The 56,578-nt window shown below is 68.1% G+C and carries 52 protein-coding genes and 1 tRNA gene; 30 read left to right on the plus strand and 23 right to left on the minus strand.

The annotated features are described in order from the left end of the window. On the plus strand, positions 1-1,379 hold a 1,379-nt coding region (locus BLV92_RS00005), incomplete at its 5' end, for a phospholipase D-like domain-containing protein (protein ID WP_143040622.1). 336 nt (positions 1,380-1,715) lie between these two features. After that, positions 1,716-2,654, plus strand: a complete 939-nt coding sequence (locus BLV92_RS00010) for a helix-turn-helix domain-containing protein (protein WP_090540976.1) — start codon at positions 1,716-1,718, stop codon at positions 2,652-2,654. 103 nt (positions 2,655-2,757) lie between these two features. On the opposite strand, the gene BLV92_RS00015 is transcribed toward BLV92_RS00010, so the two are convergent. Further along, on the minus strand, positions 2,758-3,918 hold the full coding sequence (locus BLV92_RS00015; protein WP_090540981.1) for an NAD-dependent formate dehydrogenase: 1,161 nt from the start codon (positions 3,916-3,918) through the stop codon (positions 2,758-2,760). A 210-nt stretch (positions 3,919-4,128) separates the two neighbouring features. Then, complete coding sequence (locus tag BLV92_RS00020) at positions 4,129-4,929, minus strand: NHL repeat-containing protein (RefSeq protein WP_143040623.1); 801 nt, start codon at positions 4,927-4,929, stop codon at positions 4,129-4,131. A gap of 361 nt (positions 4,930-5,290) precedes the next feature. Between BLV92_RS00020 and modA the strand changes: the two genes are divergently transcribed. The 3 genes from modA to BLV92_RS00035 are packed head-to-tail and all read left to right on the plus strand — an operon-like array spanning position 5,291 to position 7,491. Beyond that, entirely contained in the window at positions 5,291-6,076 is a 786-nt protein-coding gene (modA, locus tag BLV92_RS00025; protein WP_090540987.1) for a molybdate ABC transporter substrate-binding protein, read from the plus strand. Between the two features lie 28 nt (positions 6,077-6,104). Beyond that, the gene (gene modB, locus BLV92_RS00030; protein ID WP_090540991.1) at positions 6,105-6,782 is read left to right on the plus strand and encodes a molybdate ABC transporter permease subunit; all 678 of its coding nucleotides are present in this window, start codon (positions 6,105-6,107) and stop codon (positions 6,780-6,782) included. Between the two features lies 1 nt (position 6,783). Continuing rightward, a complete protein-coding gene (locus BLV92_RS00035) occupies positions 6,784-7,491 on the plus strand; it encodes an ATP-binding cassette domain-containing protein (protein ID WP_090540994.1) in 708 nt (235 codons plus the stop codon). A 171-nt stretch (positions 7,492-7,662) separates the two neighbouring features. On the opposite strand, the gene BLV92_RS00040 is transcribed toward BLV92_RS00035, so the two are convergent. The 5 genes from BLV92_RS00040 to BLV92_RS00060 all read right to left on the minus strand — a co-directional run bounded on the left by BLV92_RS00040 (position 7,663) and on the right by BLV92_RS00060 (position 10,148). After that, a tRNA-Ala gene (locus tag BLV92_RS00040) sits at positions 7,663-7,738 on the minus strand. Positions 7,739-7,794: 56 nt separating this feature from the next. Then, complete coding sequence (locus tag BLV92_RS00045) at positions 7,795-8,169, minus strand: c-type cytochrome (protein ID WP_090540997.1); 375 nt, start codon at positions 8,167-8,169, stop codon at positions 7,795-7,797. Then, positions 8,169-8,960, minus strand: a complete 792-nt coding sequence (locus BLV92_RS00050) for a BON domain-containing protein (RefSeq protein WP_090541000.1) — start codon at positions 8,958-8,960, stop codon at positions 8,169-8,171. Before BLV92_RS00050 ends, BLV92_RS00045 begins: the two co-directional genes overlap by 1 nt. Positions 8,961-8,987: 27 nt before the next feature. Further along, positions 8,988-9,572 (minus strand): SIS domain-containing protein, encoded by a 585-nt coding sequence (locus BLV92_RS00055; RefSeq protein WP_090541003.1) that lies wholly within the window; start codon positions 9,570-9,572, stop codon positions 8,988-8,990. Positions 9,573-9,683: 111 nt separating this feature from the next. Next, a complete protein-coding gene (locus BLV92_RS00060) occupies positions 9,684-10,148 on the minus strand; it encodes a YraN family protein (protein ID WP_090541006.1) in 465 nt (154 codons plus the stop codon). 111 nt (positions 10,149-10,259) lie between these two features. On the opposite strand from BLV92_RS00060, the gene rsmI reads away from it, so the two are divergent. Further along, entirely contained in the window at positions 10,260-11,150 is an 891-nt protein-coding gene (rsmI, locus tag BLV92_RS00065) for a 16S rRNA (cytidine(1402)-2'-O)-methyltransferase (RefSeq protein WP_090546704.1), read from the plus strand. A gap of 111 nt (positions 11,151-11,261) precedes the next feature. Here the strand turns inward: rsmI and BLV92_RS00070 are convergent, their stop codons facing one another. Both BLV92_RS00070 and BLV92_RS31285 read right to left on the minus strand, forming a co-directional pair. Then, entirely contained in the window at positions 11,262-11,876 is a 615-nt protein-coding gene (locus tag BLV92_RS00070; protein ID WP_090541009.1) for a septal ring lytic transglycosylase RlpA family protein, read from the minus strand. Between the two features lie 153 nt (positions 11,877-12,029). Beyond that, entirely contained in the window at positions 12,030-12,338 is a 309-nt protein-coding gene (locus BLV92_RS31285) for a hypothetical protein (protein ID WP_134092195.1), read from the minus strand. 250 nt (positions 12,339-12,588) lie between these two features. On the opposite strand from BLV92_RS31285, the gene BLV92_RS00080 reads away from it, so the two are divergent. The 3 genes from BLV92_RS00080 (at position 12,589) to BLV92_RS00090 (ending at position 14,417) form a co-directional block, all read left to right on the plus strand. Next, complete coding sequence (locus tag BLV92_RS00080) at positions 12,589-13,233, plus strand: MBL fold metallo-hydrolase (RefSeq protein ID WP_090541015.1); 645 nt, start codon at positions 12,589-12,591, stop codon at positions 13,231-13,233. Beyond that, the gene (locus BLV92_RS00085) at positions 13,230-13,868 is read left to right on the plus strand and encodes a 3'-5' exonuclease family protein (RefSeq protein WP_090541018.1); all 639 of its coding nucleotides are present in this window, start codon (positions 13,230-13,232) and stop codon (positions 13,866-13,868) included. Before BLV92_RS00080 ends, BLV92_RS00085 begins: the two co-directional genes overlap by 4 nt. 90 nt (positions 13,869-13,958) lie before the next feature. Further along, entirely contained in the window at positions 13,959-14,417 is a 459-nt protein-coding gene (locus BLV92_RS00090; protein WP_090541020.1) for an Lrp/AsnC family transcriptional regulator, read from the plus strand. A gap of 21 nt (positions 14,418-14,438) precedes the next feature. Here BLV92_RS00090 and BLV92_RS00095 read toward each other — a convergent pair whose 3' ends face one another. The 3 genes from BLV92_RS00095 to BLV92_RS00105 form a co-directional block, all read right to left on the minus strand. Then, on the minus strand, positions 14,439-15,644 hold the full coding sequence (locus BLV92_RS00095; protein WP_090541022.1) for a cation diffusion facilitator family transporter: 1,206 nt from the start codon (positions 15,642-15,644) through the stop codon (positions 14,439-14,441). Between the two features lie 244 nt (positions 15,645-15,888). After that, a complete protein-coding gene (locus BLV92_RS00100; RefSeq protein ID WP_090541025.1) occupies positions 15,889-16,191 on the minus strand; it encodes an H-NS histone family protein in 303 nt (100 codons plus the stop codon). Between the two features lie 409 nt (positions 16,192-16,600). Next, positions 16,601-17,269 (minus strand): HugZ family pyridoxamine 5'-phosphate oxidase, encoded by a 669-nt coding sequence (locus BLV92_RS00105; protein WP_090546706.1) that lies wholly within the window; start codon positions 17,267-17,269, stop codon positions 16,601-16,603. On the opposite strand from BLV92_RS00105, the gene BLV92_RS00110 reads away from it, so the two are divergent. Continuing rightward, positions 17,240-18,694 carry an MFS transporter gene (locus BLV92_RS00110; RefSeq protein ID WP_342029113.1) on the plus strand — a complete coding sequence of 485 codons (1,455 nt, stop codon included), beginning with the start codon at positions 17,240-17,242 and terminating at the stop codon, positions 18,692-18,694. The two genes, BLV92_RS00105 and BLV92_RS00110, sit on opposite strands and share 30 nt — an antisense overlap. 192 nt (positions 18,695-18,886) lie before the next feature. Here the strand turns inward: BLV92_RS00110 and BLV92_RS00115 are convergent, their stop codons facing one another. Beyond that, positions 18,887-20,032 (minus strand): branched-chain amino acid ABC transporter substrate-binding protein, encoded by a 1,146-nt coding sequence (locus BLV92_RS00115; RefSeq protein ID WP_090541031.1) that lies wholly within the window; start codon positions 20,030-20,032, stop codon positions 18,887-18,889. Positions 20,033-20,543: 511 nt separating this feature from the next. Next, positions 20,544-21,662 (minus strand): NAD(P)H-dependent flavin oxidoreductase, encoded by a 1,119-nt coding sequence (locus BLV92_RS00120; protein WP_090541033.1) that lies wholly within the window; start codon positions 21,660-21,662, stop codon positions 20,544-20,546. Between the two features lie 245 nt (positions 21,663-21,907). On the opposite strand from BLV92_RS00120, the gene BLV92_RS00125 reads away from it, so the two are divergent. Further along, entirely contained in the window at positions 21,908-22,606 is a 699-nt protein-coding gene (locus BLV92_RS00125) for a dienelactone hydrolase family protein (RefSeq protein ID WP_090541035.1), read from the plus strand. A 166-nt stretch (positions 22,607-22,772) separates the two neighbouring features. Then, positions 22,773-24,269, plus strand: a complete 1,497-nt coding sequence (locus BLV92_RS00130) for an amidase (RefSeq protein ID WP_090541040.1) — start codon at positions 22,773-22,775, stop codon at positions 24,267-24,269. A 32-nt stretch (positions 24,270-24,301) separates the two neighbouring features. On the opposite strand, the gene BLV92_RS00135 is transcribed toward BLV92_RS00130, so the two are convergent. After that, on the minus strand, positions 24,302-24,613 hold the full coding sequence (locus BLV92_RS00135; protein ID WP_090541043.1) for a high-potential iron-sulfur protein: 312 nt from the start codon (positions 24,611-24,613) through the stop codon (positions 24,302-24,304). 123 nt (positions 24,614-24,736) lie between these two features. After that, on the minus strand, positions 24,737-25,843 hold the full coding sequence (locus BLV92_RS00140; RefSeq protein ID WP_090541046.1) for an NAD(P)/FAD-dependent oxidoreductase: 1,107 nt from the start codon (positions 25,841-25,843) through the stop codon (positions 24,737-24,739). Positions 25,844-26,222: 379 nt separating this feature from the next. On the opposite strand from BLV92_RS00140, the gene BLV92_RS00145 reads away from it, so the two are divergent. The 13 genes from BLV92_RS00145 to BLV92_RS00205 all read left to right on the plus strand — a co-directional run bounded on the left by BLV92_RS00145 (position 26,223) and on the right by BLV92_RS00205 (position 40,528). Next, the gene (locus BLV92_RS00145) at positions 26,223-26,726 is read left to right on the plus strand and encodes a hypothetical protein (protein WP_090541049.1); all 504 of its coding nucleotides are present in this window, start codon (positions 26,223-26,225) and stop codon (positions 26,724-26,726) included. A 31-nt stretch (positions 26,727-26,757) separates the two neighbouring features. Then, positions 26,758-27,555: an endonuclease/exonuclease/phosphatase family protein gene (locus tag BLV92_RS00150; RefSeq protein ID WP_090541052.1), complete on the plus strand. Its 798-nt coding sequence runs from the start codon at positions 26,758-26,760 to the stop codon at positions 27,553-27,555. Positions 27,556-28,039: 484 nt separating this feature from the next. Next, entirely contained in the window at positions 28,040-28,810 is a 771-nt protein-coding gene (locus tag BLV92_RS00155; protein ID WP_090541054.1) for a ferredoxin--NADP reductase, read from the plus strand. Between the two features lie 382 nt (positions 28,811-29,192). Further along, the gene (locus BLV92_RS00160; RefSeq protein WP_090541057.1) at positions 29,193-30,098 is read left to right on the plus strand and encodes a sensor histidine kinase; all 906 of its coding nucleotides are present in this window, start codon (positions 29,193-29,195) and stop codon (positions 30,096-30,098) included. Further along, on the plus strand, positions 30,095-30,751 hold the full coding sequence (gene rqpR / locus BLV92_RS00165; protein WP_090541060.1) for a response regulator transcription factor RqpR: 657 nt from the start codon (positions 30,095-30,097) through the stop codon (positions 30,749-30,751). Before BLV92_RS00160 ends, rqpR begins: the two co-directional genes overlap by 4 nt. Before the next feature lie 282 nt (positions 30,752-31,033). Then, positions 31,034-32,434 (plus strand): branched-chain amino acid transporter BcaP, encoded by a 1,401-nt coding sequence (gene bcaP / locus BLV92_RS00170; protein ID WP_090541062.1) that lies wholly within the window; start codon positions 31,034-31,036, stop codon positions 32,432-32,434. A gap of 456 nt (positions 32,435-32,890) precedes the next feature. Then, a complete protein-coding gene (locus BLV92_RS00175; RefSeq protein ID WP_090541065.1) occupies positions 32,891-33,388 on the plus strand; it encodes a (2Fe-2S)-binding protein in 498 nt (165 codons plus the stop codon). Between the two features lie 11 nt (positions 33,389-33,399). Further along, positions 33,400-35,787 carry a xanthine dehydrogenase family protein molybdopterin-binding subunit gene (locus BLV92_RS00180; RefSeq protein ID WP_090546708.1) on the plus strand — a complete coding sequence of 796 codons (2,388 nt, stop codon included), beginning with the start codon at positions 33,400-33,402 and terminating at the stop codon, positions 35,785-35,787. Positions 35,788-35,814: 27 nt separating this feature from the next. Further along, positions 35,815-36,612 carry an FAD binding domain-containing protein gene (locus BLV92_RS00185; protein ID WP_090541068.1) on the plus strand — a complete coding sequence of 266 codons (798 nt, stop codon included), beginning with the start codon at positions 35,815-35,817 and terminating at the stop codon, positions 36,610-36,612. A 98-nt stretch (positions 36,613-36,710) separates the two neighbouring features. Then, on the plus strand, positions 36,711-37,610 hold the full coding sequence (locus BLV92_RS00190; RefSeq protein ID WP_090541072.1) for an AAA family ATPase: 900 nt from the start codon (positions 36,711-36,713) through the stop codon (positions 37,608-37,610). A 4-nt stretch (positions 37,611-37,614) separates the two neighbouring features. Continuing rightward, a complete protein-coding gene (locus tag BLV92_RS00195; RefSeq protein ID WP_090541076.1) occupies positions 37,615-38,898 on the plus strand; it encodes a vWA domain-containing protein in 1,284 nt (427 codons plus the stop codon). Next, entirely contained in the window at positions 38,889-39,533 is a 645-nt protein-coding gene (locus tag BLV92_RS00200; protein WP_090541079.1) for an SRPBCC family protein, read from the plus strand. The genes BLV92_RS00195 and BLV92_RS00200 overlap by 10 nt, the downstream gene beginning before the upstream one ends. Further along, entirely contained in the window at positions 39,506-40,528 is a 1,023-nt protein-coding gene (locus BLV92_RS00205) for an XdhC family protein (protein ID WP_090541082.1), read from the plus strand. Before BLV92_RS00200 ends, BLV92_RS00205 begins: the two co-directional genes overlap by 28 nt. 200 nt (positions 40,529-40,728) lie before the next feature. Here the strand turns inward: BLV92_RS00205 and BLV92_RS00210 are convergent, their stop codons facing one another. The 5 genes from BLV92_RS00210 to BLV92_RS00230 form a co-directional block, all read right to left on the minus strand. Beyond that, positions 40,729-40,854: an MFS transporter small subunit gene (locus BLV92_RS00210; RefSeq protein ID WP_090541084.1), complete on the minus strand. Its 126-nt coding sequence runs from the start codon at positions 40,852-40,854 to the stop codon at positions 40,729-40,731. Between the two features lie 12 nt (positions 40,855-40,866). Next, the gene (locus BLV92_RS00215) at positions 40,867-42,270 is read right to left on the minus strand and encodes an L-lactate MFS transporter (RefSeq protein ID WP_090541087.1); all 1,404 of its coding nucleotides are present in this window, start codon (positions 42,268-42,270) and stop codon (positions 40,867-40,869) included. A gap of 285 nt (positions 42,271-42,555) precedes the next feature. Beyond that, a complete protein-coding gene (locus BLV92_RS00220) occupies positions 42,556-43,293 on the minus strand; it encodes a PepSY-associated TM helix domain-containing protein (protein ID WP_373681805.1) in 738 nt (245 codons plus the stop codon). Positions 43,294-43,668: 375 nt separating this feature from the next. Continuing rightward, complete coding sequence (locus BLV92_RS00225) at positions 43,669-44,694, minus strand: serine/threonine protein kinase (RefSeq protein WP_090541093.1); 1,026 nt, start codon at positions 44,692-44,694, stop codon at positions 43,669-43,671. Positions 44,695-44,856: 162 nt separating this feature from the next. After that, positions 44,857-45,069 (minus strand): hypothetical protein, encoded by a 213-nt coding sequence (locus BLV92_RS00230; RefSeq protein ID WP_090546710.1) that lies wholly within the window; start codon positions 45,067-45,069, stop codon positions 44,857-44,859. A 484-nt stretch (positions 45,070-45,553) separates the two neighbouring features. On the opposite strand from BLV92_RS00230, the gene BLV92_RS00235 reads away from it, so the two are divergent. From BLV92_RS00235 to BLV92_RS00255, 5 genes are all read left to right on the plus strand, one after another. Continuing rightward, a complete protein-coding gene (locus tag BLV92_RS00235) occupies positions 45,554-48,733 on the plus strand; it encodes an efflux RND transporter permease subunit (RefSeq protein WP_090541096.1) in 3,180 nt (1,059 codons plus the stop codon). A gap of 39 nt (positions 48,734-48,772) precedes the next feature. Continuing rightward, positions 48,773-50,029: an efflux RND transporter periplasmic adaptor subunit gene (locus tag BLV92_RS00240; protein WP_090541100.1), complete on the plus strand. Its 1,257-nt coding sequence runs from the start codon at positions 48,773-48,775 to the stop codon at positions 50,027-50,029. A gap of 176 nt (positions 50,030-50,205) precedes the next feature. Then, positions 50,206-51,708 carry an efflux transporter outer membrane subunit gene (locus BLV92_RS00245; protein WP_243843878.1) on the plus strand — a complete coding sequence of 501 codons (1,503 nt, stop codon included), beginning with the start codon at positions 50,206-50,208 and terminating at the stop codon, positions 51,706-51,708. A 388-nt stretch (positions 51,709-52,096) separates the two neighbouring features. After that, positions 52,097-53,353, plus strand: coding sequence for an MFS transporter (locus BLV92_RS00250; protein WP_090541107.1), 1,257 nt, complete (start codon positions 52,097-52,099; stop codon positions 53,351-53,353). A 306-nt stretch (positions 53,354-53,659) separates the two neighbouring features. Next, positions 53,660-53,845 carry a hypothetical protein gene (locus tag BLV92_RS00255; RefSeq protein WP_090541110.1) on the plus strand — a complete coding sequence of 62 codons (186 nt, stop codon included), beginning with the start codon at positions 53,660-53,662 and terminating at the stop codon, positions 53,843-53,845. 257 nt (positions 53,846-54,102) lie between these two features. Here the strand turns inward: BLV92_RS00255 and BLV92_RS00260 are convergent, their stop codons facing one another. Together BLV92_RS00260 and mgrA are read right to left on the minus strand one after the other, a co-directional pair. Then, positions 54,103-55,095, minus strand: coding sequence for a fatty acid desaturase family protein (locus BLV92_RS00260; protein WP_090541113.1), 993 nt, complete (start codon positions 55,093-55,095; stop codon positions 54,103-54,105). Positions 55,096-55,319: 224 nt separating this feature from the next. After that, on the minus strand, positions 55,320-56,363 hold the full coding sequence (gene mgrA, locus BLV92_RS00265) for an L-glyceraldehyde 3-phosphate reductase (protein ID WP_090541116.1): 1,044 nt from the start codon (positions 56,361-56,363) through the stop codon (positions 55,320-55,322). Between the last annotated feature and the right edge of the window lie 215 nt (positions 56,364-56,578).

Raw genomic sequence — 56,578 nt, forward strand, 5'->3', positions numbered from 1 at the left:
TCGTCAGCTCGCAGGCCTTCGCGCGCCAGGTCGATGCGCTCGGCCTCGATCCGCACAAGACGCCGCCGCCCGACCTTGCGCTCCAGTTGCGCACGTGGCTCGCGAACGATCTCGAACAGACGTTCCCGACCGTGTTCGCCGATGCGACGCTCGCGACGTCGGCCGTCTATCACCTGACCGACGATCTGTGGGCGCTGCCCGCGTTCGAAGCGTTCGGCCGCGCGCACGGCGCGAACGCGCTCGCCGTCGTGTACGACTCGCATGCGGTGCGCGAGAAAGGCAAGACCGAACCATCGCCGAACCAGCCGGCCGTGGACCGGCTGACCGGCCTCGCGCAGCTTTTCGGGCGCGACAGGACGCACATCATGCACAACAAGTTCATCGTCGCCGACGCAAGCGACGGGCGCGACGCGCCCGCGCGGGTGCTCGCGGGCTCCGCGAACTTCACGACCGAAGGCATCACCGAACAGGCGAACGTGCTTCACCTGCTCGACTCGCCGGCGCTCGCGACGCTGTACGACGATCGCGCCAAAGCGCTCGCCGCGAACCCGACCATCGCGCAGACCGCCGCACTGCCGACCGACGACAGCGCGACGCCCAGCAACGGCTGGTCGACGCCGGTGCAGATCGGCCGCGCGGCGGTGCGCGTGTGCTTTTCGCCGGAGCCGCGCAACCGCCGGCTGCAGATCGACACGATCGTCGATACGATCCGCAAGGCGAAACATTCGGTCGTGTTCTGCCTGTTCATGCCGACCGACGAACCGTTGCGCGACGCGTGCTTCGACGCGGGCGACAAGGGGCTGATGATGTTCGGCCTCGTGAACCACATCAGCGCGAAGTCCGCGCAGACCACGGAGCAGGAACAGAAGGACGGCAAGCAGCCGGACACCGCCGCGCTCGCGAATCTCGCGCTGTATCACCGCAGCAGGACGAATCGCGACGTGATCGACGCCGAATATTTCTCGCCCGCGACGACACCCGAGGGCTTCGAGCCCGAGCTTCAACTGTTCCCCGGCGAGAAACCGCCGCCGTACGCGCCGGTAATCATCCACCACAAGTTCATCGTGATCGACGCGGAAGGCGACGACCCGGTCGTCTATACCGGGTCCGCGAACATGAGCAACAATTCCGAGCACTACAACGACGAAAACCTGCTGGAGATCCGCGACGGGCGGATCGCCGCGATCTATCTTGCCGAGTTCCTGCGCCTTTACGAACACTACCGGGCGCGCGCGATCGGCATCGAACAGCAGCGGCGGCATACGGTGACGCGACTGCAACTGCAGGCCGACCGCGGCTGGGCCGACAAATACTACAAAGCGGGCAGTCCCGAGGAAAAGGCCCGCGTCGCGCTGGCTTCGGACGCCGGCGACGCGTGATCGCGCGGGCGGCGTACTCGCCACTGCATCGCGTGAACGATCTCGCTGGTTGAACCCTCGTCGGGCAGCGGCGAGAGACGGTGCACCGTTTCCGCGCCCTGCCCGCCTCTCCTCTCCAGCCGCGATGGTCGTTCGCGCCAATGTATACGGCGAGATATGACGCAACGCACCAACGCCACAGCGCCTCAATTTGCCCGCGGAAAAAACTGTAACCCCGCATCGACGGTCGAACTGTAATCACCATTGCGCGCACTGCTACGTATTCTGCGCAGACATCTGCCATGCATCGCCGCCGCGAAAATCGGGTAGCGACAGCGTGGCGAACGGAGACTGCCCATGCGGACCGAAGCCTGTGACGTCAGCACCCGCGACCCGCGCCCGAACGCGCCGCGCCTGCTCGAAGACGAAGACGTGTGGAGAGAAATGCCGTGTCGCCACGGCCTCGCGTCGGCGTCCGGCGTCGTGGTCGGACACTGGACCGACGGCCGGACCGCGCGGCGCGAACTGACCGCCCCCGTATTCGAGCGCCACTACACGGTCAGCGTCCTGCTCGGCCGCGCGACGGTCGATTGCTACAAGGACGGCCGGCTGCTCGACCGCGGCACGGGCGGCCTGGGCGGCCTTCAGTTGACCGGCCCCGGCGAACAGGTGACGTGCAGTTTCCGCGGCGCGAACGAAGCGATTCACGTGTTTTTCCCGGACGAGCTGATCGAAGCGCAGTACGACGCGCTGCGCGGTCATGGCGCCGCGCTGCGCCTCGAAGACCCCGCGTTTCGCGTCGATGCCGCGCTTGCGCCGATCGCGCAGTCGCTCGCGGCGACGCAGCGCGACAGCGAACGCAACGTCGAGCGCGACGAGCGTCTGGTGCTCGCGATCCTGCGCCACGTGCTGTCGCGGTATGCACACGAGCCGGCGCGCACATCGTCGATTCGCGGACTGTCGCCGTCGCGGCTGCGGCGCGTCTTCGACTACATCGACGCGAATCTCGCCGAGCCGATCACGCTGCAGGACATCGCGCGCCATTCGGGCTTGAGCCGCATGCACTTCGCCGCGCAGTTCCGGCTCGCGACCGGCGCGACGCCGCACGCGTTCCTGCGGGCGCGGCGCATCGAGCACGCGAAGCTGTTGATGATGCGCGACATGCCGATCATCGACGCTGCGCTCGCGGCCGGTTTCCAGGGACAGGCGCATTTCACGACCGTGTTCCGCGAACTGAACGGCCTGCCGCCCGCGCGCTGGCTGGAACAGCAACGGCGCGCCGCCGCGACGCATTGAACGTCGCCGCGACGGCGCGTGGGTATCGCTGGTTATCTTTCGCTCAACCGAAGGACCCGGCGCAAGCGCCGCGCCCTTCGTGTGCCCTTCGTGTAAAGCGGAATCAGTCGAGCTTGTACGACCCCGCGCCGGTGCCGGCGAGATTGCCGCCATCGACGATCAGATACTCCGGCCGGATCGGCTTCCGGTCGAGGAAGCATTGCAGGATTTCGAGCGTGCCGGCCGCATAACGATGCTGCGCGGACAGCGACGTGCCCGAAATGTGCGGCGTCATCCCTTCGTACGGCATCCGGCGCCACGGGTGATCGACCGGCGCCGGCTGCGGATACCAGACGTCGCCCGCATAACCCGCGAGGCGGCCCGACTCGACGGCGCGCACCACCGCGTCGCGATCGCACAGCTTGCCGCGCGCGGTGTTGATCAGATACGCGCCGCGCTTCACCAGTTCGAACATCCGGTCGTCGAACATGTGCTCCGTCGACGGATAAAGCGGCGTCTGCAGGTTGATTACGTCGCATACCTTCACGAGCGACTGCGGCGTCTCGTGATACGTGAGGTTCAGTTCGGCCTCGATCTGCGGCGACAGCCGGTGCGGGTCGTAGTAGTGCAGATGGACGTCGAACGGCTTGAGCCGGCGCAGCACCGCGAGGCCGATGCGGCCCGCCGCGATCGTGCCGAAGTGCATCCCTTCGAGGTCGTAGCTGCGCGTCACGCAATCCGCGATGTTCCAGCCGCCGTTCACCGCGAACTGATGCGACGGCAGGTAGTTGCGCACCAGCGACAGCGTCATCATCACCACGTGCTCGGCCACGCTGATGCTGTTCGAGAACGTGACTTCGGCCACCGTGACGCCGCGCGCGGCCGCCGCCTTCAGATCGACGTGATCGGAGCCGATGCCGGCGGTCAGCGCGAGCTTCAGCTTCTTCGCCTTCGCGATCCGCTCCGGCGTCAGATACGCCGGCCAGAACGGCTGCGAGATCACGATGTCGGCGTCGGGCAGGTGACGCTCGAAGGTCGAATCGACGCCTTCCTTATCGCTCGTGACGACCAGTTCGTGGCCGTGGCTTTCGAGGTACTTCCGCAGACCCAGTTCGCCGGACACGCAGCCGACCAGGTCGCCGGGCTTGAACCCGAGTTCGCCTTCCGGCGACGGCACCGTCTGGCCGTTCGGATAACCTTTGATGACCGGGATGTCGTCGCGCGCGTATTTCGGCGGATAACCGGTTACCGGATCGGGATAAAGCACGCATAGAACCTTTGCCATGTTCGTCTCCTTGAGTGATAGAGGTCGGGCGAGTGCCGAGTGGACTACACCGACAGTCTGCGTTTCGCTTCGGGAGAGTTATTTCGAAATCGCACGGTTTGGAGTGGATGCCGAACCTTCGCGTGATGCGGATGGAGCCGACGAAGGGCTACAACGGCGGCGGTGAGACGCGACCGGTTAGCGTGCCTGCCGATGCGACGGCGCATCGGCTCAATGCGAGGCCGATGTTCCTTCGCTCAACGGAAAGACGCGTATCGCGCTCGTTGCACCCGCGCCCTTCACGCGATCGACTGCGTAGAGCGTGTGGTGTGCGTCGTCCACCGCCACGCCGCGCGCCTCGCTGAAGTCGTCGGCGAGTGTCGTGACGGCGCCATCCGGCGCGATGCGGCAAAGGCCATGGTCGCCGCACTTCGTGTACAGCGCGCCGGCGTGATCGACCGCGAGCAGATCGGGGCCGTCGACGTGCGCGAATGCAACCCCTGCGCTGGCGGGCGACCGCGCCGCGAGCAACGCCGGCAGACCGTAACGCAGGATGACGCCGCTCGCCTGATCCGAGACGAACAGCGTATCGCCGCCGACCGCGATCCCGACCGGCTTCGACAGTCCGACGATCAGGTCGCGCTCCGTCGCCGCGTGCGTGTCGTCGTCGTAGGTGACGACACTCACGCCGCCCGCGTTCGGCTGGCTGCCGCTCTTCACGAACCAGCTCGACAGCGCGCGGCGCGGCCCGAGCGATACGAGGCCGAGCCTGCGCCGCTGCGGCGCGAGTCCGGTCAACACCGACGCATCGCCCGATGCGGAAACCGAGACCAACGCGCCGGCGCTGCCGAAACCAAAGCGTGCGACGAGCAGCGTGTCCTGTCGAGCGAACGCCGGTTGACTCAACGCGTTCGGCTGCCCCGGCACGGCGGGAACCGTCGCATAACGCGCGAACGTCGCGTGATCGGACGACCACAGCACCGCATTGTCGCGATCGTCGGTGATGAACAACGCGCCGTCGCCCGGCCGCACCGCGATCCCGTTCGGCTGCGCAGCGACGCCGATGCTTGCGGACGTGGCGCGCGGCGGCGCAGAACCGCAACCGGCAACGAACACAGCAGCAGTCGCAACAACGACGCTTGCCCGAACCACGCGCGCGCGGACACTCCGCACGATCACGCACAGCGACATGTGCGACTCCCATCAGACGGTTTGCGATGCGATGTACCGGCGTGCCTGCCGCTACGGCAACCCGGCTGGCGATCCAGTCGACGTCCCGCGCACGCGACAACCGCTGCCGTACGCGGAGCATCCAGCGGATTCTACCCGTTATATCCGTTGTAATATTTCGCTGGTTCGATATCGCTTTTCTTTCGAAGAGGGCCTTCCCATCATGCGAGCTTTCGTTGTCCGTCCGCTGAAGCGGACGCTGTTTGTGATCGGCGCTACCCTGCTCGTCGCGAGCGCGAATGCGCGCGCCGACGAACTGATCGTGTCGGCCGCGGCGAGCCTCATCAACGCGTTCAAGGCGATCGGCGACGCGTACGAGCAGCAGCATCCCGGCACGAAGGTGTTGCTGAACTTCGGCGCATCGGACGTGCTGATGCAGCAGATCGTCAAGGGCGCGCCGGCGGACGTGTTCGCGTCCGCCGACCAGAAGGCCATGGACAAGGCGGTCGCGGAGAAGGTCGTCGATCCCGCGACGCGCCGCGACTTCGCGACGAACGCGCTCGTGCTGATCGTGCCGGCCGACAGCCGCTTCGCGCCGGCCACGCTGAACGATCTGACGTCGGCGGACGTGAAGCGCATCGCGTTCGGCGACCCGGCGTCGGTGCCGATCGGCCGCTATGCGCAGGGCGCGTTGCAGGCCGCCGGCGTATGGGACGCGGTCAACGCGAAGAGCGTGCTCGCGTCGAACGTGCGGCAGAGCCTCGATTACGTGTCGCGCGGCGAAGTGGACGCCGGTTTCGTGTTCGCGACCGACGCCGCGATCATGCCGGACCGCGTGAAAGTCGCGCTGACCGTGCCGACGCAAACCGCCGTGTCGTATCCGATCGCGCTCGTCGAGGGCAGCCGCCACGCGAACGACGCGAAGGCGTTCATCGCCTACGTGCTGTCGCCCGACGGCCAGGCCGTGCTCGCGAAATACGGCTTCAAGCCGGCGGCCGGCGCGCACTGATCCGCGCCCCCCGAGGAGACGCCCGCTCATGGAACACGCATGGATGATTCCGTTGTGGCTGTCGCTGAAGGTGGCCGGCTGGGCGACCGCGCTGAACGTCGTGTTCGGCGTCGCGATCGGCTACGCGCTGTCGCGCTGGCGCTCGCCCGCGCGCGACGTCGTCGATTCGCTGCTGACGCTGCCGCTCGTGATGCCGCCGACCGTGCTCGGGTATTACTTGCTCGTGCTGCTCGGCCGGCGCGGTGTGATCGGACGATGGCTCGACAGCATCGGCATCCAGCTCGTGTTCACGTGGCAGGGCGCGGTGATCGCGTCGATGATCGTCGCGTTTCCGCTCGTGCTGAAGTCCGCGCGCGCGGCGTTCGAATCGGTCGATCCGCAACTGGAGCGCGCCGCGCGCACGCTCGGCATCAGCGAGGCGGCGATCTTCTTTCGCGTGACGCTGCCGCTCGCGACGCGCGGACTGCTCGCCGGCACGCTGCTCGCGTTCGCGCGGGCGCTCGGCGAATTCGGCGCGACGCTGATGGTCGCGGGCAACCTGCCGGGCCGCACGCAGACGCTGTCGGTCGCGATCTATGCAGCGGTGCAGGCCGGCGACGACAGCACCGCGAATTTCCTCGTGCTCGTCACGTCGGTCGTCTGCGTCGTCGTGCTGCTGCTTGCCGGCCGGCTGGTTCCGCAGCCTTCGGTCGCGACCGCGCGTTGAGATGACGCTGACCGTCGCGATCCGCAAGACGCTCGATACGGCCGGCCGCCGTTTTGCGCTCGACATCGCGTTCGAGACGACGGCCCGGCGCGTCGTGCTGTTCGGTCCGTCGGGATCGGGCAAGACGCTGACATTGCAGGCGATCGCGGGTCTGCTGCGCCCCGACGAAGGCGTGATCCGGTTCGAGGAGCGCGCGCTGTTCGATAGCGGCGGCGGCGTCGACCTGAAGCCGCAGGCGCGCAGGGTCGCGTATCTGTTTCAGGACTATGCGCTGTTTCCGCATCTGAACGTGCGGCAGAACATTGCGTTCGGGCTGTGGCGCGGCTGGCTCAATCCGTCGCGGCGCGATGCGCATCCGGATGTCGAGTATTGGCTCGATGCGCTGGAGTTGCGCGGGGTGGCGCAAAGTCATCCTGTGCATCTTTCGGGTGGACAGAAGCAGCGGGTGGCGCTGGCGCGCGCGCTCGTGGCGCGGCCGCAGATGCTGTTGCTCGACGAGCCGTTTTCCGCACTGGATCAGGCGCTGCGGGTGAGGATGCGGGAAGAGCTTGCCGCTTTACAGGCGCGGCTCGATATTCCGATGGTGCTGATCAGCCACGATCCCGAGGATGTGGACGTGTTCGGGGAGGAGGTTGTCAGAGTGGTGGATGGGCGCGTGGAGAGCGGCGGGAGGGTTGTGGTGGGCGGTGGGGTTTGGGCGGGAAGGTAGGGGTGTTGGCGAGATTGAGTGCGGCGGCGCGCCTCGTCTGATAACCCCTGACGGGAACGGAAGCGCCCTCGGGTTGAGGTTGTTACCGGAACCCACGATCAAAAACAAAAACCCCGCTAGCCGTACGGCTAGCGGGGTTCAGAAATACTGCTGAACTGCCTTGATGTCTGTTGGTGGAGCGGATGAGGATCGAACTCACGACCTTCGCATTGCGAACGCGACGCTCTCCCAGCTGAGCTACCGCCCCAACGAAGCAGCGATTCTAGCACAGCTTCTTCAGAATTTGCCAACCCCCAAGAACACTTATTTCGAAGACGAAGAAGGCGCCCCCGCCAGCACCCAGCTAACGACGGTCCGGATATCCGCGTCGCTCATCGCCGGATGCGACGGCATCGGAATCGCGCCCCACACGCCCGCGCCACCGTTGCGCACCTTCCCCTGCAGTTTCGCCTGCGCGGCCGGATCGCCCTTATAACGCGCCGCGATCTGCTGAAACGACGGACCCACCAGCTTGCGGTCCACGGCATGGCATCCCATGCACGCGTTCGTCCGCGCGATCGCCAGACCGTCTTCAGCCGCGACGGCCGGCTGTGCCGCCGTCAACGCAATCGCAATCGCCATCGCACCGCCGATCGACAGGACGCCCGCCGTCACTCCACGCCTGAAGAACGTCCGCATCACATCGCCTTCCCGCTGCTGCCCGGATGAACCGGCGACGAATTGATCACCGGCGCCGGCGGCTGCTGATCGATCGGCCGCGACGACACCGACGAATCCGGCACCGCGCCGACCGTCGGTTCCTCGGCCGCGTTCGCCGCAGCCGGCGCGCTGGTCGACTGCGCCGCAGCCGTTGCGGCCGCCGCCTGCTCCGGCTTGATGTACTCGAACACCTTCACGACCTGCTCGACGCCCGACACGCGGCTCGTCGCATCCGTCGCGATGTTGCCTTCGTCGACGGTCACGAGCCCCATCAGATAAACGATCCCGCGCTCGCTGACGACCTTGAAGTTGTTCGCCGAAATATCCTTGTACGCAATCAGTTCGGTCTTTACGCGCCCTTCGAGGTACGTGTCGTTCGTGCGCGACGAGAACGAGCTTGCCGGCTGCACCGCCAGTTCGTTGACGATCGCGTTCACGTTCGTGATCCCGCGCACGATCGTCTCGGCCTTCTGCTTCGACGCCAGGTCCGGCACCTCGCCGGTGAGCAGCACGCGCTGGTTGAACACCGTGACGTTCACGTGCGCGGCATCCGGCAGGTTCTTGCTGAGATCCGACAGCGCCTTCACCTGGATCTCGCGGTCCTCGGTCTGTGCGCCGACGGTGCGCCGATCGGTCGCCACGAGCGCGGTGCCGCCCGCCGCGCCCGCGAGCGCGAGCACGCAACCCTGGAGGCCCGCCGCGACGCCAGTCGCGAGGCCGATTACCAGCGTGGTTCTGGTCAGCATGCCGCTGAGGCGGAATCTGCTCATCAACTCCCTCTCCTTCGTCCTTCGGTGTCAGTCGTCGCCCAGCAGCATCGCGTCGATGCCGTCGCACAGGCAGTGGATGGTCAACAGGTGAACTTCGTGAATGCGCGCGGCCCGTGCGGACGGCACGCAGATATGGATGTCGGTATCGGTCAGCACATCGTTCGCGCGGCCGCCGCCGTCGCCGGTCAGCGCGACGACGACCATCTCGCGCTCGTGCGCGTCGCCGATCGCCGTGAGCACGCTCGCGGCATTGCCCGACGCTGAAATCGCGAGCAGCACGTCGCCCGGCTGCCCGAGCGCGCGGACCTGCTTCGCGAACGCCTGGCCGAAGTCGGCGTCGTCGGCATCGGCCAACGCCGCCGCGCCGGTGGTCAACGCGAGCGCGGGCAAACCCGGACGCTCGCGCTCGAACCGGCCGACGAGGCCGGCCGCGAAATGCTGCGCGCCGATGGCCGAGCCGCCGTGGCCGCACGCGATGATCTTGTTGCCGTTCGCGAGCGCGGCGAACATCGTGTCGATCGCTGCGGCGATCGGCATCGAAAGGGCTTCCAGGGCTTCGAGCTTGACTGCCGCGCTGTCGCGGAAGTGCTGTTGAATGCGTTCGACGGACATCGACTGTTCTATAGGTACTGCGTGGTATTGCGAAAAGGCTGCGCGTCGCGCGGTGTCCGCAAGTTTAGCGCACTCGTGCGCCGCTTCCCCCATCCGAAACGGCGCACAGCGTCAACGATCGTCCGCGCGGAACGCGTCGCGCAGCCACACGAGCCGGCCGCTGTCGAATGCGATCACATCGAAGCGGCACGCGGGCATTTCATCCGCATATCCGGCGAGAAAGTGCTGCGCGGCATGGAGCAGCCGCCCTCGCTTGCGCCACCCGACGCTCGCCGCCGCGCCGTCGTAACCGCGCCGCGTGCGGGCGCGCACTTCGACGAACACCAGTGTGCCGTCCGGCTCGCGCATCACGAGATCGAGTTCGCCGCCGCGGCAACGCACGTTGCGCGCGACGAACCGGAGACGCTGACGCTGAAGGAATTCGAGCGCGCGCGCCTCGAAGCGTGCGCCGACGGCGTTGGACCCGCCGCGCCCCTTAAAGTTGTCGCGGGTGCAAGAAGGATCGGCTCGCGCCGATGCCCGGGTCGCCGCATCGGGCGCAAACGGCGCACGGCGTTTGCCGCCACTCGACGTCATCGCGTCGCTCCACGCCGCGCGCCGATGCGATGGCGCCGCGCGAGGTCCGACCCGCGCGACGTCGCATGGCACAATGTCGGCCTCGTTCTCACCGCTCGCGCGTTCCGCGTCATGACGTCCCTCTTCGAACTCGCACAGGCCCAGCAGTACCCCGCCGCCACGCTGTACGTCGTGGCGACGCCGATCGGCAACGCAGCCGACATCACGCTGCGCGCGCTGCACGTGCTCGGCCTCGTCGATCGCATTGCGGCCGAGGACACGCGCAACACCGGTCAGCTGCTCGCGCGCTACGGGATCGACAAGCCGCTAATCGCGGTGCACGAGCACAACGAACGCGAAGCCGCGCAGCGCGTGATCGAGCATCTGCGCGCCGGCGAGCGCGTCGCATGCGTGTCGGACGCGGGCACGCCCGGCATCTCCGACCCCGGCGCAAAACTCGTCGACGCGGTGCGCGACGCCGGCTTCGAGGTCGTGCCGCTGCCGGGCGCGAGCGCGCTCGCGACGGCGTTGAGCGCGGCGGGCGACTGGGTTTCGACGTTCACGTTCGTCGGCTTCCTGCCGTCGAAGCCGAAGCAGCGCGCGGCAACGTTGCAGGCGCTCGCCGCGCATCCGCACGCGCTGGTGTTCTACGAAGCGCCGCACCGGATCACCGACACCGTGCAGGCGCTCGCGGACGCGTTCGGCCCCGCGCGCCGTCTGCTGATCGCGCGCGAGTTGACGAAGCTACACGAGTCGATTCATCGCTGCACCCTGGCCGAAGGGCCGGCGTGGCTCGCCGCCGATCCGAACCGGCAGCGCGGCGAGTTCGTGCTGGCCGTCGAAGGCGCGCCGGCGAGCGCGTCGGCCGACGACGATCACGACGCATTGCTGCGGATGCTGCTCGACGAGGTGCCGGTGAAGAGCGCGGCGAAGATCGCGTCGGCGCTGACCGGCGCGTCGCGCAACACGCTGTACGCGCGCGCGCTCGAACTGAAGGATCGGCCGGACGATGCCGGCGATTGAAAAACTGACAACCCGGGAACGACTGAAATGAAGAAGGGCCGCGCAATGCGGCCCTTCGTCGATCCGGGAGCCGGGCAATCCGCGCGCGGCGCGGCGCCGGGCAACCCGCGGTCAGTGGTCGGTGTTCGACGCGGCCGCGAGCATTTCCGCGCGCGCTTCCTTTGCTTCCTGACGCGACAGCCCTTCGATCTGCACGCGGGCGGTGCCCGCATGCTGAAGGCCGAGCATCCGGGCGGCGGCATACGACAAATCGATCACGCGGCCGCGCGAGAACGGTCCGCGATCGTTGATCTTCACGACGACCCACTTCGTGGTCGCCGGAATGCTCACCTTCACGTACGAGCCGAGCGGCAAGGACCGATGTGCGGCGGTCAGCGCATGCATGTCGTAACGCTCGCCGCTTGCGGTGCGGCGGCCGTGGAAGCCAAGGCCGTACCACGACGCACGCCCCGCCTGACGGAACGACGACACGTCGGGACCGCTTTCCGAGATCGGTTGCGCGTCCGCGAGCGACTTGTCGTTGCTCGCGTCGGACGCCGGCAGCCCGTCGAATGCGGCCGTGCCGTAGCTCGGCGGCGCGACGAGCGCGGCGCTGGTCCGGGCACTCTTCGTGCTCAATGCATTGCCATCCGCCTGGCTCTGCGGCCCGGGCGGCATGGCGCAGCCGGCGAGAATCGACACGGCTGCGAGACTCCCGAATCGTCGTCGAGAAAGTCTGAGTTTCATAAGCTGGCCATCATGTTTCGAAGCCCTCGGCGCCACTGCGGCGCGTCACTGCAAGGCTTCGGCGGTCGCGGGAACAAACGTTCCCCGCTCGCTGACGCGAGTGAGAACCGGTGCCCGGATGCGGCTTGCTGCGCCGCTACCGCTAGTTATCTTTCACGTCTGGCGCAGCCTCTTCCCCGGCAGCCTGGCCAGACCCCACGTGCCGCCATCGAACATGGCAAACAGTTCTGGCGCACCGGTCGGAAAACAGACACGGCGCACAGGAACGGCGGCGTAGGCCCCACCCAGCGTCACGGCAGCGAGGCCGTAGCAGGCGCGCGGCGCCTGGCTGGGCAAGACGTGCGGCATCGAACGGATCGACACCTGATTTGCCGTCGGACTGGTTTCCCAGCCCCCGACAGCACTGCTTGACGGCGATGACCATGCCCCGAAAAACGGGATCGCATCGCCGATTGAAGGCACGAAAATCGTGCGTGATGGGCCGCATTATACCTAAAACGAATTCCTGTCACGTCCGGGTCGGAAAAAATGCCATGATTTTTCACTATCGGCGTAACAAAGCCGTTTGCGTCGCGCGTTCGCGCACCAGGCTGCGGCGTTCGCCGGCCGGTGTCGCGCGCCGGTACAATCAGGACTTTCGCGGCGGCCGGACCCGGTCGTTCGCGAACGACGATACCCGACGATCCCCTTCCCGGCGCCCACGATTCCTCGCATGAAAGTCACGCTGATCCCCGTCACGCCGTTCCAGCAAAACAGTTCGCTGCTCGTGTGCGAGGCGACCGGGCGCGCCGCCGTCGTCGACCCGGGCGGCGATCTCGAACGGATCGAAGCCGAAGTCGCGCGGCAGAACGTGCAGATCGAAAAGGTGCTGCTCACGCATGGCCACGTCGACCACTGCGCGGGCGCCAAGGCGCTCGCGGCGCACTACGGCGTGCCGATCGAGGGGCCGCACGAGGACGAGCGCTTCTGGCTCGACATGCTGCCCGAGCAGAGCACGCGCTTCGGTTTTCCGGCGGCGCAGGCGTTCGAGCCTGACCGCTGGCTCGATGACGGCGACACCGTGCGCTTCGGCGACGAAGAACTGGAGGTGTACCACTGCCCGGGCCACACGCCGGGTCACGTGGTGTTCTTCAGCCGCGCACACCGGATCGCGCTGGTCGGCGACGTGCTGTTCGCCGGCTCGATCGGCCGCACCGATTTTCCGCGCGGCAACCACGCGGACCTGATCCGCTCGATCCGCGAGAAACTCTGGCCGCTCGGCAACGACGTGACGTTCGTACCGGGCCACGGCCCGACTTCGACGTTCGGCGCCGAGCGTCGCACCAACCCTTATGTCGCAGACGGCGTACCCGGATGAACAACGACGAAATTTACGTCAGCACGGATGTCGAAGCCGACGGCCCGATTCCCGGCCCCCATTCGATGCTGAGCTTCGCGTCCGCCGCGTACACGGCGGACAAGCGGCTGATCGCGACTTTTTCCGCGAACCTCGAACTGCTCGAAGGCGCGACGCCGCATCCAGTGCAGGCCGCGTGGTGGGAGACGCAGCCGGAGGCTTGGGCCGCGTGCCGCAAGGACCTGCAAACGCCGGAGGCGGCGATCGTCGCCTACGTCGAATGGGTCGAGGCGCTGCCGGGCAAGCCGGTGTTCGTCGCGATGCCGGCCGGCTTCGATTTCACGTACATGTTCTGGTACATGATGCGGTTCGCCGGCCGCTGCCCGTTCTCGTGGTCGGCGCTCGACATCAAGACGCTCGCGTTCGCGATGACGGGGCTGCCGTACCGCAAGTGCATCAAGCCGAGGTTCCCGAAGCACTGGTTCGACGACCATCCGCACACGCACGTCGCGCTCGACGACGCGATCGAGCAAGGGGCGCTCTTCTGCAACATGCTCGCGGACCTGCGCGCCGCGCAGGCGGCCGGTACTGTTGCGGCGGCGTCGGTAGATGGGAACGCATCAGGTCAAAACGCCGCTGACGACGTATCAAATTAGGCGATCCGTCTCGCCGAACGCGTTTCGCATTGCGTTTCGTTTTCCTGGCCTCTAACATTCGGAAATACGGCGACGCAAACGGAGGCGCAGTTGACACTCGATACGTTCTCTCAAAAGATTCTGCGTCTGCTGCAGCTCGACGCGCGCCGTTCGGTGCAGGAAATCTCCGATCAGGTGGGGCTGTCCAGCACGCCGTGCTGGCGCCGGATCAAGGACATGGAACAATCGGGCGTGATCCAGCGCTACACCGCGCTGCTCGATCGCGAAAAGCTGGGCCTGCACGTGTGCGCGCTCGCGCACATTCATCTGACGCGGCACACCGAAGGCGGCGTCGAGGAATTCGAGCGGGAAATCGCCACTTGCCCGGAAGTCACCGAGTGCTACAGCACGACCGGCGAGTCGGATTACATCCTGAAGATCGTCGCGCCGGACATCAAGTCGTACGACGCCTTCCTGCACGAGCGCATCTTCCGCATCCCGGCGGTCGCGCAGGTGCGCACGAGCGTCGTGCTCCGCGAGATCAAGTTCGATACGCAGTTGCCGCTTTGAACTGAGCCGCCACCGCGCCGGTCACGACCGCGTGTCGTGCGCGGGGTGCGGCGGGCGAACGCCGTCGCGCCGCCCCTCCCCTTCGCCGCGAACGCGCAGCAGCACGTCCAGCCGCCGCGCGCCGACGCTGCGCTTCAGCGCATCGAGATCGACGTCGCCAAGCCCACGCCGTGCGTCGCCGTCCGCGTCGAGAAGCGTCACTTCCGCGTCGAGGCCGGTACTCAGGTAATGCAGCGTGACCGCGGCAACGCCGACGCCATGCTCGCCGAACGCGGCGCGCAGCCGCGCGGCCACGTCGCTGCGCGGCGGCAGGCCGGCGACGGAGCGCACGTGCATGTCGTCCTCCGGATCGACGTGGATCAGCGCATCGAACACGCGCGGATCGGTCAGCACCCGCGCCCGCGCGGACTCCGCGATGTAATGCCCTTCGGACACCGAGATCAGCGGATCGACGAGAATGTGCGCGTCGACGAGCGCGAGGTCGCCGGTCTTGCGGGTGCGCATCTCGTGCACGTCGAGCACGCCCGGCGTGCCGAGCAGCAGTTCGCGCAGATCGGCGGTCGTCGCGGTGTCGAGCGCGCGGTCGGACAGGTCCTGCAGCGCGTCCCAGCCGAACACCCAGCCCATCCGCGCGACCATGAAGCCGACGATCGCCGCGGCGATCGGATCGAGCAGCCGTACGCCCGCGAGACTGCCGACGATGCCGAGCGCCACGACGAGCGACGACGCCGCGTCCGAGCGCGCATGCCACGCGTTCGCGATCAGCATCGCGGAGCGCACGCGCTGCGCCTCGCGCAGCATGTAGCGAAACAGCGCCTCCTTCGACACGAGCACGAACAGCGCGACCACGAGCGCGCTCGCATGCAGCGGCGGAATGTCGTCGAGATTCGCGAGCCGCGTGCCGGCCCGCCATAACATTCCGACGCCGACGGTTATCAGCAGTGCGCCGAGAAATAATGAAGCAACCGTTTCATAACGGCTGTGACCGTAATTGTGGTCTTCGTCCGGCTGCGCGCCGCTATGCCGATTGGCCAGCAAAACGACGAAATCGGATATCAGATCGGCAAACGAATGGACGCCGTCGGCGATCAGCGCCTGCGAATGCGCAAACACGCCGACGACCATTTGCAGCACCACGAGTACCGAATTGACGACGATGCTGACGAACGTACTCCTGCGTGCAACCTGGTGCTTGTCTGGCAGCTCGCCGGCGACGGATGAAGGCATGTGAAAGAAATACCGGATTCAAAGTACCCCGGATTGTAGCGGCGATTGGCGGCATTATCCTGAATGCCCACAAAAATCTCTTTAAAATCAGACCACTACAAGAACACGACGCATTCGTATTCACGCGACAGCGCGTGTCGCTGCTTCGTCGACAGACAATAAAAAACCGCGTGCCTGACGGCCACGCGGTTTTTTGTAGGAAAACGGACGACAAATACTGGGATTCGTCCGAATCGCTTACGGGTTATTTCTGGATAAGAAATTTTTCGCGATCTTTGCCGGCAATCCAGCGCGGCGGCTTACCACGGCCGGACCACGTGCTGCCGCTATCGGGGTCGCGGTATTTCGGAGCGACGCTCGCCCGTGCGCGGGAAGAAGCCTTGGCGTTCTTGCTGCGTCCGCCGCCGAGTTCGGCGAGCGTGATGCCATAGTCGGCCATTTTCTGCTTGATTTCATCGAGGACCTCGGCGTATTCGCGCGCCTTGGCCTCTTCAATCTGCTTCTCCAGTTTTTCGCGCTGGGCGAGAAGTTCCTTGTAGGAAGACATGATGTCCCTTGTGGTTTCGATTAATTGGCTACCAGTCTCTCGCCGGTATGCCGATCACCTGATAGTTGCACCGCCTCGGAATTTCGGGGGAGATTAGCACAAAATTGAAATGCTGGAAAAGTTACGAAGCGCAAAAAATAATAAATTGTTTTTCGAACGCACCGCCTTCGCATAGCGAACAGCCCCTCCGGCATTTTTTGCTGTTCGCAGATTCCTTAAAGAGGTGACGCGCATGTTAATGCCCGATCGGAGTAATTGGCAGCCGATGATAATTAATCCTGTGAACAGGCGTTAACATTTCATCGTGTGACAGCTTCGCCCGTCATTCATTCGCGCCGAATCGGCCGCTTGCCATTTCACGGTCGCCGGGATGAATTCCGGCGCGGTGGCACCGCCGCCGGCTCATTTATCAGGTTTTGCATTGGCCAATGCATTCGGCAAGCGCGTCGCGCAATGACGCGTCGTCGAGTTTCGGTCCGTCGAATTCGAAACGCGTGCGCGCGCCGTCAATCGTCAGATCGGCGCCGTATCGATCCACGCCTAGCGGGACCAGCCGGCCGGTGCGCGCCGGATGCGCTTCGAAGAACCGCAACAGGTCGTCCTCGGCCGCCGCCGACAACGGTTCGAGCGAATCCAGCTCCGAGCCGTCGAGCCAGCCCATCGCACCGAACCCGCCGATATAACGCACCCGCTCGACGTGCATCACCCAGAACGTGAAGTCGCCGAGCGCGAGATAGCGCCGTGCGTCCGGCTGGTAGCGCAGATAACGGCGCGCGACGTCGGGGCCGCCGCCGTCCTCCACCGGCTCGAACAGCCCGAGCAGCGTGGCCCGCTGACCTTCGAGCACGTTGCCGTCCGACGCATGGGCGACGAGAAACCCCGCGCGCGGATCGCCGTGCAGGTTGCGCGTGTGTTCGGCGAGTCGGCTCACGAGGATCACCGGACGGTGCCGCGCGTCCGGCGCGAACGGCAGCAGCGTCGGATACGGGAAACCGTGCGGATCGCGCGCGTGGGTCGCAAGCGTACCGGTCGACGGCTGATGCAGCAGATGCAGCAGGGCGTGAGCAGATATCTTCAAGTGCGCGTCCTCTTTTTCCCGCCCGCAGTGGGCGCGTTCGTCGATCGCCATGCCGGCGCGGCGTGGTGTGGGGTGGCGCGGCAATCCAGCCCGCCGCCCGGCGTACCGATATTAGTGCAGCGCGGCAACGCCTGCTCCAGCGTGGGCGAGGCGGCTTCGCTAGAATCATCTGCTTTCATTCGCCTTCCTCCGCCAGGAAACCCTGTGTCCGATCGTTCGACCGACTCCCCCCTCGCCGTTCCCGCTCCCGCCGAAGTCCATCGCGCGCTGCCCGTCGCGACCCGCAACCGCGCGCGTATCGCGACGATGGCGCTCTTCTTCGTCGCCGGGATGATGTACGCGTCGTGGGGCGTGCACGTGCCGACGGTGCGCGACCGCTTCCACCTGAGCCCCGCGCTGCTGTCGTATGCGCTGTTCGCGGTCGCCGGCGGATCGATCGCCTCGATGACGTCGATCGGCGGCTGGATCGCGCGGGTCGGCACGCGGCGCGCGTGTCTCGCCGGCGGCCTCACGCTGTCGATCAGCGGCGCGCTGATCCTCGTCGTGCCGACCTACGGGCTGCTGCTCGCCGTGCTCGCGCTGTTCGGCGTCGGCATGGCGACGCTCGACGTCGCGATGAACGCCGAGGCGAGCGCGGTCGAAGAGGCGCTCGGCCGGCCGATCATGTCGTCGCTGCACGGGATGTTCAGCCTCGGCGGGATGGCCGGCGCGGCGGTCGGCGGCGCGCTGCTCTCGCGCGGCATGGCGCCGGCGCTGCATCTCGCGCTCGCGTCGTCGCTCAACGCGCTCGTGCTGATCGTGTCGTGCCCGGCGGTCCTGCCTCACGTGCCGCACGCGGCGCACGCGGACGCGTCGAAGTCCGGCAACCGCTGGCGCACGCCCGCGCTGTGGGCGCTCGGCGCGATCGCGCTGATCGCGCTGATCGCCGAAGGCGCGATGTACGACTGGGCGACCGTTTACATGCGCGACGTCGTGGTGGCGACCCCCGCGGTCGCGAGCGCCGCATACGCGGCGTTCTCGGGCGGAATGGCGGCCGCGCGTTTCGCCGGCGATGCGGTGCGCGCGCGTTTCGGCGCGCCGCAGCTGGTGATGGCGAGCGCGTCGCTCGCGTGCGTGGGGATGATCGGCGCGCTGCTGCTGCCGTACCCGGTCGCCGCGCTGACGGGCTTTACGCTGATGGGGCTCGGCCTCGCGAACATGATGCCAGTGCTGTTCGCGGCCGCCGCGCGCGTGAAGGGGATCCACGCGGCCGAAGGACTCGCGCACGTCGCGGGCATCGCGTACGTCGGGCTGCTGCTCGGGCCGGTGGTCATCGGCGGCGTCACGCAGGTCACGACGCTGCCGATCGGCCTGTCGGTCGTCGCGCTGTGCGCGGCGGTGGTCGCGGTGGCCGGACCGAAGGTGCTGGCGCGGCTGGGCATCTGACGGCCGCGTTGGCGCGGCGCCGCGGGCGCTTCGATGTCCGCTCGATGCCGCGCGGCCCTCGCGCCGCCATGCCGGAACCACGGCGCTGACCGGCAATCGGGAAACGACCCGGAAACACCATAAACAACCCACAAACGAAAAAGCCCCGGGCATCCGCCCGGGGCTTTCGTCATTGCGCGTTCGCCGCGTCGATTACATCTCGACGACGTCGAGCAGCGTCTTCTTGCCCGCCTTGTAGTTGTACAGCGAGATCACGCCGTGCTTCAGGTCGCCCTTCGCATCGAACGTCGTTTCGCCGATCACGCCCTTGTAGTCGGTCGACGGCATCGCAGCCAGGATCTTCGCCGGATCGGTCGAGTTCGCGCGCTTCATCGCATCGACGATGATGTACACCGCGTCATACGTGAACGGCGCGTAGATCTGGATCGGCTGGCCGAAACGCTTCTGGTACTTCGCCTGGAACGCTGCGCCGCCCGCCATCTTTTCGAGCGCCATGCCAGCTTCCGAGCACACGATGTTGTCGGTCGCGTCGCCAGCGAGGTCCGACAGTTTGTCGGTACAGACGCCGTCACCCGCGAGCACCTTCGCGCGCAGGCCGAGCTGCTTCGCCTGCTTCGCGAACGGGCCGCCGGTCGCATCCATGCCGCCGTACATGATCGCGTCGGGGTTTTCGCCCTTGATCTTCGTGAGAATCGCGCGGAAATCGACAGCCTTGTCGTTCGTCGCGTCGTGCGACACGACGTTCATGCCGAGCGACTTCGCGGTCTTCTCGAATTCGTTCGCGAGACCCTGACCGTAGGCGGTCGAGTCGTCGACGATCGCGACGCTCTTCACCTTCAGGCCCTTCGACGCGTAGTTCGCGAGCGCCGGACCTTGCTGCGCATCGGTCGCGACGACGCGATACGTCGTCTTGAAGCCTTGCTGCGTGTACGCCGGGTTCGTGGCCGACGGCGAGATCTGCACGATGCCCGCATCGCTGTAGATCTTCGATGCCGGGATCGACGTACCCGAGTTCAGGTGGCCGACCACCGCGACGACCTTGTCGTCGACGAGCTTCTGCGCGACCTGCGTGGCAGTACGCGGGTCGGCCGCGTCGTCCTGCGGGTCCAGCTGGAGCGTGACCTTCTGGCCGTTGATCGTCAGACCCTTCGCGTTGATTTCCTCGACGGCAAGACGCGCGCCGTTTTCGTTGTCCTTGCCAAGGTGGGCAATACCGCCGGTCAGCGGCGCAACGTGACCGATCTTGATGACCTCATCGGCAACAGCCCCCGTAGCGAGCGACGCGAACAGCATGGCTGCGGCGCTGATCGGCAGCAGCTTTTGAAGCTTGATATTCATGTAAGTCTCCAGTTTCAAACCCAAAACCAACGTAATCGCCCTGTGCTCCCGCGCCCCGAACGTGTCGCTCCCCGTGCGGACGACCACGCAGGATGCATCCTTGATGCACCTGGCCAGCATGGCGCAACGCCCGTTTGTGGCAGGCCGCCCGTCCATACTTGCGCGCAAGTGTAGGCGATCAAATTAATTTGGGGGACTTTTTTCAGATATTGGTGTGAGTACCAATGGAGATTGCGCAAAAGGCCGTCCAGCGGGGCTTTTGCGGCGTAAAACGTTGTGCGGCAAAGGGTTAGGTTGGCTGGGCAAAAGCCGCGAACGAGGTCGGGGAGAGACTCGCCCGCGCTATTTAGAGAGAACATCCAGGGACGGTGGCCGGGACGCGCGGCGTGCGGGCGTCCCTGTCCCTTTTCCCGCGCTTCGTCGCGACGATGATGGCGGCCGGAGAAGATCGCCGGACGGCGCGGCTTCGCGCCGCTCCCGCTCCGCCCGCACCATGTTCCGCCGCAGTCGACTAGCTCCGCGGCAACCCCGCCAGCACCGCATGCAACTCGCGTTCGAGCGCATCGACAAGCGCCGCCGCGCCGATCCCCGCGTCGCGCCCGCGGCCGAGCGGCGCACCCTGCCCGGACCACAGCGACAGGTAATCGCCGTCGTTCGCGCGCGACGCGTTCTGCCGCAGTTCCTGCGTCAGCGCGTTCTGCACCGGATACGGCGCGACGTCGTCGGCGCGTCGTTCCAGATGCTCCATCAGCGGATTGCGGATCCCGCGCGCGTGACGCCCGGTGATCGCGCGCGTGACCGACGTCGCGGTGTCCGACGACGCGCGCACCCGCGCCTTCCAGTCGGCCGGTATCGCGCTCTCCGCACAGGTCAGGAACGCCGTGCCCAGCACGGCGGCCTGCGCGCCGAGCGCGAGCGCGGCCGCGACGCCGCGGCCGTCCATGATGCCGCCCGCCGCCAGCACCGGCAGCCCGGTCGCGTCGACGAGTTGCGGCACCAGCGCCACCGTGCCGACGAGCGCATGTTCCGGCGCGCCGATGAACGTGCCGCGATGCGCGCCCGCCTCCGAGCCTTGCGCGGCGATCGCGTCGGCGCCCGCGTCGCGCCATGCGATCCCCTCGGCCACGTGCGTCGCGGTGCCGATCACGTAGCTGCCCGCCGCCTTCAGCCGCGCGACGTCGTCCGCCGGCAACACGCCGAACGTGAAGCTGACGACCGGCAGCCGCAGTTCCACCAGCATGTCGAGTTGCGCGCGGAAGTCCGGCGCATAGCGCGGCAGCGGCTGGCCGGGCGGCAGGCCGAAGCGCGCGCGCAGCGGATCGATCGCCGCCAGCGCGCAGCGCACGACCGCTTCGTCCGGCTGCGCCGGATCGAGCACGAACAGGTTCACGCCGAACGGCCGGTCCGTCAGCGCGCGGATCGCGGCGACCTCGCTCGCGATCTTGTCCGGCGCGAACGGGGCAGCGGCGAGAAAACCGAGCGCACCCGCGTTCGCGACGGCCGCGACGAGCGCCGGCGACGTCGGGCCGCCAGCCATCGGCGCCTGCACGACCGGCAGGCGCAGGTTGAAACGGGTGGTGAACGGCGTCGCGAAGCGCGGCGCGGCGTTCGACGCAAAAGCGGAAGTCATGGCGAAAGTCCCCTGCACGGATCACTTGAAACAGGCCGGCTGCCCGCAAAGCAGCCGCAGCCGCAGCCGGTTTCGACTGTAACGGAGCCCGCGAGGCCCGAAAAATGAATAATCAAGATGGTTACGATCCGCTTGCGAGAACGGCGACGCGCTGCATTGCACACAAGGTGTATGGCAAACTGGCTGCCCCGATCCGGCGGCACCGCCAGCCGGGCAGATCAGACCAGTGAACGAAGGAGAGCAACGTGAGCGTGACGTCCCAGTGGATCGACATTCCGGCCGGCAATGACAGCTTCGGCGGTTATCTGGCGCTGCCGAAGGGCGGCAAGGGTCCCGGCATCATCATCATTCAGGAGATCTTCGGCGTGAACGGCCACATCCGCGACGTCACCGAGCAATACGCGCTCGACGGCTACGTCGCGCTCGCGCCGGACATCTTCTGGCGCACCCAGCCGCGCGTCGAACTCGGCTACGTCGGCGCGGACCGCGACAAGGGCATCGAACTGCTGCAGAAGACCGACGTGCAGCTCGCGGTGCAGGACATCGGTTCGGCGGCGGCGGCGCTGCGCCAGCGTCCCGAGGTGAACGGCAAGATCGCGGCGATCGGCTACTGCTTCGGCGGCCGGCTCGCGTATCTCGCGGCGGCCGAAGGCTCGGTCGACGCGGCGGTCACGTACTACGGCGGCGGCATCCAGAACCAGCTCGACGTCGCGGACAAGGTGAAGGTGCCGATCCAGTTCCACTACGCCGAACTCGACCACGGCATTCCGCTGTCGGCGGTCGGCGAGGTGAAGGAGCGGTTCGCGGGCCGCGACAATGCCGAATTCCATCTGTATCCGAACGCGGACCACGGCTTCAACTGCTCGGTGCGCGCGTCGTACAACCAGCACGCATCGGCGCTCGCGCACGGCCGCACGCTGACGTTCCTCGCCGATCATCTGTAATTTCCGCCGCCACGGACACGCGCCGCCGCGTTGCGCGCGGCGCGCGTCCCTCCCGACGTTCGCCGGTAGCATAGGCGGACGCGCGGCGCGGGACCGTCATGCGTCCCGCGCCGCCGCCACGATCCGATTCCGATAGATAACCCGCCGCGAACGGGAGGCCGCCGCCGTGCAGTCCGACTACCTGTCCTACGACGCGATCGGCCTCGCCGAACTCGTGAAGTCGCGCGAAGCCAGCGCGCGCGAACTGCTCGACACCGCGATCGCGCGCGCGGAAGCGGTGAACCCGGCGATCAACGCGCTCGTGCTGAAGGACTACGACGCCGCGCGCCGGCGCGCGGCGCGCAACGGCGACGGCGCGGACGCGCTCGCGCCCGGCCCGCTCGCCGGCGTGCCGTTTCTGGTGAAAGACCTCGGCGCGCCGGTCGCCGGACTGCCGATGACGCTCGGCAGCCGCCACTACCGCCACTTCGTGCCGACCGCGGATGCGCCGGTCGTCACGCGCATCCGCGACGCGGGCCTCAACATCTTCGGCAAGACCAGCACGCCGGAACTCGGCCAGATGCCGTACACCGAGCCCGAACTGTTCGGCCCGTGCCGCAATCCGTGGAACCTCGATCACACGCCCGGCGGATCGAGCGGCGGCGCGGCCGCGTCGGTCGCGGCCGGCATCGTGCCGCTCGCGCACGCGTCGGACGGCGGCGGCTCGATCCGGATTCCGGCGTCGTGCTGCGGGCTGTTCGGGCTGAAGCCGTCGCGCTCGCGGCAGACGCCGGGCAACCCGCCGCCGCCGCCCGGCGCGCTCGGCGTCGATCTCGCGGTATCGCGCAGCGTGCGCGACAGCGCGCTGATGCTCGACCTGCTGACCGGCGACCCCGGACTCGCGCCCGGCTCGCCCGGCACCTTCCTCGCGGCGGCGGCCGAGCCGTGCAAGCCGCTGACGATCGCCTTCGTCACCGATCCGATGTTCGCCGGGTCGCTGTCCGCCGACGTGCGCGCCGCGCTCGACGACGCGGCCGCGCTCGCGGAATCGCTCGGCCACCGGATCGAGCCGGTCAGCCTGTCGATCGACTTCGCGCAGGCGCGCGAAGCGTTCCTGATGCTGTGGTCGGTGGTCGCCGAGCAATACGTGCTGAACGCGGCCGATCTATCCGGCCATCGCCCGCGCCGCCGCGAGTTCGAAGTCGCGACGTGGGCGCTCGCGCATATCGGCCGCAAGCTCGGCGAGCGCGAGTTGCCGGCCGCGCTCGACACGCAGCGGCGCATCACCACGCAGTTCGCCGACCTGATGACGCGCTACGACGCGCTGCTGTGCGCGACGCTCGCCGCCGCGCCGGTGAAGATCGGCGAGTTGCGGCCGACGCAGGCCGAACGGCTGCAGATGCACGCGGTCACCGCGCTGCCGATGGAGGCGTTGATGCGAAGGCTGCTGACCGAAGCGTCGAACAAGGCGTTCGCGTGGGCGGGCTGCACGGAGCTGTTCAATCTGACCGGACAGCCGGCGATGTCGGTGCCGCTGTGGTGGAATGCGCGCGGCCTGCCGGTCGGCGTGCAGTTCGCGGCCCGCGAGGGCAACGACGCGCTGCTGCTTCGGCTGGCCAGTCAGCTGGAGGCGGCGCGGCCGTGGTTCGGCCGGCGGCCGCCGCTACTGTCGGCACGCGCCTGACAGCGCGCGCCGGGGGGCGGGAGGAACAGTGCTCAGGCCTTCTTCGTATAGGCGCTGCACCAGCCCTTGCCGGACACCTGCTTGCCGCCGAACATCGGGCACGGCGCGAACGCGTCGGTCGGCTTGCCCTGATAGAACTGGCAGTTGCTGCACGTCTCGCCGGCCGTGTACTTCGCATATTTCGCCTTGTCCACCTGGGTCGCGTCGGACTTGTAGCCGAGCGCCTGCGCGGTCGGGTCCGAGTCGGCGACCTTCGGCGCGTCCGCGAACGCCTGACGCGACAGCGCGAGGGACGAAGCGACGCCAAGGCTCGTGATCAGAAAGCTGCGGCGGGTTGTTTTCATGGGGACTCGCTCCTGTTTGTGGGGAAACGCTGTTCTGGCGACAGCGCCCCGCAAGCATAGCAACGAAGCCCTACCTGTGCCGGTGCGATCCCGGGGATAACCGAACCGGATCGTCGGCGCGCGTCACGCGTGGCCGGCGACTTCGCAGACCCGCTGCGCGATCGCGAGCGACGCGGTGAGTCCCGGCGATTCGATGCCGAACAGATTCACGAGCCCCCGCACGCCGTGCGCGGCCGCGCCCTGGATCATGAAGTCGGCGGCCGGCTCGCCGGGTCCGGACAGCTTCGGACGGATGCCCGAATACGCGGGCTGCAGCGCGTGGTCCGGCAGGCCTGGCCAGTAGCGGCGAATCTGCGCGTAGAAGCTGTCCGCGCGATGCGGATCGACGTCGTAGCCGATCGTGTCGACCCATTCGACGTCCGGGCCGAACCGCGCCTGGCCACCGAGGTCGATGGTCAGGTGCACGCCGAGGCCCGCCTCGCTCGGCATCGGATAGATGAGCCGCGAGAACGGCGCGCGGCCCGACACGCTGAAGTAGCTGCCGCGCGCGAGAAAGAGCGGCGGCACGTGGCGCACGTCGAGGCCGCGGACGCGCCGCGCGAGCGCGTTCGCGTAAAGGCCCGCGCTGTTGATCACGCACGACGCGCGGATGTCGGTCGGCGCGGCGCCGCCGACATGCACGACGAAGTAGCCGTTGCCCGCGTCGATCGATTCGACCGGCGACTGCAGCGCGACCACCGCGCCGTCGCGCTCGGCATCGCCCTGCAACGCGAGCATCAGTTGATGGCTGTCGACGATCCCGGTCTGCGGCGAATACACCGCCTCCACGCATTCGAGCGCCGGTTCGAGCGCCTGCGCCTCGGCCGCGCTGATCCGCGTGAGATCGAACACGCCGTTTTCGCGGCCGCGCGTGAGGATGCTTTCGAGTTGAGGGATCTGGTCGCGCGCGGTCGCGACCAGCAGCTTGCCGCAGCGCCGGTGCGGGACGTTATGCGACGCGCAGAATTCGTACAGCAGCTCGCGGCCGCGCACGCACAGCGTCGCCTTCAGCGACCCGCGCGGATAGTAGAGCCCGGCGTGAATGACCTCGCTGTTGCGCGAGCTGGTGCCGGTGCCGATCGCATCGGCCGCTTCGAGCACGATCACCTCGCGGCCGCGCGCCGCGAGCGCCCGGGCCACCGCGAGCCCGACCACGCCCGCGCCGATCACTACACATTCGATCTCGTCCATGTCGGGTATCCGCCGTGGCGGCCCGGCCGGCGCGCCGTTGCGCACCTCGAACCGTGCCGCTGTCTGGATCGGCCATTGTACGACGCGCAATCGCGCGCCAAGGTGAGCACACGCACGCAGCGCCGAATGCCGCGGACCCGCAAACCGCCGCACGGACGCCGCCGGAAGGCTCCGTTGCGGCGCGCTCAACAATCGGCCAGCGCGCGGCGGTTGAACGGTCGCGGCGCCGTCCCCAGCTACGGAAACGATCTGTTGCGGACAGCATCCGTGATACCGGTATAGGATCGAAGGTCCGGATAATCCTGCCCGACGCCCGCGCCGGCCCGCCCCTGGGACGCGCCGCGCCCGCTGGGCATCCCCCGAAAGGAACCCGCCCGACATGGCCTGGAAACACCGCGTTGCCGCCGTACTGTTCGCCGCCGCCGCGTGCGCCCACGCGCAGACCGGCGCGCAACCGTCCGTGCAGTGGACGCTCCAGGTGATCCGCGACGGTCAGCAGATCGATTCGTTCGAAAGCACGACGACGGTCGGCCAGGCGCATACCGATACGCATCATCACGTCGTGGCGCACGGCGTCGGCTGCCTGAACCAGCCGGGCGGCGACATCGACCTGTCGCGCACGCTGACCGTGTCGCCGACGCAGGCGAACGCGACCGTGGTCACGCTCGCGATCGACGCGCAGGAAACGCTCGAAGAGAACGACCCGCAACAGACTCCGCAAGGCTGCGGGCTGCCGCCGCAGCCGCGCCAGGTCAACGCCAGCCACCCGGGGCTGAGCGTGCCCGCCGGCGAGTGGGTGACCTGGCAGATCGTCGAAAAAGATCCGTCGCTCGCGTACCGGGTGCGCGCGGGCCTCGCGCCGTCGTCGTCCTCGGGACAGTGAACGGCGGCGCCTCACAACGCGAACAATACGCATGCGAAACCCGGACGAACCCCTGATCGACACGTCGCACAGCAACGAATTCATCGCGGTGAGCTGGAACCTGCACAAGGGCCGCTCGCCGCTCGGCTTTCAGGCGTGGCAGGCGATGCAGCGCTGGGTCCAGTCGATCCACGCGGACGCCTATTTCCTGCAGGAAGCGATGGCGCGCCGGCTGCCGTCGCCGGTGCTCGAATCGAGCTTCGGCGCGCCGCTCGGCGATCCGGCCGAAGACGTCTGGCACTGCCAGGCCACCGAGATCGCGCAGTCGCTGCAACTGCAGATCGCGCTCGGCCCGAACGTGTTCAAGCCGTCGTGGCGGCACGGCAACGCGATCCTGTCGCCGCATCCGCTGGACCTCGGCGGCCGCTGGGACATCTCCGCTCACCGCTTCGAGCGGCGCGGCCTGCTGGTCGCGCGCGCGTCGTTCGGCGGCCGCGCGGTCACGCTGCTGTGCGCGCACCTCGCGCTGACCCGCAGCGCGCGCATGAGGCAGATGCAGTGGATCGCGCACTGGATCGCGAAGGAAGCGCCGCAAGGCCCGCTCGTGCTCGCCGGCGACTTCAACGACTGGCGCAACGACTCGGTGCCGATCTTCGCGGAGCACGGGTTGCAGGAAGTCGCGACGCTGCTCGGCGAGCCCGCGCGCACGTTCCCGGCGTTCTCGCCCGCGCTCGCGCTCGACAAGATGTTCGTGCGCGGAATGGAGCCGGTCGAATGGATCCAGCCCGCGCAGGAAACCGCTTGGCTGTCCGACCATCTGCCGTACATCGCGCGGCTCAGGGTGGAATAACCGGTTTCCGCTGCGGGCGGTCCGCCCCGGCGCCGGGGTCCGCCGCCGGCCTCCCGGCGACAGGGGCAATTGCTGCGCCGCGGCGGGCGATCCGGTATCATCTCGCCGGATCACATGCATGCGCACGCCCGGCGAGGTCCGCCAGACGAGCGTGCACAGCCTGCAGCACCGGCCCGCCCCGCGCGGGCCTCGCGCCGGGTCCCGTCAGGGGCTCGCAGGATTTCGCGAAGTAGCGCGTTATCCCGCTATCCCGCCGCTTCCGCCGACGCCAGCCTTTCCCGCCCGCACGAAGAGGCAGGAGCCAGCAGACCGCCGCAACCGGACAACCGCCGGTCCTCTCCCGAAGGCACGCCGCGGCCCACGGGCGGCGGGCGCGTTAAAATGGCGGATTGCGCTCGTTCACGGCGAGCGGGACAGCGCAGCGCGATTGCCGTGCCGGCCGGCGCACTGGTCTGGCGGCCCTTGTATTGCACATCCAGGAACCATGAGCAAACTCACCACCGAAACCGTCCTCAGCGTCCACCACTGGACCGACACGCTGTTCACCTTCACCTGCACGCGCGACGCCGCCCTGCGTTTCGAGAACGGCCAGTTCACGATGGTCGGCCTCGAAGTGGACGGCAAGCCGCTGATCCGCGCGTACAGCATGGCGAGCGCGAACTACGAAGAGCACCTCGAATTCCTCAGCATCAAGGTGCAGGACGGTCCGCTCACGTCGCGCCTGCAACACCTGAAGGTCGGCGACAAGGTGCTGATCGGCAAGAAGCCGACCGGCACGCTGATGGCCGACAACCTGCTGCCGGGCAAGACGCTGTGGCTGCTGTCCACCGGCACGGGCCTCGCGCCGTTCATGTCGATCATCAAGGACCCGGACATCTACGATCGCTACGAGAAGGTCGTGCTCACGCACACGTGCCGTTTCGTCGACGAACTCGCGTACAAGGAGTTCATCAGCGAGGACCTGCGCAATCACGAGTACCTCGGCGAGATCGTCCGCGAAAAGCTGGTCTATTACCCGACCGTCACGCGCGAAGCGTTCGACAACAAGGGCCGCATCACCGACCTGATCGAGACGAAGAAGCTGTTCGAGGACCTGAACGTGCCGCCGTTCTCGCTCGAAAACGACCGCGTGATGCTGTGCGGCAGCCCGCACATGCTGCGCGACACGCGCGAGCTGCTCGACGGGCTCGGCTTCAAGGAAGGCAGCAACAACGAGCCGGGTCATTACGTGATCGAAAAGGCGTTCGTCGGCTGACGCGCCCCGCGGTCTCGCCTTCCCGAAAAACCGGAGCCTCGCGCTCCGGTTTTTTTTGGCCGCCGGGACTTAGGCCGCGGCGCGCCGTTACAATTTCATCCGGCGGTTTTTCCGACTTACTTGTCGGATTTTTCCCACACAAAATCTGCTGCAGGCCCCTTCCGATGACCGGTTCATTGCCTGTCAGTATTGGGTTAGATGGCATTTCACAATTTTGCGATATCATCGCGGCGCAGTACGCTCTGACCCGGTCCACCGGGCCGCGGAGCGGCCAGGTTGTTACAGAATGTAAATTTCGTTACTCGCTCCGGGCGTGTTTGTCGGCGTTGTCCGTCACCACCGACCCGGTGCGCACAAGACCGGTTCTGCTACGGGGGTTGGGATGGATTCGTCGATTGTGGTCACGATCAACGCGCGTGCGCGCGGCCGTCACGGCCACCGCAGGCGCGGAGAACGCGCCCTGCCGGCTGGCGGCCTGGCCGCCGGCGCCGCGGTCCCGACGATAGGCGACCCTCAGGCGCTCGCGTTCGCCCGCGAGATCGACCGGCTCCAGCGACAAGTCGCCGCACTGTCCGCGCGTCCCGTCGATGCGGACGAAGCCGCGCGCCAGCGCCTCGCGCGCGAGCTGCACGACTGCGTCGGCGCCGAACTCGCCGCCACCCGTTTTGCTCTGGCCAATGTCCGCACGTGGCTGCCCGCCGACGCGCCGCCGCAATGCGAAGACGCGCTCGCGCTCGTGCAGCGCTCGCTCGACGCCGCGTGCAACGCGACGCGCGAAGTGCTCGCCGACCTCTACGCGCCGCGCCTCGACGCGGGCCTCGTGCGCACGTTGTCCGGCTGGATCCGCGACTTCGGCGCGCGCACCGGCCTGCGCACCAGCTTCGTCTGCGCGGCCGACGGGCGGCTCGCCCGCCTGCCCGACGACGCCGCGCTGGCCGTGTTCCGCGTCGCGCAGGAGGCGCTCGCGAACGTCGCGCGCCACGCGCGCGCGACCGGCGCCGACGTCCGCCTCGACTGCACGCCGCAGGCGCTCACGCTCACCGTCGCCGACGACGGCGTCGGCATGCCGCGCGGCGCGCGCCGCCGCGCCGGCCACTACGGCGTCGCCGGCATGCGCGAGCGCTGCCGCGCGTTCGGCGGCGCGCTGCGGATCGTGTCCGCGCGCGCGGACGACCCGCACGCCGACGCGCGCCACGGCACCACGGTGCGCGCCCGCTTCGCATGGGACGCGCTGGCCGGCGCAGCCGCGACGCGCCCGCTCGACGACACGCGAGGCCAGCCGTCATGAGCCCGCGCATCCTGCTCGTCGATGACCATGCGGTCGTGCGCCAGGGCGTGCGCCAGTTGCTGCTCGATCGCGGCATCGCGTCCGAGGTGACCGAGGCGCAGACCGGCGCGGAAGGGCTCGCCGCCGTCGCGCAGCACGCGTGCGACGTGGTGCTGCTCGACATCTCGCTACCCGACATGAACGGCGTCGAGGTGCTGAAGCGGATGAAGCGCAAGGCGCCGCGCATCCCGGTGCTGATGTTCTCGATGTACCGCGAGGACCAGTACGCGGTCCGCGCGCTGAAGGCGGGCGCAGCCGGTTATCTGTCGAAGACGGTCGACGCCGCCGGGATGATCGCCGCGATCCAGCAGGTCGCCGGCGGCCGCAAGTACGTGAGCCCGGCGATGGCCGAGGCGCTCGCCGACTACGTGTCGGTGGACGGCGAGCAGTTGCCGCACGAAAAGCTGTCCGACCGCGAGTACCAGACGCTGTGCATGCTCGCATCCGGCCAGCGGCTGACCGACATCGCGCGCACGCTGTCGCTGTCGGTCAAGACGGTGAGCGTCTACCGGACGCGCGTGCTCGAAAAGATGAAGCTCAGCAACAACGCGGAGCTGACCTTCTACGTGATGAGCAACCGTCTGATCGACCTGAACCCCGCGATGACCGCCTGATCCGCGCGGCCGGCTCGCCCGGCCGCAGGAAAAAGGCGAACAGGCGTGCTTTCACGCGGCGGGCGTCCGATTTAGCAAGGAACCCCGCCGATCGCCGCGCCGCCGGCAAGGATCGCGCGCGCCCCTGTTGCTTTGCGGCAGGATTGTCCGCCGCCCCCCGTGGCTTCCCGTCCCTCCCGCGCCTGGCGCGAACCCCACTTCCGCTAAAATTTCGGGTTTTCCGATAGTTCGGCGCGCGGGTTTCGAGGGCGATCCCGCGTGTGTTCCAGGAGTTCGTCCCCCATGTCCCTTTTCCGCAAGAAGAACATCGAGCACATGCTGCAGGCGAGCGCGCAAAGCGCCGGCCTCAAGAAGGCGCTCGGCGCGCTCGACCTCACGTTCCTCGGCATCGGCGCGATCATCGGCACCGGCATCTTCGTGCTGACCGGCACCGGCGCCGTGCAGGCCGGCCCCGCGCTGATGGTCGCGTTCCTGATCGCGGCGGTCGCGTGCTGCTTCGCGGCGCTCGCCTATGCGGAATTCGCGTCGACGATCCCGGTCGCCGGCTCGATCTACACGTACTCGTACGCGACGCTCGGCGAACTCGCCGCTTGGGTGATCGGCTGGGACCTGATGCTCGAATACGGGCTCGCGACGTCGGCCGTGTCGGTCGGCTGGTCCGGTTATCTGCAGTCGCTGCTGTCGGGCTTCGGCATCTCGCTGCCGGCCGCGCTCAGCGCCGCGCCCGGCGCGCTGCCCGGCACCCACACGCTGTTCAACCTGCCCGCGTTCCTCGTGATGATGGGGATCACCGCGCTGCTGTCGGTCGGCGTGCGCGAATCGACCCGCGTGAACAACATCATGGTGGCGATCAAGGTGGTCGTCGTGCTGCTGGTGATCGCGGTCGGCGCGTTCCACGTGCAGCCCGCCAACTGGCATCCGTTCATGCCGAACGGCTGGAACGGCGTGTTCGGCGCGGCGGCGGTGATGTTCTTCGCGTTCATCGGCTTCGACTCGGTGTCGTCGGCGGCCGAAGAGGTGAAGAACCCGAAACGCGACCTGCCGGTCGGCATCATCGCGTCGCTCGCGGTCTGCGCGGTGCTGTACGTCGCGGTCGCCGCGGTCGTCACCGGCATCGTGCCGTCGCCGAAATTCGCGAACGTCGCGCACCCGGTGTCGTTCGCGCTGCAGGTCGCGGGCCAGCCGTGGGTCGCCGGCTTCATCGACCTCGGCGCGGTGCTCGGCATGCTGACCGTGATCCTCGTGATGAGCTACGGCCAGACCCGCATCATCTTCGCGATGTCGCGCGACGGGCTGCTGCCCGCCGTGCTGTCGCGCGTGCATCCGCGCTTCGCGACGCCGTTCCTGACGACGTGGATCGTCGGCCTGTTCTTCGGCCTGATCGGCGCGCTCGTGCCGCTCAACGTGCTCGCGGAACTGATCAACATCGGCACGCTCGCCGCGTTTTCGATGGTGTCGATCGCCGTGCTGATCCTGCGCCGCACGCATCCGGACCTGCCGCGCGCGTTCCGCTGCCCCGGCGTGCCGGTCGTGCCGGTGCTCGCGGTCGCGTCGTGCCTGTTCCTGATGGTGAACCTGCAACCGATCACGTGGATCGCGTTCGTCGCGTGGCTCGTGATCGGCATGGTCATCTACTTCGGCTACTCGCGTCATCACTCGCGGCTCGCGCGCAACGCGCAGTAACGCTGCGGCCAGCGTTCATCGCTCGATAGCGGGCGTTCCGGAGCGCCGGCTGAACGGCCAGTCCCTCGCGGGGGACGGGCCGTTTTTCATGGCGCGCGCGGGCCGCGATTCCCGCTCCGGCGGGGAAAACCCCGCACAGCGCAAACCGGCGATTTGTGCTTTACTGTCCCGAGCATCACCCGTAAATACACGAAAGCACCAGCCGGACCCTCGCCCCCGCTTCTCCTCGACAGCCCCGCCAAAAGGCCGTCGTGCGCCGCCAGTCGCGGACGGGAGAAGAGTAGCAAACGGCAATCTCGGGGCAATCACGTGTGCGGGCCCAGGCCGGTCTCTACCCCATGGCAACCATCTTGCAGGGGATCGGAGTCAGTGCCGGAGCGCTAACTCGGGTCGACAGCTCTGCATGGGACCCGAGTAAGCGCTAAAGCGCTAACTCGGGTCGACAGGAGACAGACAATGGCGATAAGCATCCGCCTCACGGTCAACGGCCAGCCCGTAACCGCCGAGGTCGAACCCCACACCCTTCTGGTCCAGTTCCTGCGCGAACAGCTACGCCTAACCGGCACGCACGTCGGCTGCGACACGGCGCAGTGCGGCGCATGCACGGTCCATCTGGACGGCCGCGCAATCAAGTCGTGCAACCGGCTCGCGGTGCAGTGCGACGGCGCAAGCGTCACGACGATCGAAGGGCTCGCGCACCACGGCGAACTGCATCCGATGCAGGCCGCGTTCCGCGACTGCCACGGGCTGCAATGCGGGTTCTGCACACCCGGCATGGTGATGAGCGCCACCGCACTCGCGGCCGGCCATCCTGACCTCACCGAAGCGGACGTGCGCGCCGGCCTCGACGGCAACCTGTGCCGCTGTACCGGCTATCACAACATCGTGAAAGCCGTGCTCGCGGGCGCCGCCGAAACGCGCGCGTGCGCGAACGCCACCGCCGCGCACGCGTGACGGAGGCGACCATGAACGCACCCGAACAGCATCGGATGATCGGCGCCTCCGTGAAGCGCAAGGAGGACTACCGTTTCCTGACCGGCGCGGGCCAGTACACGGACGACGTCGTACTGCCGCATCAAACGTGGGCCGTGTTCGTGCGCTCGCCGTACGCGCACGCAAGAATCGCCCGCATCGACACCGCGGCCGCGAAAGCGTCGCCCGGCGTCGTCGCGGTGTTCACCGGCGCGGACCTCGCGGCGGAGCACGTCGGCGGCCTGCCGTGCGGCTGGCTGATCCACAGCATCGACGGCTCGCCGATGCGCGAGCCGCCGCATCCGGTGATCGCGCACGACAAGGTGCGCCACGTCGGCGACCAGGTCGCGCTCGTGATCGCGGAATCGGTGAAGGCGGCGAAGGACGCCGCCGAACTGATCGAAGTCGACTACGACGAACTGCCGGCCGCGATCGACACCGCGCACGCGGCCGACGCCGGCCAGCCCGCCGTGCACGACGACGTGCCGGACAACACCTGCTACACATGGGGCCACGGCGACAAGGCCGCGACCGACGCCGCGTTCGCGAAGGCCGCGCACGTGACGACGCTCGACATCGTGAACAACCGCCTCGTGCCGAACGCGATCGAGCCGCGCGCGGTGAACGCGAGTTACGCGCCGCAGGACGACAGCTACACGGTCTACGTCGCGAACCAGAACCCGCACGTCGAGCGTCTGCTGATGGCGGCGTTCGTGCTGTCGCTGCCGGAGACGAAGCTGCGCGTGATCGCGCCGGACGTCGGCGGCGGTTTCGGCTCGAAGATCTTCCTGTACGCGGAGGACGTCGCGCTCACGTGGGCGTCGAAGAAGATCCGCCGGCCGGTCAAGTGGACGGCCGAACGCTCGGAGTCGTTCCTGTCCGACGCCCACGGCCGCGACCACGTGACGAAGGCCGAACTCGCGCTCGACGCGAACGGCCGGTTCCTCGCGATGCGCGTGCATACGATCGCGAACATGGGCGCGTATCTGTCGACGTTCTCGTCGAGCGTGCCGACGATCCTGTACGCGACGCTGCTCGCGGGCCAGTACGCGACGCCCGCCATCTACGCGGAAGTGAAGGCGGTGTTCACGAACACGGTGCCGGTCGATGCGTACCGGGGCGCGGGCCGCCCCGAGGCGACCTATGTGGTCGAACGGCTCGTCGAAACCGCCGCGCGCGAGATGAACCTCGATCCGGCCGGGATCCGCCGCCGCAACTTCATCACGACGTTCCCGTATGCAACGCCGGTCGGCCTCACCTACGACACCGGCGACTACGAAGCGTGCCTCGCGCGCGCGATGCAGCTCGCGGACGTCGAAGGCTTTCCCGCGCGGCGCGAAACGTCGAGGCAGCATGGCCTGCTGCGCGGGCTCGGTTACTCGTGCTACATCGAGGCGTGCGGACTCGCGCCGTCGAACATCGCGGGCGCGCTCGGCGCGCGCGCGGGCCTGTTCGAAGCGGGCGAGGTGCGCGTGAACCCGACCGGCTCGGTCACCGTGTTCACCGGCTCGCACAGCCACGGCCAGGGCCACGAGACGACGTTCGCGCAGGTCGTCGCGGACCGGCTCGGCGTACCGATCGAGCAGGTCGAGATCGTGCACGGCGACACCGGCCGCATCCCGTTCGGGATGGGCACCTACGGGTCGCGTTCGATCGCGGTCGGCGGCTCGGCCATCATGAAGGCGCTCGACAAGATCGAGGCGAAGGCGAAAAAGATCGCCGCGCATCTGCTCGAAGCGGGCGCGGACGACATCGAGTTCGCCGACGGCGTGTTCCGCGTGGCCGGCACCGACCGCACGAAGACGTTCGCCGAGATCGCGCTGACCGCATACGTGCCGCACAACTATCCGCTGGAGACGCTCGAACCGGGCCTCGACGAAAGCGCGTTCTACGATCCGACCAACTTCACCTATCCGTCCGGCGCGTACCTCTGCGAGATCGAGGTGGACCCGGACACCGGCGAGACGCGCATCGACCGCTTCACCGCCGTCGACGACTTCGGCAACGTCATCAATCCGATGATCGTCGAAGGCCAGGTGCACGGCGGCCTCGGCCAGGGAATCGGCCAGGCGCTGCTGGAACGCTGCGTGTACGACAACGACAGCGGCCAGTTGCTGTCCGGCTCGTACATGGACTACGCGATGCCGCGCGCGTCCGACCTGCCGGACTTCACCGTCGAGACCGCGAAAGGCACGCCGTGCACGCACAACCCGCTCGGCGTGAAGGGCTGCGGCGAGGCCGGCGCGATCGGCTCGCCGCCGGCCGTCATCAACGCGCTGCTCGACGCGCTCGCGCCGCTCGGCGTGAAGGATCTGCAGATGCCCGCGACGCCGCACCGGATCTGGTCGGCGATCCGCGCCGCGCAACCGGCGTCCGCATAACGGAAGAGACCCGAAGGAGACACGCTCATGTACTCGTTCGACTACCGGCGCGCGGACGACGCGCAACACGCGGTCAGCACGCTCGGCGCGACGCCGGATGCGAAGTATCTCGGCGGCGGCCAGAGCCTGCTGCCGACGATGCGGCTGCGGCTCGCGCAGCCGTCCGCGTTGGTGGACGTCACGCGCATTCCCGCGCTCAGGCAGATCGCGGTCGATCCGAAGACCGTGACGGTCGGCGCGGCGGTCTGCCATGCGGACGTCGCGGAACACGCGCAGATCCAGCGCGTGCTGCCCGCGCTCGCGCAACTGGCCGGCAGCATCGGCGACCGCCAGGTGCGCGCGCTCGGCACGCTCGGCGGCTCGATCGCGAACGACGACCCGGCCGCCGACTATCCGGCCGCGCTGCTCGCGCTGAACGCGACGGTCGTCACCGACCGCCGCCGCCTCGGCGCGGATGCGTTTTTCGTCGGCCTGTACGAGACCGCGCTCGAACCGGACGAACTGATCGTCGCAGTCGAGTTCCCGGTGCCGGAGCGCGCCGCGTACGAGAAGTTCAGGAATCCGGCGTCGCACTTCGCGCTGGCCGGCGTGTTCGTCGCGAGGTCCGCGGACGGCGTGCGCGTCGCGGTGACGGGCGCGGCGGCGTCGGTGTTCCGCGCGGCCGCCCTCGAAACCGCGCTCGCCGCGAACTTCACCCCCGAAGCCGCGCGCACGGTTACGATCGCGGCCGACGACCTGAACACCGACATGCACGCGAGCGCCGCGTATCGCGCGCATCTGATTCCGGTGCTCGCGGCGCGCGCGGTCGCGCACGCGAACGGTTAGCGGCACCGGCGCGAACGCGTGAAGGCGGCGCGGCGGATCGCGCGCCGCCGTTTCCGTTCCCGCCGCGCCGCAAGCCTGCACGAATCATCGGGAATCCCATGCAACCCGCGTCGATCGACGACACCGTCCGTCAACTCGAAGCGCACGGCTACTTCGCGAGCCGCGAACTGGCGACCGCGCTGTTTCTCGCGCTGAAGCTGGAGCGGCCGCTGTTCGTCGAAGGCGAGCCGGGCGTCGGCAAGACCGAACTCGCGAAGGCGGCCGCGCAGTGGCTCGGCACGCCGCTGCTGCGGCTGCAATGCTACGAAGGACTCGATACCGCGAGCGCGCTGTACGAGTGGGACTACCCGCGGCAGATCATGGCGCTGCGGCTCGCGGAAGCGACCGGCAACGCGACGGGCGAAGCGCCGACCAACGACACGCTGTATCGCGACGAATTCCTGCTGAAGCGCCCGCTGTTGCAGGCGCTGCTGCCCGATCCGCAGCAACCGGACGGCCGCCGCGTGCTGCTGATCGACGAGATCGACCGCGCGGACGAGCCGTTCGAGGCGTTCCTGCTGGAGCTTCTTTCGGATTTCCAGGTGTCGATTCCCGAGTACGGCACCGTGCGCGCGGCCCGGCCGCCGCTCGTCGTGATTACGTCGAACCGCACGCGCGAAGTGCACGACGCGTTGAAGCGGCGCTGTCTGTACCAGTGGCTCGGTTATCCGGACCGCGCGCGCGAACTGACGATCGTCGCCGCGCGCGCGCCGGAGACGAGCGCCGACCTGCAACGGCGCGCGGTCGATTTCGTGCACCGGCTGCGAACCATGGACCTGTTCAAGGCGCCGGGCATCGCGGAGACGATCGACTGGTGCCGCGCGCTCGCCGCGCTGTCGGTCGCGGAACTCGATCCGCAGTCGGTGCAGGACACGCTCGGCGTGCTGCTCAAGTATCAGGACGACCTTGCGCAACTCGACGCGCAGCGGATCGCCGAATGCCTCGCGGTCGCGGACTAGCGCGATGAAACCCGCCGCCGAAGCCGCCGAAGCCGCTCCGCCGACCGCCGCCGGCCTGCCGGTGATCGCGCGCAACGTCGTGCATTTCGTGCGCGTGCTGCGCGGCGCGGGGCTGCCGATGTCACCCGCGCAGGCGGCCGATGCGATCGACGCACTCGGCTTCGTCGACCTCGCGCGCCGCGACGACGTGCGCGCGGCGCTCGCCGCGCTGCTGACGTCCGCGCCCGACGAACGCGAACTGTTCGACGCGGCGTTCGACGTGTTCTGGCGCGATCCGGACTGGGAAGGCAAGCTGCGCGCGCTGCTGCTGCCGAAGGTGAAAGCCGGCATGCCGCCGCCGCGCCGCGGCAACCGGCTTGCGGATGCGCTCGCCGCGCGCGCGCCGGAACGTAACGGCGCGCAGCAGCCGGCAGCGCGCGAAGAGCACGAACTGCGCGCGCACGCGACGTTCAGCGCCGACGAACGCCTGCGGCACCGCGACTTCGACACGCTGAGCGCCGACGAGTGGCGTGCGCTGCGCCATCTGATCCGCCGTCGCCGGCAGCCGCTCGCCACCGAGCGCACGCGGCGGCTGAAGGCAGCGGCGCGCGGCGCGCACGCGGATCTGCGCGCGAGCGCGCGTGAAGCGGTGCGTTCGGGCGGCGACTGGACCGTGTGGAAATATCGCGCGCCGGTCGAGCGCAAGCCGCCGCTCGTGCTGCTGCTCGACATCTCCGGCTCGATGAGCAGCTATTCGCGCGCGGTGCTGTACTACTGCCACGCGCTGCTGCAATCGCGCGAGCGCCTGCAGGTGTTCCTGTTCGGCACGCGCCTCACGCACGCGACCCGCGCGCTGCGCGAGCGCGATCCCGACATCGCGATCGCGCAACTGGCCGCGCAGGTCGCGGACTGGTCCGGCGGCACGCGGATCGGCGCGACGCTCGCGGAGTTCAACCGGCGCTGGGCGCGTCGTGTGCTGAACGGCCGGGCGACCGCGCTGATCGTCACCGACGGCCTCGACCACGACGCCGGCGACACGCTCGCGGCCGAGATGGCGCGGCTGCACCGCTTCGCGCATCGCGTCGTGTGGCTCAACCCGCTGCTGCGCTATCGCGACTTCGCGCCGAAGGCGCGCGGCGTGCAGGCGATGCTGCCCCATGTCGATTTTCATTGTCCGGTACATAATCTCGACAGCCTCGAAGCGTTCGGCCGAAGCCTCGGCGACGCGCCGCTCGCGGTGAAGCCGCGCACGGCCGTCGCGTCATCGGACGCCGCGCCGGTCGTTCGAGGAGCAGCCCGATGGAACTGACCGAAAGCTGCACGCTGCCGGTCCCGCAACAGCGCGCATGGGACGCGCTGAACGACACGACCATCCTGCGGGCGTCGATCCCGGGCTGCGACAGCATCGAGGCCGAAGGCGGCAACGCCTACGCGCTGTCGATGAGCGCATCGGTCGGCCCGGTGAAGGCGCGCTTCAACGGGCGCATGCGGCTGACCGACGTCGACGCGCCGCGCGCGTACACCATCGTGTTCGAAGGACAGGGCGGCGCGGCGGGCTTCGGCAAGGGCCACGCGCGCGTGACGCTCGAACCGGACGGCGACGCGGCAACGAAGCGGTCTTACGCGGCGAGCGCGCAGGTCGGCGGCAAGCTCGCGCAGATCGGCTCGCGGCTCGTCGACGGCGCGGCTCGTCGACGGCGCGACGCGACGTGCAAGCTCGCGCGCGAGTTCTTCAGACGCTTCGGCGAGCAGCCCGGCGGCGCAGCGGAAGTCGCCGACGACGCCGGCCGTTCCGGCGCAGCGCCGGACACCCCGACAGCAACCGCGGCCGACGCCGCCGGAAACGGCGCGGCGCGGAACGAAACGACCGCCGACGGAGACGCATCCGGCGACGGGCAGCAAAGGAGGAAACGATCATGGACAGCGTGGATCTCGAAGTCCTGAAATCCAGCGCCCGCTGGCTCGACGAAGGTCACCGCGCACTGCTGGTGACGGTGGTGAAGACGTGGGGCTCGTCGCCGCGTCCGGAAGGCGCGATGCTCGTCGTGCGCGACGACGGCCTCGTCGTCGGCTCGGTGTCGGGCGGCTGCATCGAGGACGATCTGATCGATCGCGTGCGCCGCGCAGGCATCGAGCAGCAAAGGCCGGAAGCGGTGAAATACGGGATCACGGCCGAGGAGGCGCATCGTTTCGGCTTGCCGTGCGGCGGCACGATCCAGCTCGTGCTCGAACCGCTGACGCCGCAGAGCGGCATCCGCGCGCTGTACGAGACGGTGAGTCACGGCGAACTGGTCGCGCGCACGCTCGACATGCACACCGGCGCGGCGACGCTCGGCCCCGCGCGCGCGACCGACGGCGTCTATTTCGACGACGAGCGCCTCTTGACGATCCACGGCCCGCGCTACCGGATGCTCGTGATCGGCGCGGGGCAGTTGTCGCGCTACCTGTGCCAGATCGCGGTCGGGCTCGACTATCAGGTGACCGTCTGCGATCCGCGCGAGGAATACACCGACGTATGGGACGTGCCCGGCACGACGCTCGTACGCACGATGCCGGACGACACCGTGCTCGACATGAAGCTCGACGAACGCTGCGCGGTGATCGCGCTCACGCACGATCCGAAGCTCGACGACCTCGCGCTGATGGAAGCGTTGAAGACGCCGGCGTTCTACGTCGGCGCGCTCGGCTCGCGGCGCAACAACGCGGCGCGGCGCGAACGGCTGAAGGAATTCGATCTTTCGGAAGCCGAACTGGCGCGCCTGCATGGGCCGGTCGGCATCTACATCGGCAGCCGCACGCCGCCGGAGATCGCGGTGTCGATCCTCGCGGAAGTGACCGCCGCGAAGAACGGCGTGTCGCTGCCGACGATCCTTCAGGTGGAAGGCGCGAAAGCGGCGCGGGAGGTCGCGGCGAGCGGGGAATCGGCTTGCCGCGTGTGAGCGGGGTCCTGGTTGATCGCTGCCGGTGACGGCAGCATCGAACGCCAGATGCAGAGAGGCCCGCAGCGGCGGTCGCGCCGATAGTCGCCGCGGCCGGCGACGCGTACTCGCCCATCGGTACGAACAGCGATCGCGCAGCGGAAACAGCCGCTTCACGCGCGGCCGGCAGGCGGCGCCCGCCGGCCGCGCGACGCTTCACTTCAGTTGAACAGCTTGCCCGCCTGGATCAGCGTGTTCGCGACGCCCCACACGAGCGGCACCAGCACGTACAGCCAGAACACCGCAAGCAGCGCCTTGTTCGACGATTTCGTTTCGACGGTACTCATGGTCGTCTCCCGTTATTTGCCGGCCGCAAGCTGCGACTCGGTCATGTGGTGCTTTTCGTTCACGCGCGATACGAGCAGGTTGCACACGAACCCGATCACCAGCAGCACCGCCATGATGTGGACGGTCATCGTGTACGCGTCCGCGCCGACCACGCCGTTCGCGACTTCATACGCGCGCACGTAGTTGACGAGCACCGGACCCGCGACGCCCGCCGCCGCCCACGCGGTCAGCAGACGACCGTGGATGCCGCCGACATACGCGGTGCCGAACATGTCCGCGAGATACGCGGGCACGGTCGAAAAGCCGCCGCCGTACATCGACAGGATCACGCAGTACGCGAGCACGAACAACACGATGGTGCCGCCCTGCGCGAAGTGCGGCACCCCGTAGTACAGCAGCGCGCCGAGCGCGAAGAAGATGAAATACGTGTTCTTGCGGCCGACCCAGTCCGACGCGGACGCCCACACGAAGCGGCCGCCCATGTTGAACAGCGACAGCAGCCCGACGAAACCCGCGGCCGCGGCGGCGCTGACGCTGCCCTTGAAGCTCTCCTGGATCATCACCGACGCCTGGCCGAGAATGCCGATGCCGGCCGTCACGTTCAGGAACAGCACGAGCCAGATCAGGTAGAACTGCGGCGTCTTCAGCGCCTGGTCGATGTGGACATGGTTGCTCGACACAAGCTTTTTCTGCGTGGTCGCGGGCGGCGTCCAGCCCGCCGGCTTCCAGTCCGGCGCCGGCACGCGGATCGCGAGCGAGCCGATGGTCATCGAGATGAAGTAGGCGATGCCGAGCACGACAAACGTTTCCGCGACGCCGATGCTGGTGGCGCTCTGGAAGTGCTTCATCAGCATCACGGACAGCGGCGCGGCGATCATCGCGCCGCCGCCGAAGCCCATGATCGCGAGGCCGGTCGCCATCCCGCGGCGGTCCGGAAACCAGCGGATCAGCGTCGACACCGGCGACACGTAACCGAGGCCGAGGCCGATCCCGCCGATTACGCCGTAACCGAGATACAGCAGCCAGATCTGATGCATCCACACGCCGAGCGCGGACACGAGGAAACCGCCGCCGAAGCAGCATGCGGCGGTGAACATCGTGCGGCGCGGGCCGACGCGTTCGAGCCACTTGCCGCCGAACGCCGCGGACAGGCCGAGGCAGACGATGGCAAGCGAGAAGATCCAGCCGAGCGTCGTCAGCGACCAGTCGTCAGCGGCGGACTGGGTGATGCCGATCACTTTCGTGAGCGGCGCGTTGAATACCGAAAACGCGTACGCCTGGCCGATGCACAGGTGTACCGCGAGCGCGGCGGGCGGCACCATCCAGCGGGAAAAACCGGGTGGCGCGATGGTGGCCTCCTTCGAGAAGAAGGGCGCGGAACGGGGTCCGCGCGATGAGTCCGCTACGCTGCTCATGTTGTGTGTCTCCTTTCTGTGGCTTGCCAATACAACGCGAACGGGGGCTGCGCGCGCCGTGATCCTGCCGCACGCGACGCGTTCCCCGCGCATCGCGCACGACTGCGTCCGGGTCACTCGCGCGGGGCTGCGCAGCGGCGACCGTATGACGCATTTACTTCACCGGAAAAATCCGGATGTCCCGAACGTTAGTGCGCCCGGCGACCGTTGGCAATATGAGACAGAAATGCATATGGGGCGCGACGCGCCCCATGAAGGAGAGAGACGGAAGCGGAAACGCACGCGTCAGGCAAGGCCCGCGACGAGCGCGGCGCCGATGGAACCCAGCACCAGCACGACGCCGATGGTGCGGCGGCGGTTCAGTTCCGTCCACAACAACACGCCGGTCAGCGACAGCAGAATGAGACTGCCGGCGATCGTATCGATCAGCAGCACCCAGCCGATGCCGAGCCCGACGCCGCGATGCAGGTTGTTCAGCGTGCCGAGGAACGAACTCTCCATCCGCTTGACCGACACGTAACCGTTGCCGACCCAGTATTCGGCCTGAAGGCTCTGCGCCGGTCCGGCAAGACTCATCTGCCAGAACTCCGGCTGAACGACGCTGCGCTCGCCCCACGCGACCGGATGCGCCGCTTCGCGGCGCACGCGTCCCGGCCGGCCGTCGAAGCGCAGTTCGCGTTGCAGCCAGCGCATCATCTGCTGCGGCGACGCGGGGCGCTCGGCGGGCAAGGCGACCTGCATCTGCTCGACCTGCGGTTCGCCGGTCGGGATCTTCATCGGCCCCGCGCGATGGTTCAGCAGGAAGCCGGTCACGCCGAACAGCAGCCCGAGCACCGCGCCCCACAGGCCGACCCAGCCGTGCACCTTGCGCAGCCACTTGATGAAGGTGGCGCGGCGCGAACGGTGCCGGCGCGCGGCCAGCGCGGCTTCGTCGAGACGCGCGCGCGCATGCTGCGCGGCGGCCGCGCTGACAGGCTCGATGGTTTCGGGCAATGCGGCATCGGCCCGTTCGGGCTCGTTCAGACGGACATTCACGGCAAACTCCAGGCACGGCCGGGCGGCCGCGTGGACGAAACGCCGGGCGGCCGGCAAACAGGGATGGGCGGATGGGCAACGGGTGCGAAGCGAAACGCCGTGCGTGCTGGAAGAAGCGCGCGGCGTTCGCGGCGACCCGTCTGCGCCGGCTGGCGTGCGCCCGCCGGCAGAAAGCACCGGGAACGACAGGCTGGCTATGGCTTGCTTACGCAAAAACCGCTGACGTTCGCATGGACGAAGCAGCGGCTTGCGCAAAAACGCGCCAATCATTACACAACTGAAAGGTTTTCTCAATCGTGCGGCGTGTGCGATATGCCGGAGCGGACGCCGCAACAGGAACGCGCAACGCCATAACAAGCCGCGTCACACCGGCCACAGCGGCCCTTCCTGCATCGCGCCGATCTGCTCGCGCAGTTCGAGGATGCGGTCTTCCCAGTAGCGCTGCGTGTTGAACCACGGAAACGCGGCCGGAAACGCCGGGTCATGCCAGCGCCGCGCGAGCCACGCCGAATAGTGGATCAGCCGCAGCGTGCGCAACGCCTCGACCAGATGCAGTTCGCGCGGCTCGAATTCGCAGAAGTCCTCATAACCGGCGAGCAGGTCGGTCAACGCGCGCGACGCCGCCGCGCGTTCGCCCGGCAGCAGCAGCCACAGGTCCTGGATCGCCGGCCCCATCCGGCTGTCGTCGAAATCGACGAAGTGCGGGCCGGCGTCGGTCCACAGCACGTTGCTCGGATGGCAGTCGCCATGCAGCCGCAGCGAACGCACGTCGCCCGCGCGCGCGAACGCGTCCTCGACGCCTTGCAGCGCGAGCGTCACCGCCGCCTGCCACGCGGTGCGCACATCGGCCGGCACGAAACCGTGTTCGAGCAGGAAGTCGCGCGGCTCGTAGCCGAACGTCCGGATATCGAGCGCCGGGCGCGCGAGGTACGGCTGCGTCGCGCCGACCGCGTGAATCCGGCCGATGAAGCGGCCGAGCCATTCGAGCGTGTCGCTGCGGTCGAGGTCCGGCGCGCGGCCGCCGCGCCGCTCGAACACCGCGAAGCGGTAACCGTCGAACGTGTTCAGCGTGCGGCCTTCCAATTCGAGCGCCGGCACCGCGGGAATCTCGCGCGCCGCCAGTTCCGCGACGAACGCATGCTCTTCGAGGATCGCCTCGTCAGACCACCGCTCGGGCCGATAGAACTTCGCGACCACCGGCGGCCCGTCCTCGACGCCGACCTGGTACACGCGGTTTTCGTAGCTGTTGAGCGCGAGCAGGCGGCCGTCGGTACGGCGGCCAGCCGGCATCAGCACGCCGTCGAGCGCATCGAGCACGCATTCGGGCGTGAGGCGCGCGTACGGAGCCGCAGCCGGATCGGCGGGCTCGGAGGAGAGATCGTGGTTCATTCCCGCATTGTGCATCGCGGGCGGGGAATCGGCGAGCCGAAGCGTGCACACGGCCCACGCGCGGCGTCGCGGGAGACGCGTGCTGACGATCGGGGCGGCGCGGTGCCGCGCGCCCCGGAGCCTGCCGCGCGGGACCGGCAGCAGGGGGAGAAAAACGCTCTGTCAGTGAACCTGGGCGCTCGCGGGCCGCACCTGCTCGCCGGTGTCGATCAGGTCTTCCAGAAAAAAGGGCTCGGTATTCAGTTGGGCCGACACGCCGGGTTCGCCGGCATACCACGTAACCATGGCCATGTCGCCCAGAATACGCATCACGATGCCGCGCGCGCCATGAGGCACGGCGATGTGCACGGTGCGGACAATAGAACCGATTTGCATGATGTTTCCCCGTTCCTGTGCCGGCTTCGAACGAATGGAACGCCGGTCAAAGTAAGTGGTGGCAAAAACGCAGCGCGCTCGCAGTTGCGCGTACACCGAAGCAATGCCCGCCGGCATCGCCCGCCGCGCCGCGATCGGCAGGTCGCGGACACGCCGTTTCATGCATTGTTGCCGTTTTACGTGTTCGAGCAAAGCAAAAAAAACGCAACACGACCGACACATAGTTTCAGCGACAATTGTGGCGTTAAAACGACTTACGAAAAACTGACTGTAACAGACCGTAATCCATAGGCCGCTAACGATTGCGGACGTCGTCATTGAAAAAGTACGCTTTCGTCCAGCGACAGGCGCTATAGTCCTGTCGCACCGGAAGCAACCGTTTCGCATACGCGGACCGGTAAAACCACCCGATAACCCCCGCCGGACGTAGCCAGAGCCGCCACGTTCGCACTACTCCGCCATCAGCGAAGGTACCTGGCGTTCCATGTGGATTGTCCGACTCGCGCTCAAGCGCCCGTATACGTTCGTCGTGCTCGCCCTGCTGTTGATGATCGTCGGGCCGCTGACGATCCTGCGCACGCCGACGGACATCTTCCCGAACATCGACATCCCCGTCCTTTCGGTCATCTGGAGCTACACGGGGCTGCCCGCCGACGAGATGTCGCGACGCATCGCGCTCAACTACGAGCGCGGCCTCTCGACGGCCGTGAACGACATCGAGCACACCGAATCGACGTCGCTCAACGGCATCACGGTCGTGAAGATCTTCTTCCAGCCGAATGCGAACGTGCAGGAAGCGCTCGCCGAAGTCGCCGCGCTGTCACAAACGCAGCTGCGCTCGCTGCCGCCCGGCATCACGCCGCCGAACATCCTGCGCTATAACGCGTCGACGGTGCCGATCCTGCGGCTCGCGCTGTCGTCGCCGCAACTCACCGAGCAGGAGCTGTTCGACTACGGCAACAACTTCCTGAAGACCGAACTCGCGACGGTGCCGGGCGCGTCCGCGCCGCTGCCGTACGGCGGCAAGCAGCGGCAGATCATGGTCGACATCGACCAGCGCCAGTTGCAGCAGCACAACCTGTCGCCGACGGACGTCGTCAACGCGATCAGCGCGCAGAACCTGATTCTGCCGTCCGGCACCGCGAAGATCGGTTCCACTGAATATTCGGTGCTGCTGAACGCGAGCCCGGCCTCGATCGACGGGCTCAACAACATGCCGGTCAAGACGACGCCGGCCGGCACGATCTACATTCGCGACGTCGCGCACGTGCGCGACGGCTTCGTGCCGCAGACCAACATCGTGCGCGTGGACGGCCAGCGCGCCGCGCTGCTGACGATCAGCAAGAGCGGCAACACCTCGACGCTCGCCATCGTCGACCGCATCAAGGCCATGATGCCGACGCTGCACAACCTCGTGCCGCCGTCGATGGCGATCGATCCGGTATCGGACCAGTCGCTGTTCGTGCGCGCGTCGGTGCAGGGCGTGCTGCGCGAGGCGGTGATCGCCGCCGGGCTGACGGCGCTGATGATCCTGCTGTTCCTCGGCAACTGGCGCGCGACGCTGATCATCGCGATCTCGATTCCGCTGTCGATGATCACGTCGGTGATCGCGCTGTCCGCGCTCGGCGAGACGATCAACATCATGACGCTCGGCGGGCTCGCGCTCGCGGTCGGCATTCTGGTGGACGACGCGACCGTCGCGATCGAAAACGTGAGCCACCAGCTCGAACAGGGCAAGACGCTCGAACAGGCGATTCTCGACGGCGCGCAGCAGATCGCGGTGCCGACGCTCGTCTCGACGCTGTCGATCTGCATCGTGTTCGTGCCGATGTTCTTCCTGACCGGCGTCGCGCACTACCTGTTCATTCCGCTCGCCGAAGCGGTGGTGTTCGCGATGCTCGCGTCGTACTTTTTCTCGCGTACGCTCGTGCCGACGCTCGCGAAGTACCTGCTGCGCCATCATCACAAGCCGGCGGACCTGCATCCGTCCGGGCAAACACGCAATCCGTTCATGCGGATTCACCTCGCGTTCGAGCGCGGCTTCTCGGCCGTGCGCGAGCGCTATCACGGGTTCCTCGCCGCGCGCATCGCGCATCCGGTGCCGTTCGTGGTCGGGTTCCTCGTCTGCTGCCTGCTGTCGATGGCGCTGCTGCCGTTCATCGGCCGCGACTTTTTCCCGCAGGTCGATGCCGGCACGATCGCGCTGCACGTGCGCGCGAAAACCGGCATGCGCGTCGAGGAAACCGCGGTGCTCACCGACCGCATCGACAAGCGCATCCGCACGCTGATTCCGGCCGGCGAACTGCATTCGATCATCGATAACATCGGCGTGCCGGTGTCGGGGACCAACCTGTCGTACAACAACACCGGCACGGTCGGGACCTCGGATGCGGACGTGCTGATCGCGCTGAACGAGGACCACCATCCGACCGCCGACTACGTGCGCCTGCTGCGCCGCACGCTGAACGACGAGTTCCCCGGCGTCCAGTTCGCGTTCCTGCCCGCCGACATCGTCAGCCAGACGCTGAACTTCGGGATGCCCGCGCCGATCGACATCCAGATCGTCGGCCGCAACGTCGCCGGCAACCGCGTGTTCGCCGCGAAGCTGCTCGCGAAACTGCGCGGCGTGCCGGGTTTCGTCGACGCGCGCATCCAGCAGCCGGCCGACCTGCCGCGCATCTTCATCGACGTGGACCGCACGCGCGCGCAGCAGGCCGGCTTCACGCAGAAGGACGTCGCGAGCGATCTGCTGATCACGCTGTCCGGCAGCCAGCAGACGACGCCGACGTTCTGGCTGAATCCGCGCAACGGCGTCAGCTACAACGTGGTGACCGAGGCGCCGCAATACACGATGGACTCGCTGCAGTCGCTCGCGAACATTCCGCTGACCGCGAACGGCCGCAGCAACATCCTCGGCTCGCTCGCGAGCATGCGGCGCGAGTCGGGCGAGGCGGTCGTCACGCACTACAACGCGCAGACGACGATCGACATCTACGGCACCGCGGACGGCCGCGATCTCGGCGCGGTGTCCGACGACATCGACCGGATCATCGCCGACGCGAAAGCCGACTTGCCGAAGGGCTCGACGATCGAACTGCGCGGCCAGGTGCAGACGATGAACGCGTCGTTCTCCGGGCTGCTGTTCGGCCTCGTGTTCGCGATCGTGCTCGTGTACCTGCTGATCGTCGTGAACTTCCAGTCGTGGCTCGATCCGTTCATCATCATCACCGCGCTGCCGGGCGCGCTCGCCGGCATCGTCTGGATACTGTTCCTCACCCATACGACGCTGTCGATCCCGGCGCTCACCGGCGCGATCATGTGTATCGGCATCGCGACCGCGAATTCGATTCTCGTCATCAGCTTCGCGCGCGAGCAGCTGCTCGAACACGGCGACGCGGTGCGCGCCGCAATGGAAGCCGGCTACACGCGCTTTCGCCCGGTGCTGATGACCGCGCTCGCGATGGTGATCGGGATGGTGCCGATGGCGATCGGCCTCGGCGAAGGCGGCGAGCAGAACGCGCCGCTCGGGCGCGCGGTGATCGGCGGCCTGGTGGTCGGCACGGTCGCGACGCTGATCTTCGTGCCGGTGGTGTTCTCGCTCATCTACCGCAAGCTCGGCGAACGCCGCCAGCGCGTAATCGAAAACGTAGTGCCGAAATCATGAAAATGACGATTGTTCCTTCTCTCTCGATCCGGGGATGCAATGCAACCGCCGCACGCTGACGCACCGAAGCCGCCGCACGACGCGCCGCGCACGCGCCGCCGCTGGCCGCTGGTCGTCGCGGCGCTGGTCGTGATCGGCCTCGCCGCGCAGGGCATCTGGTCGCGCCACAGCGCGCAGGCCGCGCTCGAAAGCGATGCGCAGCATGCGAGCACGCTGTCCGTGCAGGTGGTGGAGCCGCAACGTTCGACGCGCACGCTCGACCTCGTGCTGCCGGGCAACGTGCAGGCGTTCCTCGACACGCCGGTATATGCGCGCACGAGCGGTTATCTGCGCAAGTGGTACGCGGACATCGGCGCGCACGTGAAGGCGGGCCAGTTGCTCGCGGAAATCGACACGCCGGAAGTCGACGACCAGTTGCGCGCCGCGCGCGCCGACCTCGCGAATGCGCAGGCGAACTACACGCTCGCGCAGACGACCGCCGCGCGCTGGACCGAGATGCTGCAGAACCGTTCGGTGTCGAAGCAGGAGACCGACGAGAAGGTCGCGGACATGCTCGCGAAGAAAGGCACGCTCGACGCCGCGCGCTTCAACGTTTCGCGGCTCACGCAGTTGCAGTCGTTCCAGAAGGTCGTCGCGCCGTTCGACGGCATCGTAACGGCGCGCAACGTCGACGTCGGCGCACTGATCGACGCGGGCAGCTCGGGCGGCCCGCAGAAGGAGCTGTTCCACGTCGCGCAGGCGGACCGGCTGCGCGTGTACGTGAACGTGCCGCAGGCGTACGCCTTGCAGATCCGTCCGCAGACGCACGCGTTCCTCACGCTGAACGAGACGGCCGGCAAGCACTATCCGGGCACCATCGCGCGCACGGCGGGCGCGGTCGATCCGCAGCAGCGCACGATGCTCGTCGAAGTCGACGTCGACAACCGCGCCGGCGAACTGCTGCCCGGCGCGTATGCACAGGTGCACTTCGCGCTCGGCGGCGACGCGGCCCCACTCACGCTGCCGGGCAACGCGTTCCTGTTCCGGCCGGACGGCGTGAAGGTCGCGACCGTCGATGCGCAGAGCCGCGTGAAGCTCGTCGGCGTGACGCTCGGCACCGACTTCGGCACGCGCGTCGCGATCGCGGCGGGCCTGACCGGCGGCGAACACGTGATCGTCAATCCGCAGGACTCGATTGTCGACGGCACGCCGGTGCGCGTCGTCGCGGGCCATCCGGCGGAAACGCAGGAGCAGGCGGCCGGTTATCGCGCTGCGCAGCCGGCGTCCGGCGCGTCGAGCGCGAAGGCGCCGTCATGAAACGCGCATCGCCCGGATCGCCGCGCGCGGCAACCGTCAGCGCCGCGCTGGCCGCATGGGTTGGCCGGGCGCTGCGACCGAAACGCCGCGCCGCAAAGACCTTCGCGCCCGCGTCCCGTGCGAAGCCCAGCGCATGCGGGACACGCAGCGCACGTGTCGCGCGCCCGGCGCGCGCGCTGCCCACAGCGGCCGTCATCGTGGCGGCCGCGCTCGCCGGCTGCACGGTCGGACCGGATTACGTGCGGCCGACCGCGACCGTCGCCGCGACGTACAAGGAACTCGAAGGCACCGGCTGGACCACCGCGAAACCGGCGGACACGGCGCCGCGCGGCGCGTGGTGGCAGATCTACGACGACGCGCAGCTCGACGGCCTCGAACAGCAGGTCGAGCACGCGAACCAGAACGTGCAGGCCGCGCAGGCGCGCTTTCGCGCGGCGCGTGCGAACGTCGCGCAGCAGCGTTCGGCCTTCTTCCCGCTCGTGACCGCGAACGGCGGCTTCTCGCGCGCGCGCACGTCGGCCAACATCGAGCATCGCTCCACGGCCGGGATCGCGCTGAACGACTACATCGCGGGCGTCGATGCGTCGTGGGAGCCGGACCTGTGGGGCCGCGTGTCGCGCAGCGTCGAGGGCGCGAAGGCCGGCGCGCAGGCGAACGCCGCCGACGCGGCCGCGATGCTGCTGTCGATGCAGGCCGAACTCGCGACCGACTATTTCGAACTGCGCGGGATCGACCGCGAACGTCAGCTGCTCGACGACACGATCGCCGCGTATCGCGAGTCGGTGCAGTTGACGCAGCATCGCTACGACGGCGGCATCGCGACCGACGCGGACGTCGGGCAGGCGCAGACGCAGCTTCAGACCACCGAGGCGCAGGCGATCGACCTCGGCGTGCAGCGCGCGCAGCTCGAACACGCGATCGCGATCCTGATCGGCCAGTCGCCGTCGACGTTCTCGCTGCCGGTCGAGCCGCTGAAGGCGACGCCGGTGGTGTCGCCGACCGGCCTGCCGTCGACGCTGCTCGAACGGCGGCCGGACATCGCGGCCGCCGAACGGCAGGTCGTCGCCGCGAACGCGCAGATCGGCGTCGCGACGGCCGCGTTTTTTCCGAACCTCGTGCTCGCGGTGACCGGCGGCCTCGAAGCGACGAACTACAGCCAGTGGCTGCTCGCGCCCGCGCGCTTCTGGTCGCTCGGGCCGACGCTCGCCGGCACGCTGCTCGACTTCGGCGGACGCGAGGCGGTCCGCAACGAGGCGCGCGCGCAGTACGACGAGAGCGTCGCGCAATACCGGCAGACGGTGCTCGACGCCTTCGGCCAGGTCGAGGACAACCTCGCGACGCTGCGCGTGCTCGAACAGGAAGCGCTCGCGCAGGACCGCGCGGTCGCGGCCGCGCAGCGCACGCTCGCGATCGTCAACGACCGCTATCGCAGCGGCGCGATCACGTACCTCGACGTCGTCGTCGCGCAGACGACTGCGCTGTCGAACGAGCGCCAGGCGGTCGCGATCGCGCGCCGGCGGATGGCCGCGAGCGTCGGGCTCGTGAAGGCGCTCGGCGGCGGCTGGCAGGCTTCCGACCTGCCGACCGACGAACAGCTCGTGCATCCGGACCGGCAGGCCGCGCCTGCGGCCGCCGCGACGCCCGCGACGAAACCGGGCGAAGCGGCGACGCGGGGATAAGAAGCGGTCGCGCGGACGACGCCTGGCAGCCGACTACGCCGGCGCTCCAACAAGCGCCACCCGGCCGCACCCGGCGGCGCGACAGGGGCGCGCGGAAAGCCTTGTCGCGAAGCAGCGGCGGTTGCGCCGGGCATCTGCCGTTAAACATGAAAAACGGCTGCTCGCGCCACGTGTCGTTTCCCCATTGGGCTCAACAAGCCCGCCGCCCGATCCGCTACGGCGACGGACGCCCTGGCGACAAGGCAGCGATCCCGCAAGACGGACGCCGGCATCGCGCTCCACGGCGCGCACCGTCCGCGCCGCCCGCCCTCCGATCGCCCCCAATCGCCCGACAACTCCACGCAATCCGCTTAACAAGCGTATCGTTGCGGCTTTGCGATTTCTGGAGATGACTGCCGTGACCGTCCAGCCGGACTCCGACCGGACCCCGAGCGCCCCGCCCGCTTCGATCCCGTATCTCGAACGCGGCTCGCCGTCGTACTGGCGCGCGAGCCTCGCGCTGCTGTTCGCCGGTTATGCGACGTTCTCGCTGCTGTACTGCGTGCAGCCGCTGCTGCCCGCGTTCTCCGACGCGTTCGGCGTGAGTCCCGCGCAAAGCAGCCTGTCGCTGTCGGTGACGACCGCCGCGCTCGCCGGCGCGATCTTCGTCGCGGGCTTCGTGTCCGAAAGCTGGAGCCGCCACAAGCTGATGACCGCGTCGCTCACCGTGTCGTCGCTGCTGACGCTCGCGGTCGCGTTCGTCCCGCAGTGGCATCAGCTGCTCGTGCTGCGCGCGCTCGAAGGGCTCGCGCTCGGCGGCGTGCCGGCGGTCGCGATGGCGTATCTCGCGGAGGAAGTGCATCCGGAAGGCCTCGGCCTCGCGATGGGCCTGTACGTCGGCGGCACCGCAGTCGGCGGGATGGCCGGGCGCGTGATCACCGGCATCGTCGCCGACCTGTTCGGCTGGCGCGCGGCGATTGCCGCGATCGCCGTGCTCGGCCTGCTCGCGACGCTCGCGTTCCGCGCGCTGCTGCCGCCGTCGCGCCATTTCGTGCCGCGCGCGGGGCTCGGTTTCGCGCATCATCGCGCGGCGCTCGCGAAGCACTTCGCGCGGCCCGGCCTGCCAGTGCTGTTCTCGATGGGCTTCGTGCTGATGGGCAGCTTCGTCACGCTGTACAACTACATCGGCTACCGGCTGCTCGCGCCGCCCTACCGGATGAGCCAGGCGGAGATCGGCGCGATCTTCGTCGTCTATCTGCTCGGGATGGTCGCGTCGCCGTGGTCCGGCCGGATGGCCGACACGTTCGGGCGCGGCCGCGTGCTGATCGGCGGCCTCGTGCTGATGCTCGCGGGCCTGCTGCTGACGATGCTGCATCCGCTCGCCGCGATCGCCGCCGGCATCGGCCTGCTGACGGTCGGCTTCTTCGCCGGCCACTCGGTCGCGAGCGGCTGGGTCGGCCGGCTGGCGAAGGAAGCGAAGGGACAGGCGGCGGCGCTTTATCTGCTGTCGTATTACCTCGGGTCGAGCATCGTCGGATCGATCGGCGGCCACTTCTGGACCGCATACGGCTGGAACGGCGTCGCGGCGCTGGTCGGCGCGCTGCTGATCGTCGGGATCGTCGGCGCGACGACGCTGCGCGCCCGCGAGGCGGCGGAGGCTGCGTGACCGTGTTGCATCCGCGTCCGGGGAACCGGCTGCAATTTGAACGGCCGCAATCCACACCGCATCGATTCGAAAGCGAAGAGTAATAAAAGCACTTGCGTGCGAACCTGTTGCGACGCCCGCGCGGATTCGCCGCAAAACCATGCCTGGCGGGGCTCCCGTGCGTTGCCGCGGCGCACCTCAGGACACGGCGTCTGCCCGAACGCCGAAAACGCTCGCCTATACTCGAAACAGGCTTGGAGCCGCATCGCCAGAATAACGACGACAGCCGCGCGCTTCGACAAGAGCCGATACGATAAGGAGACGAGCATGTCAGGCTATTTCACGATCGGCGACTTCGTGATGATCATCCCGATGGCCCTTGCCGGCGCGCTGTTCCTCGGCGCGCTGCCGTGCGCCACCGAATTCCGGCACAACACGCTACGCGTCGTCGGCGCGCTGATCGGCGTGATGGTCGCAGTCGTGCTCGTGGAAACGCTGCCGGTGTTGATGTAGCGCCGGATAGCGGCTGACGTGCGCGCGGCAGGCGCATAGAAAACCCGCTCGCGCATCGGAATCGACCGGCAGTCGCGACGGCTGCGTGGTGCGATGCGCTATGGCGCGCGAATCGCCTGCGTTCGCCGGCCAGCGCGTCAACAAACGGCCGCATCCGAAGCATCCGCATCGAAGCGCGCATTCAACGCGTGGCCTGCCGGACTTGCGCACGCACGCGTTGCAACGCGTCTGCCTTTGTTAATCACCCCGCCGATCCATTACACCGGACGCGGATCGTCGTCGCGCCCGAGCCCGCGGAACTGGCTGATTGCAGCCCTGAAGTACGCGGACTGCGTTTTCCCCGCTGCGTCATCCGCTTCCTCTGCGAGCGAAGGAAGCGCGGTCCACGGCAGTGTCGGTTCGAGGTGATGCTGCCGGTGCAGATGATGATTCATCAGCAGCACGCCGAAGCCGCGCGGCACGCGGAAGTCGCGCGCGCGGCCCGGTTCGTCGAGCGCGACGCCGTAATGCGGCAGGTTGTCCGCAATCGACAGCCACAGTCCGCGCAGATACACCGACACGACCAGCACCGGCCACCACGGCCCGTACAGATGCAGCGCGAACGCATGCAGCGACATCGACAGCAGCCAGTCGCGCCGGATGCGGCGGCGGCGTTCCGGGTCCGCCGCGTGGCGCGAGAACAGCCGCTGCACCTGCACGCCGAACGGTCCGCGCGCGCCGACGCTGCGCGCCACCATCGCGGCCGCCGTCGAGGCCGGCACGAACGCGAGCAGCGGCAGCAGCACCTCGGCCGCATACAGGCCGCCGAAGAGCCGCGTGTAATACGCGAGCCGCCTGCTCCGGCGCGACTGCGACGCATCGGTGACGTCCGGCCGGTCGTACGGCTCGCGCGTGAAGCGGTGATGCATCAGATGCCCGAAGCGCATCACGTCGAACGGCAACGCGATGCCGATCGCGAGCGCGCGCGCCGCCCATTCGTTCGCGCGCCGCGACGGCAGCAACTGGCCGTGGATGCCTTCGTGGATCAACCCCCAGTGGATCGGCGTCGCGAGCACGACCGGCGCGAGCGACAGCCACGTCGCCGGCGCGGGCCAGTGGGGCGACGTGCGCAGCGCGAGCGGCAGCCCGACGAACAGCCACGCGAGCGCGAGCGATGCGACGACGGTCAGCGCAACGTTCGCGCGGGCGGGCAACACGTCGCGCGGGACGCACCGCACGAGGTCGTGACGAACGACGGCTTCCGGATCCATCGACTCCCCTCGCGCTCACTGGACTGCGGCGAAAGTAGCAGCGCCGCGTGACAGCGCGAAGAATCGATCGGCGCGTTCCGACGCGACGAGCCCGGGGTTTGATGTCGCCGGTTGGCGCGATGCGCGAGGGCTTCGGATCGGCGCGCGCGGCCATGAAAAAAGCCGCCTCGCGGCGGCTTTCCGATGCACCGGACGACACGCGCCGCGAACGGCGCATGCGCTCGTCAGATGTGCTGATCGGTGGACGGCTTCTCCCACAGATTGACGCCGCCTTCGGTCGCGTAACGGTCGATCTCCGCCAGCTCTTCCGCCGAGAACGCCAGGTTCTTCAGCGCGCCGACGTTCTCGCGCACCTGCTCCGCGCGGCTCGCGCCGATCAGCGCCGACGTCACGCGGCCGCCGCGCAGCGTCCACGCGATCGCCATCTGCGCGAGGCTCTGGCCGCGGCGCTGCGCGATGTCGTTCAGCTTGCGCACGTGATCGAGGTTCTGCGCGCTCAGGTGCTCGCCCTTCAGCGAGCCGCCGCCCGGACGGTTCACGCGCGCGTCCTCGGGCACGCCGTTCAGATACTTGTTCGTCAAGAGGCCCTGCGCGAGCGGCGTGAACGCGATGCTGCCCGCGCCGACCTGGTCGAGCGTATCGAGCAGACCATGTTCGATCCAGCGGTTCAGCATGTTGTACGACGGCTGATGGATCAGCAGCGGCACCTTGTGCTCCGCGAGCAGCTTCGCCATTTCGAGCGTCTTCTGCGCGGAGTACGACGAGATGCCGATGTACAGCGCCTTGCCCTGCTGCACGGCGGTCGCGAGCGCGCCGGCGGTTTCTTCGAGCGGCGTGTCCGCGTCGAAGCGGTGCGAATAGAAGATGTCGACGTAGTCGAGCCCCATCCGCTTCAGGCTCTGGTCGAGGCTCGCGAGCACGTACTTGCGCGAGCCGCCGCCCTGGCCATACGGGCCGGGCCACATGTCCCAGCCGGCCTTCGACGAGATCAGCAGTTCGTCGCGATACGGACGGAAGTCGTCGTTGAAGATGCGGCCGAAATTCGTTTCCGCGCTGCCGTACGGCGGGCCGTAGTTGTTCGCGAGATCGAAGTGCGTGATGCCGAGATCGAACGCAGTGCGCAGGATCTCGCGCTGCGTGGAGATCGGCGTGGTGTCGCCGAAGTTGTGCCACAGGCCGAGCGACAGGGCCGGCAGCTTGAGGCCCGACTTGCCGCAAAAGCGGTATTGCATCTGCGCATAGCGTTCGGAGGCTGCTTCGTAGGCCATTGCTTGAATCCTCGACGAAAACGGGAGAGAAAGAAGGCGCGGCCGCGAGGCGGCCGCGAAGACATTGCGTTGTCCGTTGCAACACCGCGTCGCCTGCCGGGGCGCCGCGGCTTCGGCGCGATGGACGCGCTATGTTAGCCAATCCACCCGCGTTTTGCAGAGGCCCAGATAGCGGGACGATAATGGACGGCGCACGCCGCGTCGCCTACACTGCG

The sequence above is a fragment of the Paraburkholderia caballeronis genome (genome assembly GCF_900104845.1).
Taxonomy (GTDB): Bacteria; Pseudomonadota; Gammaproteobacteria; order Burkholderiales; family Burkholderiaceae; genus Paraburkholderia; species Paraburkholderia caballeronis.

What these genes read in the sequence shown, in the direction of transcription:
- BLV92_RS00180 (WP_090546708.1), top strand. Translation starts at nt 33,400, where the DNA reads ATGAACGCACCCGAACAGCATCGGATGATCGGCGCCTCCGTGAAGCGC.
- BLV92_RS00140 (WP_090541046.1), bottom strand. Translation starts at nt 25,843, where the DNA reads ATGGACGAGATCGAATGTGTAGTGATCGGCGCGGGCGTGGTCGGGCTC.
- BLV92_RS00255 (WP_090541110.1), top strand. Translation starts at nt 53,660, where the DNA reads ATGTCAGGCTATTTCACGATCGGCGACTTCGTGATGATCATCCCGATG.
- BLV92_RS00135 (WP_090541043.1), bottom strand. Translation starts at nt 24,613, where the DNA reads ATGAAAACAACCCGCCGCAGCTTTCTGATCACGAGCCTTGGCGTCGCT.
- BLV92_RS00150 (WP_090541052.1), top strand. Translation starts at nt 26,758, where the DNA reads ATGCGAAACCCGGACGAACCCCTGATCGACACGTCGCACAGCAACGAA.
- rqpR (WP_090541060.1), top strand. Translation starts at nt 30,095, where the DNA reads ATGAGCCCGCGCATCCTGCTCGTCGATGACCATGCGGTCGTGCGCCAG.
- BLV92_RS00235 (WP_090541096.1), top strand. Translation starts at nt 45,554, where the DNA reads ATGTGGATTGTCCGACTCGCGCTCAAGCGCCCGTATACGTTCGTCGTG.
- BLV92_RS00110 (WP_342029113.1), top strand. Translation starts at nt 17,240, where the DNA reads ATGCAGCAGGGCGTGAGCAGATATCTTCAAGTGCGCGTCCTCTTTTTC.
- BLV92_RS00035 (WP_090540994.1), top strand. Translation starts at nt 6,784, where the DNA reads ATGACGCTGACCGTCGCGATCCGCAAGACGCTCGATACGGCCGGCCGC.
- BLV92_RS00055 (WP_090541003.1), bottom strand. Translation starts at nt 9,572, where the DNA reads ATGTCCGTCGAACGCATTCAACAGCACTTCCGCGACAGCGCGGCAGTC.
- BLV92_RS00225 (WP_090541093.1), bottom strand. Translation starts at nt 44,694, where the DNA reads ATGAACCACGATCTCTCCTCCGAGCCCGCCGATCCGGCTGCGGCTCCG.
- BLV92_RS00160 (WP_090541057.1), top strand. Translation starts at nt 29,193, where the DNA reads ATGGATTCGTCGATTGTGGTCACGATCAACGCGCGTGCGCGCGGCCGT.
- BLV92_RS00185 (WP_090541068.1), top strand. Translation starts at nt 35,815, where the DNA reads ATGTACTCGTTCGACTACCGGCGCGCGGACGACGCGCAACACGCGGTC.
- BLV92_RS00230 (WP_090546710.1), bottom strand. Translation starts at nt 45,069, where the DNA reads ATGCAAATCGGTTCTATTGTCCGCACCGTGCACATCGCCGTGCCTCAT.
- BLV92_RS00010 (WP_090540976.1), top strand. Translation starts at nt 1,716, where the DNA reads ATGCGGACCGAAGCCTGTGACGTCAGCACCCGCGACCCGCGCCCGAAC.
- mgrA (WP_090541116.1), bottom strand. Translation starts at nt 56,363, where the DNA reads ATGGCCTACGAAGCAGCCTCCGAACGCTATGCGCAGATGCAATACCGC.
- BLV92_RS00145 (WP_090541049.1), top strand. Translation starts at nt 26,223, where the DNA reads ATGGCCTGGAAACACCGCGTTGCCGCCGTACTGTTCGCCGCCGCCGCG.
- modA (WP_090540987.1), top strand. Translation starts at nt 5,291, where the DNA reads ATGCGAGCTTTCGTTGTCCGTCCGCTGAAGCGGACGCTGTTTGTGATC.
- BLV92_RS00240 (WP_090541100.1), top strand. Translation starts at nt 48,773, where the DNA reads ATGCAACCGCCGCACGCTGACGCACCGAAGCCGCCGCACGACGCGCCG.
- BLV92_RS00250 (WP_090541107.1), top strand. Translation starts at nt 52,097, where the DNA reads ATGACTGCCGTGACCGTCCAGCCGGACTCCGACCGGACCCCGAGCGCC.
- BLV92_RS00060 (WP_090541006.1), bottom strand. Translation starts at nt 10,148, where the DNA reads ATGACGTCGAGTGGCGGCAAACGCCGTGCGCCGTTTGCGCCCGATGCG.
- modB (WP_090540991.1), top strand. Translation starts at nt 6,105, where the DNA reads ATGGAACACGCATGGATGATTCCGTTGTGGCTGTCGCTGAAGGTGGCC.
- BLV92_RS00195 (WP_090541076.1), top strand. Translation starts at nt 37,615, where the DNA reads ATGAAACCCGCCGCCGAAGCCGCCGAAGCCGCTCCGCCGACCGCCGCC.
- rsmI (WP_090546704.1), top strand. Translation starts at nt 10,260, where the DNA reads ATGACGTCCCTCTTCGAACTCGCACAGGCCCAGCAGTACCCCGCCGCC.
- BLV92_RS00155 (WP_090541054.1), top strand. Translation starts at nt 28,040, where the DNA reads ATGAGCAAACTCACCACCGAAACCGTCCTCAGCGTCCACCACTGGACC.
- BLV92_RS00205 (WP_090541082.1), top strand. Translation starts at nt 39,506, where the DNA reads ATGGACAGCGTGGATCTCGAAGTCCTGAAATCCAGCGCCCGCTGGCTC.
- BLV92_RS00045 (WP_090540997.1), bottom strand. Translation starts at nt 8,169, where the DNA reads ATGCGGACGTTCTTCAGGCGTGGAGTGACGGCGGGCGTCCTGTCGATC.
- BLV92_RS00015 (WP_090540981.1), bottom strand. Translation starts at nt 3,918, where the DNA reads ATGGCAAAGGTTCTATGCGTGCTTTATCCCGATCCGGTAACCGGTTAT.
- BLV92_RS00120 (WP_090541033.1), bottom strand. Translation starts at nt 21,662, where the DNA reads ATGACTTCCGCTTTTGCGTCGAACGCCGCGCCGCGCTTCGCGACGCCG.
- BLV92_RS00080 (WP_090541015.1), top strand. Translation starts at nt 12,589, where the DNA reads ATGAAAGTCACGCTGATCCCCGTCACGCCGTTCCAGCAAAACAGTTCG.
- BLV92_RS00070 (WP_090541009.1), bottom strand. Translation starts at nt 11,876, where the DNA reads ATGAAACTCAGACTTTCTCGACGACGATTCGGGAGTCTCGCAGCCGTG.
- BLV92_RS00175 (WP_090541065.1), top strand. Translation starts at nt 32,891, where the DNA reads ATGGCGATAAGCATCCGCCTCACGGTCAACGGCCAGCCCGTAACCGCC.
- BLV92_RS00215 (WP_090541087.1), bottom strand. Translation starts at nt 42,270, where the DNA reads ATGAGCAGCGTAGCGGACTCATCGCGCGGACCCCGTTCCGCGCCCTTC.
- BLV92_RS00100 (WP_090541025.1), bottom strand. Translation starts at nt 16,191, where the DNA reads ATGTCTTCCTACAAGGAACTTCTCGCCCAGCGCGAAAAACTGGAGAAG.
- BLV92_RS00190 (WP_090541072.1), top strand. Translation starts at nt 36,711, where the DNA reads ATGCAACCCGCGTCGATCGACGACACCGTCCGTCAACTCGAAGCGCAC.
- BLV92_RS00210 (WP_090541084.1), bottom strand. Translation starts at nt 40,854, where the DNA reads ATGAGTACCGTCGAAACGAAATCGTCGAACAAGGCGCTGCTTGCGGTG.
- BLV92_RS00050 (WP_090541000.1), bottom strand. Translation starts at nt 8,960, where the DNA reads ATGAGCAGATTCCGCCTCAGCGGCATGCTGACCAGAACCACGCTGGTA.
- BLV92_RS00085 (WP_090541018.1), top strand. Translation starts at nt 13,230, where the DNA reads ATGAACAACGACGAAATTTACGTCAGCACGGATGTCGAAGCCGACGGC.
- BLV92_RS00200 (WP_090541079.1), top strand. Translation starts at nt 38,889, where the DNA reads ATGGAACTGACCGAAAGCTGCACGCTGCCGGTCCCGCAACAGCGCGCA.
- BLV92_RS00260 (WP_090541113.1), bottom strand. Translation starts at nt 55,095, where the DNA reads ATGGATCCGGAAGCCGTCGTTCGTCACGACCTCGTGCGGTGCGTCCCG.
- BLV92_RS00115 (WP_090541031.1), bottom strand. Translation starts at nt 20,032, where the DNA reads ATGAATATCAAGCTTCAAAAGCTGCTGCCGATCAGCGCCGCAGCCATG.
- BLV92_RS00095 (WP_090541022.1), bottom strand. Translation starts at nt 15,644, where the DNA reads ATGCCTTCATCCGTCGCCGGCGAGCTGCCAGACAAGCACCAGGTTGCA.
- bcaP (WP_090541062.1), top strand. Translation starts at nt 31,034, where the DNA reads ATGTCCCTTTTCCGCAAGAAGAACATCGAGCACATGCTGCAGGCGAGC.